This window comes from Roseisalinus antarcticus, from assembly GCF_900172355.1.
In the GTDB taxonomy this organism is placed as follows: Bacteria; Pseudomonadota; Alphaproteobacteria; order Rhodobacterales; family Rhodobacteraceae; genus Oceanicola; species Oceanicola antarcticus_A.
Genome location: NZ_FWFZ01000002.1, coordinates 165,009 through 220,721, shown reverse-complemented (window position 1 = coordinate 220,721; position 55,713 = coordinate 165,009). Strand labels below are relative to the sequence as shown.

Sequence of the window (55,713 nt, the reverse complement as noted above, 5' to 3'; positions counted from 1 at the left end):
CGGCGCGCAGGCCGAAGAGCTCGGACACCAGCCCCATGAAGACCGGCGCGAAGAAGAAGCCGGAAAAGCCCATGACCGCCGCACGGCTGATGGCCTCGGTCCGCAGATGCGGCGCCACGAGCTTGCCCACGAGGGCCAGCCCCATCGGCGCCACCACCGACACGCCCAGCCCGAAGATGCCGAAGCCGATGTAGGCCAGGGCGGGCACCGGCGCGACCGCGGCCAGAATAACGCCGCAGGCCGATAGCAGCGAAGCGCCGACGATCACCGGGACCTCGCGCAGGCGTTCGGCGACGACCTGGCCCGAGAACCGCCCGACGGCCATTGTGATCCCCAGCATCGTCGGGCCCAGCGCCCCCTGGACCGCACCACCGCCCAACGTGCGCTCGACATGGAGCGCGGACCAGGCCTCGACCGTGGCCTCGGACATGAAGGCCACGAGCACGACCAGTCCCGACAGCAGGATCGGCCAGAGCGGATAGGCCCCGGCATAGCCGACCTCGGGCTCGACCGCGGCGGGCGCCATGCGCAGGACCGGCAGCAGCAGGATCGTGACCACCGAAAAGCCCGTAAAGACCCAGCCCGGCGGGATCCCCGCCTCTCGGGTGACGCCCGAGATCAGGGCCGCCACCGCGTAGGCCACGGAAAAGATAGCGTGATTCGCGTTCATCAGGCTGCGGCCGGTCTGCGCCTCCAGATCGCTGACGCGAGCGTTCATGGTGACATCCAGCAACCCCGAGGCGCCGCCGACGAAGATGAGCGACACGAAGAACAGGACCTGGACACTCATGTGCCCCGGAAAGAGCCAGGCCAGCGCGAGGGCCAGGGCAGCGACCTGCATGCCACGGGCGCCAAGGGTCCGGTCCAGACGGGGCGCGAGCCACATGGATGACACGAGCCCCGCCGCCGTCCCCAGTAGCAGCAGCCCGAACAGGGCATCGCTTGCGCCCAGTTGCGCCTTGAGAACGGGGACATGGGCCGCGAATCCGCCCCAGAAGATGCCCACGATGACGAAGCCCGTGGCGGGCCGGCGGGACAGGGTGAGGGCACTGAGAATGGACATGCGAATGCTCTCGCACCGGGGCCCTGCGCTGGCAAGCGCGAGAACGGCGACGTCTGCACCTTATTTGCCTCGCGGACCCTTCCCAAGCGGGGCATTCTCCGCTAAGGACTGCGCCTCATCCAGGCGGTGCGCCGCCCATTGTCGAAAAGTGGGCCCCGGCGAGAGTAACGGGGTGCGCGAACTAGAAGGAATTCTATCATGGCTGGTGAGATCCCCGATCTCGTTGCAGAGGCGCGTGCGCGCACTGGCAAGGGCGGCGCCCGGTCGGCGCGGCGCGAGGGCAAGGTGCCCGGTATCGTCTATGGCGGCGAAAAAGAGCCGCTGCCGATTTCGCTCGACTTCAACATGCTGCTGAAGCGGCTGCGTCAGGGGCGGTTCATGTCCACCCTGTTCAACCTCAAGGTCGAGGGCCAGGAAGACTTGCGGATCATCTGCCGCAACGTGCAGCGCGACGTGGTCAAGGACCTGCCGACCCACGTGGATTTCCTGCGCCTGCGCCGGACCACCAAGGTCAAGCTGTTCATCCCGGTCGAGATCATCAACCACGCGGCGGCCCCCGGCCTCAAGAAGGGCGGCGTGCTGAACGCGGTGCGCCCCGAGATCGAGCTGCTGGTGACCGCCGGCGACATCCCCGAGCAGGTCGTGCTTGACCTGACCGGCATGGAGATCGGCGACACCGCCACGATCTCGATGATCGACCTGCCCGCCGGCGCCAAGCCGACGATCGACCGCGACTTCGTGATCGCCAACATCACCGCACCGTCCGGCCTGCGCGCCGCCGACGACGAGGACGAGGGCGAGGCCGAAGCGGACGAGACCGAAGAGACGACCGAAGAATAAGTCTGTGCGTCGTCAGGCCGGGGAAGGGGTCCTTCGGGGCCCCTTTTCTGCGTTTCGAGTTGCCCCGCATGAATCGGTATGGGGACCGGTCGCACTCGGGCGGAGTCCATCGCGGACTGTGTGCCGGCTTCATGTTGCCGGAAGCCGGCTGTGCACAGAGGGGGTGCCCTTCGCATCGACGCGGTGCGCCTCCGCTTGCACCATCGTTGCGGATGATCGGGAAACCGGCCAGTAAGTCGTCATGGCAATACGGATCGCCACGCCTTCGGATATCGCGGGTTGGGTCGCACTTCGGGCCCGGCTCTGGCCGGACACCTCGCTCGCGCAGCACGAGGACGAGGCGGCGGCGGTGCTCGCCGGATCTCCTCGCGACAGCATCGCCTTTCTGGAGGTTGCCGAAGAGGTCGGCCTGCGCGGGTTCGCCGAGGCCGCCTTGCGACGCGATCACGTGAACGGATGCGAGACCTCGCCCGTTGCCTTCCTCGAGGGGATCTACGTGCGCCCCACCGATCACGGCTCCGGCGTCGGCCGGTCCTTGCTGCGGTCGGTCCAGTCCTGGGCGCTTGACCGGGGCGTCACCGAACTGGCGTCCGACGCGCATGTCGACAACGTGACGAGCCGCGCGTTTCATCGCGCCCTGGGCTTCGAGGAAATGGATCGCGTGGTCTATTTTCGAAAGCTGTTGTAGGTGGCTGTTCTCGCATCGACGCCTTTCGCGTCGGCCCCGGTATCCTGCGGCATGGGTTTGCGCCGCGTGTGACGGCCCCGCGCCGACCGACGCTTCCGGGACAATCGCGGCCATTGGCGGGCCCAGGCCCGTAGCCGCCCCGTTTTTCGTTTTCGCAGCGCGAACTCATCAGGTATCTATCGCCCATGAAACTCTTTGTCGGACTAGGAAATCCCGGGCCCAAATATGCCCGCACACGCCACAACATCGGCTTCATGGCAGTGGACCGGATCGCCGCCGACCACGGCTTTCCAGCCTTTCGCTCGAAATTCCAGGGCGAGGTCGCCGAGGGGCGGATCGGATCGGATCGGATCGTCCTGCTCAAGCCGATGACGTTCATGAACCTGTCGGGCCAGTCGGTCGGAGAGGCGATGCGGTTCTACAAGCTCGAGCCGACCGACATCACCGTGTTTCATGACGAGATCGACCTGGCGCCGGGCAAGCTGCGGGCCAAGGCCGGCGGCGGGCATGCGGGGCACAACGGCCTGCGCTCGATCCACCAGCACATCGGGCCGCATTACGACCGGATCCGCCTCGGCGTCGGCCACCCGGGCCGCAAGGAGGCGGTGCCGGGCTATGTGCTCCACGATTTCGCCAAGGCAGACGAAGACTGGCTGGACGACCTGCTCCGCGGCATCGGCGACGGTGCGCCCGCGCTGGCTGCGGGCGACGCGCCCCGGTTCCTGAACGCGGTCTCGCTGCGGCTCAACCCGTCGCGACCCTCGACGGGACGCAGCCCCCCGCCCGCCGGCGACGGCGACGACCCGCCGCCTGAGGACGCGGACGCGGAAGAGGACGACAGGCGCAGTCCGATGCAGAAGCTGATGGACCGGTTCAAGTAGACGCCCGCCGGACAGCGGGCCCCTTTGACCCGAGGCGCAAAAATTCTAGACTGGTCGCAAGGAGTGACCGATGACACCAGATCCCTCGCAGAATGTTCAGGGCGGCACCCTCATGCCCTGTTCGCTCGACCCCGTCACCGGATTTTTTCGCAACGGTGCCTGTGACACCTGCGCCGAAGACCATGGCAGCCACACGGTCTGCGCCGTGATGACCGCCGAGTTCCTCGCGTTTTCCAAGTATGTCGGCAACGACTTGACGACCCCGCGGCCGGAATTCGGCTTTGCCGGGCTGAAACCGGGCGACAGCTGGTGCCTGTGCGCCTCACGTTTCCTGCAGGCCCACGAAGAGGGCTGCGCCCCTTCCGTCAACCTTGCCGCGACCCATGAACGGGCGCTGGAGATCGTGCCGATGTCGGTGCTCGAGGAACACAGGCTGCGCGAACTGCGCTAGGTGCGGGTGGGGGGCCGACGGCCCGGCCCCGCCCCGGGCTCCGTCAGTGGCCGCCCATCTCCCATCCCAGTGCGCGTGCGACGGTAAAGATGTCCTTGTCGCCCCGCCCGCACATGTTCATGCAAATCAGGTGATCCGCAGGCAGGTTCGGCGCGATCTTGGCGACATGGGCCAGCGCGTGGGACGGCTCCAGCGCGGGAATGATGCCCTCGGTCTCGCAGCACAGCTGGAACGCCTCCAGCGCCTCGGCATCGGTGATCGAGACATATTCGGCGCGGCCAATGTCATGCAGCCAGGAATGCTCGGGCCCGATGCCGGGATAGTCGAGCCCCGCCGAGATCGAGAACCCCTCGAGGATCTGCCCGTCGTCGTCCTGCAAGAGGTAGGTCCGGTTGCCATGCAGCACGCCCGGCCGCCCCCCTGTGAGCGAGGCGCAATGCTCCATCTTGTCGTTCACGCCCTTGCCGCCGGCCTCGACCCCGATGATGCCCACGGATTTGTCGTCGAGAAACGGATAGAACAGCCCCATCGCGTTGGACCCACCGCCGATGGCGGCGATGATCGTGTCGGGCAGACGGCCCTCGGCCAGCATCATCTGTTCCTTGGCTTCCTTGCCGATGATCGCCTGGAAATCGCGCACCATGGCCGGATAGGGATGCGGTCCGGCGACCGTCCCGATGCAGTAGAAGGTCTCGTGCACATTGGTGACCCAGTCGCGCAGGGCGTCGTTCATCGCGTCCTTCAGCGTGCCCCGCCCCGAGGTCACGGGGATCACCTCGGCCCCCAGAAGCTTCATCCGAAAGACGTTGGGGGCCTGACGCTCCACGTCATGGGCACCCATGTAGACCACGCATTTGAGGCCGAATTTCGCGCAGACCGTCGCCGTGGCGACCCCGTGCTGGCCGGCGCCCGTCTCGGCGATGATCCGGGTCTTGCCCATGCGGCGGGCCAGGATGATCTGGCCCAGCACGTTGTTGATCTTGTGCGCGCCGGTGTGGTTCAGCTCGTCGCGTTTGAGATAGATCTTGGCGCCGCCCAGCCGCTCGGTCAGCCGCTCGGCGTAATAGAGCGGCGAGGGGCGGCCGACGTAATGGGTCCAGAGATCCTGCATCTCGGCCCAGAAGCTGTCGTCGGTCTTCGCGCGCTCGTATTCCTCCTCCAGCGAGAGGATGAGCGGCATCAGCGTCTCCGACACGAAACGCCCGCCGAAATCTCCGAAACGGCCGTTCTCGTCCGGTCCGGTCATGAAGCTGTTGATCAGGTCTTCGGCCATGATCGCCTCCCGCGCGTGGCATGATTTTCGAAGGGAATAGACGGAACCGGCGGCGATGGAAATGGGCCGCGACAGCCTCAGCGCAGGGAGGGCGCGGCGGCACGCGGCCGGCCGGCGGTCTGCGCCGCCTGGATAAACTCGGCAATGAGGACCGGATCCTTGACCCCCGGGGCACTTTCCACGCCAGAGGACAGGTCGATCTGTCGCACGCCGGTCAGGGCGATGGCATCGGCGACGTTCGACGGGGTCAGCCCGCCGGCCAGCATCCACGGCACCGGCCAGCGCCGGTTGGACACCAGTCGCCAGTCGAACGGCACCCCGTTGCCGCCCGGCAGGGGCCCGCCCGCCACGGGCTTGGCATCGACCAGAAGCTGGTCGGCGACCTTGCTGTAGATGTCGAGCGCGGGCAGATCCTCGGCGCTCTGGATGCCGACCGCCTTCATCACCGGCAGGCCGTAGCGGGCGCGGACCTCGCGCACCCGCTCGGGGCTTTCGCTGCCATGGAGCTGGATCATGTCAAGCGAGACCGTCCCGGTGATCTCGTCCAGAAGCGCGTCGTCCGGGTTCACTACCAGCGCGACCTTCGCCACGCCCGGCGGGGCGGCGAGGGCAGCGTCCCGCGCGGCCTCGATGGTGACGTTCCGGGGGGATTTGGCGAAGAAGACAAAGCCCACGTAGGCCGCGCCGGCGGCCGCCGCAGCATCGACCATGGCGGCATCGCGCAGGCCGCAGATCTTCACTCGGATGTCAGCGGGCATGGCCTCAGCCGGTCTGCTCCAGAAGCTTCAGGACATCGTCCTTGCCTTCGTGCTTTTCAGCCTTGAGGCGCTGCACCTCGGCCTCCAGCGACTTGGCGGCGCGACGGTTGCGGGCGGCTTCAGAGCGCTGCTTGAGCTCGCGGATCCATTCCCAGATCAGCCCGATCACCAGGCCGACGGCCACGCCGATCAGGATCGCGAAAAACAGCGGCACCGACACCGGCGCCCCCAGCCAGCCGAAACCCGGCACGGCCCCGGCAAGCGCTTCGGGCAGAAGCCGCAGCTCCACCATTCCGCGATTGGCGAAACTAACAGTGATCAGGCAGATCGCGACGATGGCCCAGAAGGCATAACGAATATAGCGCATGAGGTGATGTTACTTCCCGTTCAACCGGTCCCGCAAGAGCTTGCCGGTCTTGAAAAACGGGACATGTTTTTCCTCGACCTCGACGCTTTCGCCGGTGCGCGGATTGCGACCGATACGCGCGTCCCGCTTCTTGACGGAAAAGGCGCCGAACCCGCGCAGTTCGACGCGGTTGCCGCGCGCGAGGGCCGTCGTGATTTCTTCGAAGATGGTGTTCACGATCCGCTCGACGTCCCGTTGATAAAGGTGGGGATTCTCATCGGAGATCTTCTGGATCAGTTCGGATCGGATCATCCCTTTCCCCCTTGGCAACGTGACTTTTCGGCAGCCGAGACCATCGGCACGTGTTGTCGGACTATAGGCACTTGGGGCCCCGGTAGAAATACGCCTTGTCGGTTCTCTCCCGGTTTTTCGGTGTTTCGGCGTGTCGATTTCGGGCCATCGGGGTCGTCTTTGCAACCTGGGGCGCAATATTGGGCGCGATTGCGACAGGGCGAAATCCGACGGACAGCGCCGATTCGTCGCACCTTCAAGAATGCGACGCAGACGAAAAACCCCCGCAGCACCAGGCTGCGGGGGCATCGTTCTTCCACTGCGAACAGTCAGGCGTCAGTCGTCGTTGCCCTTGAGCGCCGCGCCGAGAATGTCGCCCAGCGAGGCACCACTGTCGGACGAGCCATATTGTTCAACGGCTTCCTTCTCTTCGGCGATCTCACGCGCCTTGATCGAGAGGCCCAGACGACGGGTCCGGCTGTCGATATTAGTGACACGCACGTCGATCTTGTCGCCGACCTGGAAACGCTCGGGGCGCTGTTCGGCCCGGTCGCGCGACAGGTCGGAGCGGCGGATGAAGGACTTCATGCCCTCGTATTCCACCTCGACGCCGCCGTCCTCGATCTTGGTCACCTCGACGGTGATGATCGAACCGCGCTTCACGCCACCAACGGCATCGGCAAATGGGTCGTTGTCGAGCGCCTTGATCGAGAGCGAGATACGCTCCTTCTCGGTGTCGACTTCCAGCACCTTGGCCTGGACCGTGTCGCCCTTGCGGTAATCGCCGATGACGTCCTCGCCCCGGCCTTCCCAGGTGAGGTCGCTGAGGTGAACCATGCCGTCGATGTCGCCCTGCAGGCCGACGAACAGACCGAATTCGGTGATGTTCTTGACCTCGCCCTCGACCTCGGTCCCCTCCGGATGGGTCTCGGCAAAGACTTCCCAGGGGTTGCGCATGGTCTGCTTGAGACCCAGCGAAACGCGGCGCTTGGCCTCGTCGATCTCCAGCACCATGACCTCGACCTCCTGAGAGGTGGAGACGATCTTGCCGGGATGGACGTTCTTCTTGGTCCAGGACATTTCCGAGACGTGGACCAGACCTTCGACACCTGGCTCCAGCTCAACAAATGCGCCGTAGTCGGTGATGTTGGTCACGCGGCCCTGGTGGACCGAATCAAGCGCGTACTTGACCGCGACGGCATCCCACGGATCTTCCTGCAGCTGCTTCATGCCGAGGCTGATACGGTGGGTTTCCTTGTTGATCTTGATGACCTGGACCTTGACGGTCTCGCCGATCGCCAGAATCTCGGACGGGTGGTTGACGCGGCGCCAGGCCATGTCGGTCACGTGCAGCAGGCCGTCGACACCGCCCAGGTCCACGAAGGCCCCGTATTCGGTGATGTTCTTGACCACGCCGTCGACCGCCTGACCCTCGTGCAGGTTGGCGATGACTTCGGCGCGCTGCTCGGCACGGCTCTCTTCGAGGATCGCACGGCGCGACACCACGATGTTGCCCCGGCGGCGGTCCATCTTGAGGATCTGGAACGGCTGCTTGAGACCCATCAGCGGGCCCGCGTCGCGCACGGGGCGCACATCGACCTGGCTGCCGGGCAGGAACGCCACGGCACCGCCGAGATCGACGGTAAAGCCGCCCTTCACACGGCCGAAGATCGCGCCTTCGACACGCTCTTCGTCGGCATAGGCCTTCTCCAGACGATCCCACGCCTCTTCACGGCGGGCCATCTCGCGAGAGATGACGGCCTCGCCACGGGCGTTCTCGACATTGCGCAGGTAAACCTCGACCTCGTCGCCGACATGGATGTCGGGCGCTTCACCGGGGTTTGCGAATTCCTTGAGATCGACGCGGCCTTCCATCTTGTAGCCGACGTCGATGATGGCTTGTCCCGCTTCGATCGCGATGACCTTGCCCTTGACGACAGAGCCCTCGGAGGGCGTGTCGATCTCGAAGCTTTCGTTGAGGAGGGCTTCGAATTCCTCCATCGATGTGTTCTGAGCCATGTGGCTTTGCGTTTCCTTACTAGCGTCTATTCTGGCCGCGCGGTTGTCTCCGCCGGTCTTGGGGTTCCAATTGGCCGAAGGGCCGGAAAAATAAAGAGGGCCGGTAATGTGACCGACCCTGCTCAAGTCCCCTGCTCGCGACTGTCCCGCCGCTTCGACGGGCTGGCCATAGGCCAAATGGCGCCCGATGGCAAGCCCGGGGCGCCGCAATCGCCGCTATGGGCGGCGTTTCGGCGGCGCACCGTCGAGAAAGGCGAGCGCCTTTCCCGCGGCGGGATCGCGCGTCAGGCTCGCCTGGGCGGCCTGCCGCTTGTCGGATTTCCAATCCGTCGTGATACGCCGGCAATGGAGGAACCGCCGCCCCGGTGTCGGAGTGCGCTTGTGCAGGGGGGTGAGCTTTTCGGGGCCATGCACGTCCCAGCTGAAGCCGCCGACCAGCCCGCCGGGCACCTGGCACCATTTGGGCGGGCAGCGCCGGGGCGGGTCGGTGCGCAGCACGTGGTCCGCATGGCGCGGCGGGCCGTCAGTCGGCACCGGGTCGGCCCAGTACCCCGCGATGCGCAGATGCCCGATCCGGCTGCGCCGCGCCGCGTCGAAGATCGTGCCCTCGTCGCAGAGCACCAGCTCGTCCACGTCGCAGCACAGCACCGCCGCGGCGCGGCCGAAGAACCGCAGCCGCAGCACGTTGAACAGCGCCGTCTGCAGGAACTTCTCAAGGCGCCGGAACGGCGGCCTGCCCACGGGGCCATAGGCGAAGGGCGCAGGCAGGATCACCACCTGCTCCAGCCCGACGGGCGCCAGCGCGGCGGCGATCTCGTCGGGTCCGTAGGCGGTGGAGCCGTTGTCCATCACCACCAGGCCCTGCATCCCGTGGTGGTGCCGGTGAAAGGCCGCGTGATCCGCCAGCCACTCCAGCCGGTTGTCGCGCGAGATGTAGAAGCCGCAGTCGAGCCCGTCGAAAATGCCGGCCCCGTCGGGCGCAAGCGGCGCCTCGGCCCGCCAGCCCGCCATCTCGACCGCGACGGTGTCGGGCCGGACCGGTGCGGCCAGTTCGATCACCTCGTGCCGCCGGTAGCGGCGGATCCGCGCGACCTGCACCGGCCGGCCATCCAGTCGCCAGGCGGCACCACGCACCAGCGGCCAGAGATCGTTGAACTTGGGGCAGATCAGGTGAACGCGGCCCTTGCGCCAGACCGCGTCGTACCAGAAGGTCTCGCGGTCCAGCGCCTCGAGATAGCCGTCGGTCCGGTACTCTGGCGCCAGCGCCGAGCCGCGCACCAGCCCGCCGCCGAATCGCTGCGACGAGAACGAAGCGATCTGCACGGCCATCGGGGCATCCCTCCTTTGGGCAGGCGTCAGCCCGCCTGTCAGCCCCGCCGGGACCGGACGACCGCCACCGCGCGGGCAACCGCCTCTTCGATGGACATCGCGGTGGTATCGATGGTCACCGCGTCCTCGGCCGGTTTCAGCGGGGCCACGGCGCGACCGCTGTCGCGGGCGTCGCGGGCGCGGACATCCTCAAGCACGCCGTCGGGCGTGACCTCGGCCCCCTTGCCGCGCAACTCGCGGTAGCGCCGCTCGGCCCGGCATTCCGCGCTCGCGGTGACGAAAAGCTTCGCCTCGGCATCCGGGCAGATCACCGTGCCGATATCGCGCCCGTCCAGCACCGCGCCCCCCGGGCGACGGGCGAAGGCCCGCTGAAAATCCACCAGCGCCGCGCGGACGTCCGGCAGGACGGCAATCTCGGAGGCGGCCTGCGCCACCGGGTCGCTGCGCAGCCGGTCCTCGTCGAAGGCGGCAGGGTCGAGCGTCCGGGCGGCGGCGACCGGATCCTCGCCCGACAGCATCCGCGCCCCGACCGCGCGATAAAGCAGCCCGGTGTCGAGATGCGCGAAGCCGAGCGTTTCGGCGACGGCCCGGCTGACAGTGCCCTTGCCCGCAGCGGCGGGGCCGTCGATGGCCACGGTGAAGGCGTCCGTCATGGTATCCCCCGGCCGGGCGCGGCGGTGCGAGGGGCCAGCCGCTCAGTCATTGGCACGCCGGCAGAGCCGGACGTTCCACATACTGCTCCCATCGGGAAAGACCATGTTCTGGTGGACCGACAAAAGGTCGTCGTCCGCGCTGACCCGGCGCATCGCCAATGCGATCCGGGCGCCGCCGGCCCAGGCCTCGCCAGAAAGAGAGTCCGGTCATCCTCGTGCAGCATCGAAAAGGTGTCGACACCGGGAAACGCCGCGTCCACCCGGTCGCCATCGGCGGGGGCTGTGAAATCGGTCGACATCTGTTGGCCGGCCCGGATCCAGTCCTCCCGGATCCGGACCCCGTCCTCGACGGCCTCGATCCGCAAGGTCCCGCTGTGGGGGACAGCCTGCCCCTGTGTCAGTTCGGGCAGCGATGTCCAGCTGCCAAGATACTGCGTCATGGCTCCTCCCGGTCGATACTGGCGCCGAGGCCTGCCATCAACGGCTCGAAGATCGGGAAGGACGTGGCGATAGGGGCCGCATCGTCGACGCGGACGGGCTTGGAGGTCGCCAGCCCCATCACGAGAAACGCCATGGCGATGCGATGGTCGAGCCGGCTTGCCACGGTCACGCCGCCAGGCACGTTGCGATGGCCGCGCCCCTCGACCGCCCACCAATCCTCGCCCTCATCCACATGCACGCCGGCCGCTCTCAGGCCCTGCGCCATGGCGTCGATTCGGTCGCTTTCCTTGACGCGCAGCTCGCGCACGCCGCGCATCTCGGTCGTGCCGGCGGCGAAGGCGGCGACCACCGACAGGACCGGGTATTCGTCGATCATCGAGGCCGCCCGCTCCGGCGGCACCTCGATCCCCTTCAGGTCCGGGGAAAACCGGGCCCGCAGGTCAGCGACGGGCTCGCCGCCCTCTTCCCGCAGGTTCTCGTAGGTCAGGTCCGCGCCCATCTCCTGCAAGGTGGTGAAGAGGCCCGCGCGGGTCGGGTTCAGGCCGATATTCGGTACCAGCACGTCCGAGCCCTCGGTGATCAGCGCGGCACAGACCGGGAAGGCCGCGCTGGAGGGGTCGCGCGGCACGACGATGGTCTGGGGAACGAACTCCGGTTGGCCCCGAAGCGTGATAACGCGCCCCTCCGGCGTTTCTTCGGTGGCGATCCCGGCGCCGAAACCGGCCAGCATGCGCTCGGTATGATCCCGGGTCGCCTCGCGCTCGATCACCACGGTCTCGCCCGGCGCGTTGAGACCGGCCAGCAAGACAGCGGATTTCACCTGTGCGGAGGGCACGGGCACCGTGTAGCGCACCGGCACGGGCTCTCGGGCCCCGACGAGGGTCATCGGCAGACGCCCGCCCTCACGGCCCACCGCGCGGGTTCCGAAGAGGGCCAGGGGCTCGGTGATCCGCCCCATCGGCCGCCCCCGCAGCGAGGCGTCGCCGGTGAACGTCGCGGTGATCGCGGTCGTCGCCATGGCGCCCATGATCAGCCGCACGCCGGTGCCGGAATTGCCGCAGTCGATCACCGTCTCGGGCTCGGCGAAACCGCCGACGCCCACGCCGTGCACGGACCAGACGCCGTCCTTTTCGGAGACCTCGGCGCCAAAGGCCCGCATCGCCGCGGCGGTGTCGAGCACGTCCTCGCCATCGAGCAGGCCAGTGATCCGGGTCTCGCCCACGGTCAGCGCACCCAGGATCAGAGAGCGGTGCGAGATCGATTTGTCACCGGGCACATGGGCCTCTCCCCGGAGCGGTGCGCCCCTGCGGGAGATCATCGGTATCGGGGTGCCATGTCCGGACATCGGAGCCTCTCGTCACTGGTCGCCGGCGTTCTAGCCCGACCGCGGGGCGGGGTCCATGCCCCGCCCGCGCCGGCGGCGGTCAGGCCGCGCGGCGGCGTTCGATGGCGTCCCAGATCAGGCCGGCGCCGTTGGTGCCGTCGAACCGCTCGAGTTCCTGCAGCCCGGTCGGCGAGGTGACGTTGATCTCGGTCAGCCAATCGCCGATCACGTCGATCCCGACGAAAATCTGACCCTTCTCGCGCAGAAGCGGCCCGATCCTGTCGCAGATCTCGCGATCGCGGGGCGTAAGCTCCACCTTCTCGGCGCGGCCGCCCACGTGCATGTTGGAGCGGGTCTCGCCCTCTGCCGGGACGCGGTTGATGGCGCCGATCGGCTCTCCGTCCACGAGGATCACGCGCTTGTCGCCCTTGGTCACGGCGGGAAGGAACTTCTGCACGATCAGCGGCTCGCGGCTGATCGAGGTGAAGAGCTCGTGCAGCGAGGCCAGGTTGCCGTCGTCCGAGCGCAACTTGAAGATACCGGCCCCGCCGTTGCCGTAGAGCGGCTTGAGGATGACGTCGCCGTGGTGGGCCCGGAACGCCCGAATCGTCTCGAGGTCGCGGGCAATGGCGGTGGGCGGCGTGAGGTCCGGAAAATCGAGGACCAGCAGCTTTTCGGGATAGTTCCGGACCCAGAAGGGATCGTTCACCACGAGAGTCTTGCCGGACAGGCGCTGCAAGAGGTGGGTCGTGGTGATGTAGCCCATGTCGAACGGCGGATCCTGCCGCAGCCAGACCACGTCGAAGTCTGCCAGATCGACCTTCTCCATCGGACCGACTTCGAAATGGTCGCCCTTCACGCGGCGAACGGTCAGCGACGTGCCCCGCGCGGTCACCCGCCCCTCCATATAGGCCAGTTGGTCGGGGGTGTAGTAGAACAGCTGGTGGCCCCGGGCCTGCGCCTCTTCAGCGATGCGGAAGGTGCTGTCGGCGTCGATGTCGACGGGCCCGATCGGGTCCATCTGGATGGCAACCTTGAGCGACATGAACGACCCTTTCCTGCATTTGTCGCCATTCATGGCGCAGGGTCGGTCCCGAGGCAATGGCAGGCACGGTGCGCAGACGCACCGACCGCCGTCTGATCACACAGGTCCGCGGCGATGGACGGCGCGTCAAAGCGAGGCAGGGTCCTCCAGGACTAAATCAGGCGCGAAAACAACATGTCTCGGGCGGCACACAGCTTGGGCGGCACACAGTAGGTCCACACCCATCAATCGGACCAGGCCGTGATGGGCGCAGGCTCTTCAATACCCCGCGAAGGCATTCTCCAGAACCTCGATCCGTCCGGCACTGTCCACAACAGCAACATCGAAGCGGATGTCCGTGAGCTGGCCCGTGGGCAGGGTGCCCAGGAATTCCTGCGCGGTCTGCATGATCCGCTCCATCTGGCGGCGCGAGATCCGGGCCAGGGCGGCCGCATGGCTTCGGCTTTTCTTGACCTCGACGAAGACGACGGAGTCGCCCTCGCGGGCGATCAGGTCGATCTCTCCGGCGGTGCCGCGCCATCGCTGCCCGATCACCGGGCGCCCCCGCCGGGCGTAATCCGCCGCGACGCATTGCTCGGCGCTTGCGCCGCCGTGATGGTTCATCTGGCCGGACTGACGGCGCTGGGTCACCGGCTGCGGGTCGCGTTCTGGCTGCATGAAATCCTCCGCTCTTCCCCCTCAGTTTGCCTCAGGACACATAAGATTCGATTAATACTCCCGACCGATCGCCAGCGCCCTCTGGTAGACGTCCCGTCGCGGCAGGCCCAGCGCCCCCGCCACCGCCGTGGCCGCGTCCTTCACCCGCATATGGGCCATCGCCTGGCGCAGCGCCGCGTCGATCTCGTCATCGGTGACCGCGCCGCCCTCTGTCGCGGTGCCCACGAGCACGACGTATTCCCCCTTCAGTGTCAGGGTGCCGGCGTCGACCGTGTCCAGCGTTCCCTGCACGACCTCCTCGAATTTCTTGGTCAGCTCCCGGCAGAGCGACACCGGGCGGCCGCCGCCCAGTACCTCGCGCAGATCCTCGAGCAGGGATGCAATTCGTTTCGGGCTCTCGTAGAAGACCAGCGTCGCGCGAGTTGCGGCGAGATCCACCAGTTCCGCGCGGCGGGCCGCCTTCGCCGCCGGCAGGAAGCCGCAGAACAGGAACCGGTCCGTAGGCATCCCGCCGACCGACAGGGCCGACAGCAGGGCCGAGGCGCCGGGCACGGCCGTCACCTCGCCGCCGGCCTCGCGGACCGCGCGGGCAAGGCGGAACCCGGGATCCGCCAGCAACGGTGTCCCGGCCTCCGAGACATAGGCGACTGACCCGCCCGCCGCGATCCGGTCGACGATCCGGGCCCGGTCCCGTTCGGTGCTGTGGTCGTGGTAGGCGACAAGGCTCCGCCCGCCGGGAGTGAGTCCGTGCATTTCCATCAGCCGCCGCGCCGTCCGGGTATCCTCGGCGGCGATCATGTCGGCTGAGGCTAGCACGTCGAGCGCACGCAGCGTGATGTCCCGCGCGTTGCCGATGGGCGTCGCCACGAGGTAGAGGCCGGCACCGAGAGGGCGTGCCTCAAATTTCATCTCTAGACCCTCCGGCAGTGGCTTCTATGATGGCCCGAACCGCGTCCGAGGCCAATCCCACGAGGGAAGCAGCCGGGGCGCCCCGTAGCAAGAGGGAGTCTTCCGCCCATGTCCGACCGCTCGATTCGTCGTCCCGCCGCCCGTATTGCAGCCCTCTTCGCGGCCCTCTGGCTTGCGGCCTGCGGGCAAGTCTCAGTCCCGGCCATCGGTCTCGGCGCTGGCGGCGGTCCGCGAATCGATCCCGGAGCGCCGGTCCAGGTGGCGCTTCTGGTGCCCGGCGGGTCCGCGATCGGCGGAGACGCGATCATCGCGCGGGATCTGGAAAACGCGGCCCGGATGGCGATTGCGGACCTTCAGGGCGTCGAGATCGACCTGCGGGTCTACAACACCGAGGCGTCTCCGGCCGTGGCGGCCAGCGCCGCCCAGCAGGCCGTGGCCGACGGCGCCAAGATCATTCTCGGCCCGCTGCGGGCCGATGCCGCTGCGGCGGCCAGCAGCGCCGTGCGCGACCAGAACGTCAACGTGCTGGCGTTCACCAACACCACCTCGGTCGCCGGGGGCAACCTGTTCATCCTCGGGCCGACCTTCGCCAACACCGCCCGCCGGCTGGTGAGCTACGGCGCGGGCGCCGGGCTCGACCGCTATCTGGTCGTCTACGGCGACGACGCCCAGGGCGCGACCGGCCGCGATGCCATCGCCTCGGCCGTCCGCCAATACGGCGGCACGCTGATGGGCATGGAATCCTACCCGATGACCTCGCAGGCCGCGATCATTGAGGCCGCCCCCCGGATCGCGGCCGCGGCCGACCAGACCGGCGCGAACGCGGTGTTCCTGACCGGCGGCGTGAACGCCGACCTGCCGATCATCGCCACCGCCCTGCCCGAGGCGGGGCTGAGCACCTCGCAGGCCACCTTCGTCGGCCTGACCCGCTGGGACGCGCTGCCCCAGGCGCTGACCCTGCCCGGGCTTCAGGGCGGCTATTTCGCCCGGCCCGACACCGGCGCGATCACCCGGTTCGAAACCCGCTACGCGGAGACCTACGGCGAGGCGCCGCATGTTCTGGCCGGTCTCGCCTATGACGGGATCGCCGCGATCGGCGCCCTTGTCTCGCTCAACGATCCCAACGCGCTGACCGGCAGTTCGCTGACCCAGGCCTCGGGCTTCACCGGGACCTCCGGCATCTTCCGGCTGCGGCCGGACGGCACCAATGAACGAGGGCTTGCCGTGGCCCGTATCTCGAACAATCAGGTGGTCGTCGTTGACCCAGCCCCAGTCACGTTCGGCGCTGCCGGCTTCTAGGCCGGCCCGCGCGGAGGACGTCAAGACACCCCTCCCGGACAGTCTGATCTGTCCGGCGGAGGACATCTTCGACGCCGCCGCCGTCGCCGCGGAAATCGAACGGATCTACGCCGGCGCCGCGTCCCCGTCGGAGGCGCGGCCCGATGTGGTGGCCTGCCTCAATGCCGCGCGGGGGCGGGGCATGCAGGCCATCGCCGACGCCTTCGCCGCGTCGCCGCGCAACTCGCGCCCGACGAAACGCGCCTATGCCTGGCTGACCGACCAGCTTGTCCACACGACATTCGAGATCGCCACCCGGCGGGCGCATCCCCTGAACAACCCCACCTCCGGAGAGCGCCTGTCGCTGATCGCGGTCGGCGGCTATGGCCGGGGCGAGATGTCGGCCTTTTCGGACGTGGACCTTCTGTTCCTGACCCCGTGGAAGATCACGCCCTGGGCCGAAAGCGTGATAGAGACGATGCTCTACCTGCTTTGGGACCTGAAGCTGAAGGTCGGCCACGCCAGCCGCACGGTGAAGGATTGCCTGCGGCTCGCCAGGACCGATTTCACCATCCGGACCTCGCTGGTCGAGTATCGCTATCTGGCCGGCGACCGCCCGCTGGCGACGGAGCTGGGAGAGCGGCTCTGGTCCGATCTCTTTCGCTCCACCGCCTCGGCCTTCGTCGAGGCCAAGCTGGCCGAACGCTCCGAGCGGCACCGCAAGCAGGGCGGCCAGCGCTACATGGTCGAGCCCAATGTGAAGGAGGGCAAGGGCGGCCTGCGGGACCTGCAATCGCTGTTCTGGATCGGCAAGTACATCTACGGGGTCAAGGACGCGGCCGAGCTGGTCAACCACGGGCTGTTCACGCGGGACGAATACGACACCTTCATGCGGGCCGAGGATTTCCTCTGGGCGGTCCGCTGCCACCTGCATATCCTCGGCAACCGGGCCGTGGACCAGCTGACCTTCGACATGCAGGTCGAGGTGGCCGAGCGCATGGGCTATGCCGACCGGGCGGGCCGGCGCGGGGTCGAGCTGTTCATGCAGGATTACTTTCGCCAGGCCACCCGGGTGGGCGAGCTGACACGGATCTTCCTGACCGTGCTGGAGGCGAACCACACCAAGTCAGAGCCGATGCTGACCCGCATGATCACCCGGCGCAAGACGGCCAAGGCGCCCTATGCCATCAAGCAGAACCGGCTGACCATCGGCGACGAGGCGGCGTTCCTGGGCGATCCGCTCAACATCCTGCGGATCTTCGAGGAAGGGATGCGCACCGGCACCCTGCTGCATCCCGACGCCATGCGGATGCTGTCGGCCAACCTCAGGCGGATCGACGACAAGACCCGGGCCAACCCCGAGGCCGCGCGGATCTTTCTGGGCACGCTGTTGAAGCACGGGAACCCGGAACGCGCCCTGCGCCGGATGAACGAGCTTGGCGTGCTGGCGGCCTACATCCCCGAGTTCGAGCCGATCGTGGCGATGATGCAGTTCAACATGTATCACAGCTACACCGTGGACGAGCACACGATCCAGGTGATCTCGACCCTCGCCCAGATCGAGCGTGAGGAGCTGACCGAAGAGCTGCCCATCGCCTCGTCCATCCTGAAGCACGGGGTGAACCGCAAAGTGCTGTATGCGGCGCTGCTGCTGCACGACATCGGCAAGGGACGGCCCGAGGACCATTCCATCGTCGGAGCCCGGATCGCGCGGACGGTGGCACCCCGGCTCGGACTGAAGAAGAAGGAATGCGAGACGGTCGAATGGCTTGTCCGGTATCACCTGCTGATGTCCGACATGGCGCAGAAACGCGACATCGCCGACCCGCGCACGGTGCGGGATTTCGCCAAGCTGGTGAAGACGCAGGAGCGGCTCGACCTGCTCTGCGTGCTGACCGTCTGCGACATTCGCGGCGTGGGGCCGAACGTCTGGAACAACTGGAAGGCGGCACTGCTGCGGGCGCTCTATCGTCAGACCCGGCGGGCGCTGGCCGACGGGCTCGAGGCGCTCAACCGCGAGGAGCGCGGCACCGAGGCCCGCAAGAAACTGCGCGCGGCGCTCTCGGACTGGACCGAAAAACAGCTTCGCGCCGAGACCGGGCGGCATTACCCGACCTATTGGCAGGGGCTGCACGTCACCGCGCATGTGGATTTCGCCGAACTGCTGCGCGACATCGACGCCGACGAGATCAAGCTGAAGTTGACCCCCGACGAGGACCGCGACGCCACCCGCGTCTGTTTCGTGATGCAGGATCACCCGGGTATCTTCAGCCGCATGTGCGGGGCCCTGGCGCTTGTGGGGGCCGATATCAAGGACGCGCGAACCTTCACCACAAAGGACGGCTGGGCCACCGCCGCCTTCTGGATCCAGGACAACGAGGGCGCGCCCTATGCGGCGGCCAAGCTCAACCGTCTGCGGTCGATGATCGTCAAGACGCTCAAGGGCGAGGTGCTGGCCCGCGAGGCGTTCAAGGACAAGGACAAGCTGAAAAAGCGCGAGCGGGCCTTCAAGGTGCCCACCTCGATCACCTTCGACAACGAGGGCTCCGAGATCTACACGATCATCGAGGTCGACACCCGCGACCGGCCCGGCCTGCTTCATGACCTGACTCGGATGATGGCCGCGTCGAACGTCTATATCGCCTCGGCGGTCGTCGCGACCTATGGCGAGCAGGTCGTGGACAGTTTTTACGTCAAGGACATGTTCGGCCTGAAGTTCCAGCAGGAAAGCCGGCAGAAGGCGCTGGAGCGGCGCCTGCGCGACGCCATCGCCCGCGGTGCGGAGCGGGCCCGGGAATGAAACCCGCCCGTCTGATTTCGGGATTCCTGACGGTCGGCGTCTGGACCCTGCTCAGCCGCGTGCTCGGCTTTGTCCGCGACATCATGATAGCCGGGGTGCTGGGCACCGGCGCCGTGGCCGAGGCGTTCTTCGTCGCCTTCGCCCTGCCTAACATGTTCCGCCGATTCTTTGCCGAGGGCGCGTTCAACATGGCCTTCGTGCCGATGTTCGCCAAGAGGCTCGAGGCGGGCGAGGATGCCGAAGGTTTTGCCCGCGAGGCCTTTGCCGGGCTGGCGAGCGTGCTGTTCGTGCTGACCCTCCTGGCGCAGCTGGTGATGCCCTGGCTGGTCCTTGCGATGGCGGGGGGCTTCGCGGGCGACGAACGGCTGACGCTGGCGGTCGGCTTCGGCCGCATCGTCTTTGTCTATATCCTGTTGATTTCGCTGGCGGCCCTGCTGTCGGGCGTGCTGAACGCGCTCGGCCGTTTCGCGGCCGCCGCCGCAGCGCCGGTTATGCTGAACATCGTGCTCGTCACCATGCTGTGGCTCGGGTCGCAGGGCTACCTGGCCGAGGCCGTGACGCTGGAGGCCGACGCGGTCGCGGGCCTGCCGGGGGTGCACGAGGGCACGATCCTGTCCTGGGGCGTGGTGCTGGGCGGGATCGCGCAACTGGCCCTGGTCTGGGTCGCGGCGGCGCGGGCCGGCATCCGGATGCGGCTGCGCTGGCCGCGGATGTCGCCCGAGATGAAGCGCCTGGCGATCATCGCCGCCCCCGCCGCCCTGGCAGGCGGGGTGGTGCAGGTCAACCTGCTGATCGGGCGGCAGGTCGCCAGCTTCTTCGACGGGGCGGTGGCGTGGCTGTCCTATGCCGACCGGCTGTATCAATTGCCGCTGGGCGTGGTCGGCATAGCGGTGGGCATCGTGCTGTTGCCCGAGCTCTCGCGGCGGCTGGCGGCCGAGGATATGGAGGGCGGAAAATCGGCCTTCAACCGCGCCATGGAATTCGCGCTGGCGCTGACGGTGCCGGCGGCGGTGGCGCTGATGGTGATCCCCGGCCCGCTGGTTTCGGTGCTGTTCGAGCGCGGGGCCTTCGATGCCGCCGACACCGAGTCGACCGCGCTGGCCGTGGCGATCTATGGCCTCGGGCTGCCCGCCTTCGTGATGCAGAAGGCGTTCCAGCCGCTGTTCTTCGCCCGCGCCGACACGAAGCGGCCGTTCTACTATGCGGTGGTGTCGATGCTGGTGAACGCGGTGGTGGCCATCGGGCTGGCGCCCTTCGTGGGCTTTCTCGCGGCGGCCATCGGCACCACGCTGGCGGGCTGGGCGATGGTCGTGCTGCTGGCCAACGGCAGCCGCGGGCTGGGCGAGGCGACGCAGATCGACGACCGCCTGCGCCGGCGCACCGGGCGGATCATCCTCGCCGCGCTGATCATGGGCGCGATCCTGCGCGGCAGCTACATGCTTTTCGAGCCCGCCTTCTCGGCCCCCGGGCTGCGCTACGCCGCGCTTGCCGCGCTCGTCTCCCTCGGGATCGTGAGCTATTTCGCGGTGGCCCATGTGCTGGGCGCAGTGCGGCTGAGCGACCTCAAGGGGGCGACGCGGCGCGGCTAGCGGGTCCGGAGCCGCCGCAGAAGCGCCGCCCAGCCGCCGGGCGCCAGGATCGGGGTCAGCACGAAGCCGGTGGCAAAGCCGCTCAGCTCGGCGATCCAGACCGGCGTTGGCCCGAAGAAGACCGAAAACACGATGTGCAGGGCGACCAGCACGCCGATCAGGCGAAAGGCCATCAGCTGCTGCTCGCCCCGCGCACCGAGCTGCGTCCACAGGATGTAGGTATAGGCCCCGATCAGCCCGTAGGCGGCGGGATAGGCCCCGATCAGCGCGACGTTCTCGGCCACCACCAGACCGAAGACCAGGGCCCCGGCGATCGAGGTCGCGAAGAAGAGGATGCCCAGGGCGAGGTTGCTCAGGACCTCTCCGGCGAACTTGCCCATCGCAAGGGTGATGACGATCGCGAACGCGCTGTTGGTGACGCTGGCATGAATGAACGGGTAGGTGACGAACCGCTTGAGCAGGTCGAAGCTGTAGATCCCCTGCCCGATCACCAGGTCGAGCACGCGCGGGGCGAAGGCGTAATCCTCGACCGCCCAGTTGCGCCAGCCGATGCCGGTGCGCCCGCCGATCAGCCCCGAGGAGGCGAGACCGAAGATCGCCTCGACCCCCAGCATGACTATGACCAGCGCCAGGATGACCGGCGGGATCGGGTTCAGCGGCGATTCCTCTTGCATGGGCGTGCTCTCCTTGACCCTGTCCGACCCCGTGGGTAAGCGAGGCGGATCCGGAAAACCAGCCTTGGACGCATCATGACCGAGACCGCCTTCGCCCCCCGTGTCTTCTCTGGCATCAAGCCGTCGGGCGGTCTGACGCTTGGCAATTACCTTGGCGCGATCAAGCGCTTTGTCGAGAGCCAGAATGCCGGAACCGAGAGCATGTTCTGCGTGGTCGACATGCACGCCATCACCGTCTGGCAGGATCCGGTGGAGTTGCGCCGCGCGACCCGCGAGGTCGCCGCGGGCTATATCGCCAGCGGGATCGATCCGGAACGGGCGATCCTGTTCAACCAGAGCCAGGTGTCGCAGCACGCGGAGCTGGGATGGATCTTCAATTGCGTGGCCCGGCTGGGGTGGATGAACCGGATGACGCAGTTCAAGGAAAAGGCCGGCAAGAACGCCGAGAAGCAATCGCTCGGGCTCTATGCCTATCCGTCGCTGATGGCGGCGGACATCCTTCTTTATCATGCCACCCACGTGCCGGTGGGCGAAGACCAGAAACAGCATGTGGAGCTGACCCGGGATATCGCGGCAAAGTTCAACCACGACTACGGGGTCGATTTCTTTCCGCTCACCAGCCCGGTGATCGACGGGCCGGCGACACGGGTGATGAACCTGCGCGACGGGACGAAGAAGATGTCGAAATCGGGCGAAAGCGACATGGAACGGATCAACATGACCGACGATGCCGACACGATCGCCAAGAAGTTCAAGAAGGCCCGGACCGATCCCGCGCCGCTGCCCGAGACGCTGGAGGCGCTGAAGGACCGGCCGGAAGCGCGCAACCTGGTGGATATCTATGCGGCCCTCTCGGACACCACCGCCGAGACGGTGATCGCCGAGCATGGCGGCGCGGGGTGGGGTCAGTTCAAGCCCGCCCTCGCGGATCTGGCCGTGGAGCGGCTGGCGCCGATCGCGACCGAGATGCGTCGGCTGATGGACGAGCCGGCCGAGATCGACCGGATCCTCGGCCGTGGCGCCGAGCGGGCCCGCGAGATCGCGGCGCCGATCCTGTCGCGCACCTACGAGATCGTGGGCCTCATTCGCAGCTGACCCGCCCCTTTCCAAATGGTGCGGCCCCAGGGGGCCGCGCCGGTCTTGTCGTCGTCCGCCTGCGGCGCACGCCGCCCGTGGGCGCCGCTTTGGAGGGCGTCACCAGCCCAGCAGCCAGATCGCGAGTGGCACCGGCGAGACCGCAAGCACGACGGTCGCGACGAAGGCCAGCGGCGAGAACAGGCGGCTCATGCCGGCCACCATCGCCAGCCCGCCGCCGCCGCCCACCAGGGCGTTGCCGGGGAAATTAAGCGCCACGGCCAGCGCGACATAGCGGTAGCGGATCAGGAACGGGGCGGCGCGGGTCGGGGCGTTCTCGGTGAAGAAGGCGGCCCGTTCCTTCGGATCCATCCCGCTGCCCCGGGCGACCAGCCCGGCCGCGCGGCGCAGCCCCAGCGACAGGAACAGCCGGGCGAGAAGGCCCGGCTGCACCAGTCGCCCGACCGCGTAGGCGATCAGCAGGGCCCCGACCATGCAGAAATAGACCAGAGGCGCGGCACTCGCCCCGAAGGCCATCAGCAGGCCGAAGCCGATCTCGGCCCCCGGCACGAAAGGGATCGCGGCGAGGATGACATAGGCCACGACCACGGTCACGATCATGCGGCCTCCCATGGAGAATTCGGCCTCCAGCCAAGGCGGCAGGCTGTGCGACAGGTAGAACCCGAGCCCCAGAGCGATCAGGTAGGCCGCGCCCAACGGGATCAGCCGCCGCCGCCGCGCGCCGGGGCCATTACGATCGCCAATGTCCGGAGTCTTGCCGATCCTCCCGTCCCCCGTGCGATCCATCTGCGCATCCGCGCACCAAACACGTGTACACCAGTGAACTTACACGACGCGACCCACTTGCTATGTCTATTGCACCAATGGAGAAACATGATGCCCTATTCCGCCCCGGCCGCAACCCGCATCGGTCATGTCCACCTGAAGGTCTCCGACCTTGATCGGGCCATCGCCTTCTACTCGGGCGCTCTCGGCTTTTCCCTCACCCAGCGCTACGGGCAGCAGGCCGCGTTCCTCGGGGCCGGGGGATATCACCACCACATTGGCCTGAACACCTGGGACAGCGCGGGCGGCACCCCGCCGCCGGCCCGGCACACCGGGCTTTACCACAGCGCCTTCCTCTACCCGGACCGGGCGGCACTTGCGGCTGTGGTCAAGCGGGTGGTGGACGCCGGCATCGCCATCGACGGGGCGGCGGACCACGGGGTCAGCGAGGCGGTCTATCTGCGCGACCCCGATCAGAACGGCGTCGAGCTCTATCGCGACCGCCCCGAGGCGGACTGGCCGCGCGACGCGGACGGTCAGATTGCGATGTTCAACCGACCGCTCGACGTGCCGGCGCTGCTCACCCTCGCCTGAGACCGGCGCAATCGGCTCGCGCGGGCTGGACCTCTTGCGGGGGCTCGCCTAGCGTCGCCGCGCGACAGCCAGGGAGGATGCGATGGCGACCGGGACGAATATCCGCACGTGGTTCAACGGCACCTGGCATGAGGGTGACGTGCCGGTCATGCAGGCCTCCGACCACGGCGCCTGGCTGGGCTCGTCGGTCTTCGACGGGGCGCGCTACATCAACGGGCTCACCCCCGACCTCGAAGCGCATTGCGCCCGGGTCAACCGGTCCGCCCAGGCGCTGATGCTTACACCGCACCTCTCCACCAAAGAGATCATGACCATCGTGCGCGAGGGGCTCGCGCTCTATCCCGATGACGCCGCCGTCTACATCCGGCCGATGTACTGGGGCATCGCCTGCGGGATGAGCGCAATCGTGCCGGGCGAGGGGACGCCGGGGTTCTCCGTCTGCCTTGAGGAATTGCCGATGGCCCCGCCCGAAGCCTCGGTCGCGGTGACCACGACCCGCTTTCGCCGCCCGGTCATGGAGGACGCGGTGGTCAACGCCAAGGCGGGCTGCCTCTACCCCAACAACGCGCGGATGCTGGCCGAGGCGCGGTCGCGCGGGTTCCAGAACGCGCTGGTGACCGACGCCATGGGCAACCTGGCCGAGAGCGCGACGGCGAACGTCTTTCTGGTGCGCGACGGCGAGGTCCTGACGCCGATCCCGAACGGCACCTTCCTCGCGGGGATCACCCGGGCGCGGCATATCGCGAACCTGCGGGCGGATGGGGTCAAGGTGCACGAGCAGGTGCTGACCCTCGACGATGCCCGCGCGGCGGACGAGATCTTTCTCAGCGGCAACATGAACAAGGTCACCCCGGTGACGGCCTTCGACGACCGGCAATACCAGATCGGCCCGGTGACGCGCCGCGCCCGGGATCTCTATTGGGATTGGGCCGCCACCTTCGGCTGACGGATTGCCACGACCCGCGCGGCGGGTCATGCTGCGGGTCAGGGAGTGCCGCTCATGCGCAAGTTTCTTGTTGTGCTCGATGACAGCCGCGAATGTCTCAACGCGATGCGCTTTGCCGCGATGCGGGCGTCCAAGTCGGGCGGCGGGGTTGCCGTTCTGTCGGTCATCCCGCCCGACGAGTTCAACCACTGGGTCGGCGTCGGAGAGATCATGCGCGCCGAGGCCCGCGAGCGGATCGAGGTCCATTTCGAGGTCTTCGCCAAGTGGATGCGCGACAAGCAGGCCATCGACCCCGAGCTGGTGATCCGCGAGGGCGAGCCGGTGCCCGAGATCCTCGCCCTGATCAAGGACGACCCCGAAATCGGCGTGCTCGTGCTTGGGGCGGCGGTCGACAAGAAAGGCCCCGGCCCGCTCGTGTCCCAATTGTCGCGGAGCGCGGGTTCGCTGCCGGTGCCGATCACCATCGTGCCCGGAGATATCTCCAAGGAACGGCTGGAAGCGATCACCTGATCGCCCGAGGCTCCGGCCCTACCCCCCGATTTCTGAAATGCCGCGCCGCTTTCCGTGAGGATTGCAACTGAACCGCATCGTTCACTTTTTTGCGCGAGGGAAAATCGCGTGATGGAAGATTTCACATAATCCACAGGAACGGACCGCGACGGTGCAGGCCGGCAAAGGCCAGTGTGCAGCATGGCACGAAACTCGGTCCACTGTCCGGCGCGGCCGATTGCAAGCCCCGCAACCCCTCACACCGGCGCGTTTTTTCGTGATCGGCCAAAGGCTTTCCGGGCCCCGATCGGACCCCAATCTCTCTCTCACCAACCGCGGCACACGACGCCGCCAGATCACAACAGACCAACGATCCTGGAAAGGATATCACCATGACCCGCATTATCGCACTCGCCCTCGCCGCCACTGTCAGCACCGCTTCGCTCGCCTCGGCCGACAGCTACTTCGGCATCATCGACGCGCAGGGCGGCAGCTCGATCCTCGACCTCGGGACCGTCGTCTCCGAGACCGGCGGCGTTGTCGAAATCTACAAGGGCGACACGGTGATCGGCTCCCAAGCCGTCCGTGCCGGGGCCAATTCCAACGTCCGCATCAACGTGAACGCCACGCCGGTGTCCGATGTGACGGCCGTCCTGCGCTCCGGTGACCAGGTCCTCGACGAAGCCCGGATCGACATCAGCCGCATGTAATCGGGCGCCTGTCGCGGCGGCCGGGCCAAACGCAGGCCCGGCCGCCCGACCCGCCCCCCCGATCATTCGCGGAGTTCTCCGCAACGACCATCCTTTGAAAGGCTATCCCATGACACGCACCATCGCACTCGCACTCGCCGCCGCAGCAACCCTCGGCACCGCCACCGTCGCCTCCGCCGACAGCTACTTCGGCATCATCGACCGTCAGGGCGACAGCGCCATCCTCGACCTCGGCACCGTGGTTTCCGAAGCTGACGGCGTCGTCGAGATCTACAACGGCGACACCCTGCTGGGCAGCTCGGCCGTGCGCGCCGGCGCCAACGGCAATGTCCGCGTCAACGTCAACACGCCGCCGCTGACCGACGTGACAGCGCAGCTGCGCTCGGGCGATGCGGTTCTGGCCGAGCGTCAGATCGACATCAGCCGGAATTGAGCCTTCGGGCGCCTCTCCTCCCGGTCGCGGGCGGCGCTCCGGCGCCGCCCGTTGCCATTTTAGAACTATTCCAAACCCCTTGACCCGACGGGGTCCAGAGCGCATATACTAGGTAACAGACAAGGGGTCATCCATGTTCATCCAGACCGAATCCACGCCCAATCCCGCGACGCTGAAATTCCTGCCGGGCCAGACCGTTCTGGAAACCGGCACGGCGGATTTCCCGAGCGCGGAGGCGGCGACCACCTCCCCGCTGGGGCGCCGCATCTTCGCGGTCGGCGGTGTGCGCGGCGTCTTCTTCGGCGCCGATTTCGTGACCGTCACCAAGGACGACGAGCTTGAATGGGATCACATGAAACCCGCGATCCTCGGAGCGATCATGGAGCATTTCCAGTCCGGTGCGCCGGTCATGGAGGGCGACAGCACCGCCGGTGCCGGCGGCCATGCCGAGCATCACGGCGAGGACGGCGAGATCGTCACCCAGATCAAGGAGCTGCTGGACACCCGCGTGCGCCCCGCCGTGGCCCAGGACGGCGGCGATATCACGTTCCACGGCTTCGAGCGCGGCATCGTCTACCTGCACATGCAGGGCGCCTGCGCCGGCTGCCCGTCCTCGACCCTGACCCTCAAGATGGGGATCGAGAACCTGCTGCGTCATTACATCCCCGAGGTCGTGGAGGTGCGGCCCGTCGCCGCCTGAGACGATGAGCGCGGACAGGGTCGAAGTCGAAAACGTCAACCACCCGGGCCAGTCCTCGCGGGTGGACGCCGCCAAATACGGAGCGATCAGGACGCTGATGCTGTCGGCCCTGCCCGCGGCGGAACCGGGGATGACCACCGATCATATCAAGGACGCGATCCGCCCGGATCTTCCGCAGGACCTGTTTCCGCAGGGCAAGACCTTGGGCTGGTGGGTGAAATGCGTGCAGCTGGACCTCGAGGCCAAGGGCGCCATGGTCCGCCTGCCGACCAAGCCGCTCAGCTTCCTGCGCACCTGATTGACGGACGTGGTGTTTGACCCCGGCGTTCTCGCCTTCGATACCAGCGGGCCGCATGTTTCGGCCGCTGTCATGGTGCACGGCCAGCTGACCGCGCGAACGGAAGCGATGAGCCGGGGCCAGGCGGAGCGGCTGATGCCTCTGCTGGAAGAATTGCTGCAGGAAGCCGGCCTCGCCTATGGGAAGTGCGATGCGCTGGCCGTAGGGATCGGGCCCGGCAATTTCACCGGAATACGGATCGCCGTTTCGGCCGCCCGTGGCCTTTCGCTCGGGCTAGGGGTGCCGTGTTTCGGCATCTCCAGCTTCGACATGCTGCGCGGTGACGTGGGCCACGGCGCCGAGATCGTCAGCCTGCCCGCGCCGCGCGACCAATGCTACGTGCAAGCCTATCGCGACGGCGCCCCGCAGGGTGCACCGCGGCTGATCGACCCGGCCAGCCCGCCTGGCGACCTTGGCCTGCACACCGCCGTGGTCGTGCGCGGACACCGCGCCGCCGAGATCGCCCGCGCCCTGGGCGCCACGGCCGAAGAAGTCGCCCTGACCGATCACGCCGCCCGGATGGTCCCCCTCGCCGCCCGCAGACTGGCGCGGCAGACGCCGCCCGGACGGCCCGCGCCCCTTTACGTGCGGCCCGCGGACGCCGCCCCGCCCTCCGATCCCCCGCCCGTGATCCTGCCATGACGCCCGAGGCGCTGGCCGCGCTCTATGCCGCGGCCTTCGACGATACGCAGCCCTGGACGCCCCGGGATTTCTCGGACCTCCTCGCAAGCCCCGGCGTGTTCCTGCTGGGCGATGCGCGGGCGATCCTGCTGGGCCGCGCCATCGCCGGCGAAGCGGAGCTGCTGACCCTCGCGACCCATCCCGCACAGCGCCGGAAGGGGCTTGCTCGGGCGCTGATCGACGCCTTTCACGCCGAAGCCCGCAGCCGGGACGCGTCCGACGCTTTCCTCGAAGTCGCCGCCGACAACGCCCCGGCGCGTGCGCTTTATGTCGCGTCCCGCTATCGCGAGGCCGGGCGGCGGAAGGGCTATTACCGCCGTGCGACCGGCCCGGCCGTGGACGCATTGCTGCTTCGCCAGGTGCTGGCTGACCCCAATTGACGCTCCGTCACAAGATGAAACCTGAGGCATCGGCCTTTTCCGAGGGCATGCAACCCCCAGAAAGCTATTGACCCTCACCTGCCCCCGTTGCCTTATCCCAACATGATCCGGCAGCACTTGCGGCCGGAATCGGGGCGCCAGACCCCGCGACCAAACCACAACCGGGAGACCTTCATGACCATTATGCAAAAGCTTTTCGGCGCCACCGCCGCGCTTGCCCTGACGGCGGGCGCAGCACTCGCCGATCCTGCCCTGATCTTTGACCTGGGCGGCAAGTTCGACAAATCCTTCAACGAGTCCGCTTTCACCGGCGCCCAGCGCTGGGCCGAGGAAACCGGCGGCTCCTACAACGAGGTCGAGCTTCAGTCCGACGCGCAGCGCGAGCAGGCCCTGCGCCGCTTCGCCGAAAACGGCAACAATCCGATCGTGATGGCCGGCTTCTCCTTCGCGACGCCGCTGACCGAGGTGGCCGCGGATTACCCCGACACCAAGTTCGTCATCATCGACGGCGTCGTCGAGGCGCCCAACGTCCGCAGCGTGATCTTCTCCGAGCATGAAGGCTCCTACCTTGTCGGCATGCTCGCCGCGCTGGCCTCCGAGACCGGCACCGTCGGCTTCATCGGCGGCATGGACATCCCGCTGATCCGCAAGTTCGGCTGCGGCTACGCCCAGGGCGCGGTTGCCGTGAACCCCGACGCCACGGTCATCGCGAACATGACCGGCACCACCCCCGCCGCCTGGAACGACCCCGTGCGCGGCTCCGAGCTGACGCTGGCCCAGATCGGCCAGGGTGCCGACGTGGTTTATGCTGCCGCCGGCGGAACCGGCGTGGGCGTGCTGCAGACCGCGGCCGACGAGGACATCCTGTCGATCGGTGTCGACGCGAACCAGAACTACCTGCACCCGGGCGAGGTCCTGACCTCGATGCTCAAGCGGGTCGACAACGCCGTCTATGACGCCTTCACCGACGGGGCGGATGTCGAGACCGGCCTCAACGTGATGGGCGTCGCCTCGGGCGGCGTGGGCTACGCGCTCGACGAGTACAACGCCGACCTCATCACCCCCGAGATGCAGGCCGCCGTGGACGAGGCCGCCGCGGCCATCGCCGCGGGCGATCTGATGGTGCATGACTACACCTCGGACGAGAGCTGCCCCGCGATCAACTTCTGATCGCATTGGGCCACAGGCCGCAGGATCGGGCCGCGCCAACCCCTTGGCGCGGCCCTTCTACCAGAGAGGGACAGCCATGAGCCAAACCCCCGCCATCGAACTCAAGGGTATCTCCAAGGCCTTCGGTCCCGTCCAGGCCAACAAGGATATCTCGATCCGCGTGATGCCCGGCACGATCCACGGGATCATCGGCGAGAACGGCGCGGGCAAGTCGACGCTCATGTCCATCCTCTACGGCTTCTACAAGGCCGACAAAGGCGAGATCTGGATCAACGGCAAGAAAACCGAGATTCCCGACAGCCAGGCCGCGATTTCGGCCGGCATCGGCATGGTCTTCCAGCATTTCAAGCTGGTGCAGAATTTCACCGTCCTCGAGAACGTGGTTCTGGGGGCCGAGGATTCCGGCCTGCTGAGGCCGTCCCTGACCCGCGCCAGGTCCGAGCTGAAGAAGCTGGCCGAGGAATACGAGCTCAGCGTCGACCCGGACGCCGTGATCGACGACATCGGCGTCGGCATGCAGCAGCGGGTCGAGATCCTCAAGGCGCTCTATCGCGGCGCCGACATCCTGATCCTCGACGAGCCCACCGGCGTGCTGACCCCGGCCGAGGCCGATCACCTGTTCCGCATCCTCGAAGGGCTCAAGCGCGAGGGCAAGACGATCATCCTGATCACCCACAAGCTGCGCGAGATCATGGACATCACCGACACCGTGTCGGTCATGCGGCGCGGCGAGATGACGGCCACGGTCAAGACCGCCGACACCTCTCCGCCCGAGCTGGCCGAGCTCATGGTCGGCCGCAAGGTCCTGCTGCGCGTGGAGAAAACCCCCGCCAGGCCGAAAGAGAAGATCATCGAGGTCCGCGACCTCAACATCACCGACGACAAGGGCGTGCACCGGCTCAAGGGCGTCAGCTTCGACATCCACGCCGGCGAGATCCTCGGCATCGCGGGCGTCGCCGGCAACGGCCAGTCCGAACTGCTGGAGGTCCTCGGCGGCTACGAGAAGGCCACCGGCAGCATCAAGATCCGCGGCGAGGCGATCGACCTCACGGGCGGCAAGTCCGACGGCGCCTCGCGCCGCGCCCGCGGCATCTCCCACGTCCCCGAGGACCGCCAGCGCGAGGGCCTCATCATGGACTATTCCGCATGGGAGAACATCGCCTTCGGCTACCACCACGACGAGGCCTATCGCTCTGGCCCGTTCATGAACAACGCCGCGATCCGCGCCGATTGCGAGGGCAAGATGCAGCGCTTCGACGTGCGCCCCCCCGACCCCAACCTGACGGCCAAGAGCTTCTCGGGCGGCAACCAGCAGAAGATCGTCCTCGCCCGCGAGATCGAACACAACCCCGACCTGCTGCTCGTGGGTCAGCCCACCCGAGGCGTCGACATCGGCGCGATCGAGTTCATCCACCAGGAAATCGTCGCCCTGCGCGACAAGGGCAAGGCGATCCTGCTGGTTTCGGTCGAGCTCGACGAGATCCTGGGACTGGCCGACCGTATCGCGGTGATGTTCGACGGCAGGATCATGGGCGAGCGGCTTCCCGATCAGACCGACGAGAAGGAACTCGGCCTGTTGATGGCCGGCATGACGACCGCCCCGGGCGGCACCCCGCAGGAGGCCTGACGCGATGCGCCGTCTTCCCCCTTCATCTTGGCCAGAAAACTCAATTCCGCCCGTGCAACCCGCACAGACCCCCGACCATAGGAAAGCCTGATGGACCGCATGCCCCGCTGGGCGGATGTCATCCTCATCCCGCTCATCTCGCTCATTCTGGCCGCGCTCCTGTCGGCCCTGGTGATCCTCTTCATCGGCGAATCCCCGATCGAGGCGATCAAGCTGATGATCTCCGGGGCCCTCGGCTCGACCTACGGATGGGGCTACACGCTCTATTACGCGACCAACTTCATGTTCACCGGCCTCGCGGTGTCGGTCGCCTTCCACGCCCGGATGTTCAACATCGGCGGCGAAGGTCAGGCCCTTCTGGGCGGCCTCGGCGTCGCCGTGGTGCTGGTCTACATTCCCTGGCCGCACTGGACGATCGCCCTGCTGGCGGCCACGGCCTCGGCGGCGGCCTTCGGTGCGGCCTGGGCGGCGCTCCCGGCCTATCTCCAGGCCCGGCGCGGCAGCCATATCGTGATCACCACGATCATGTTCAACTTCATCGCCGCCGCCCTGCTGAACTGGGCCCTTGTCGGCCCGATGAAGGCCCCGGGTCAGGAACCGGCGACCGTCTCCTTCCCCGAGGCCACCAACCTGCCCACCCTGCACGACATCTTCGGCATCATCGGCATCGACTGGTCCCGCGCCGCCCCCGCCAACGTCAGCCTTTTCGTGGCCATCGCCGCCTGCGTCGCGGTCTGGGCGCTGATCTGGCGCACGCGGCTCGGCTACGAGATCCGGGCCTTCGGCTATTCCGAGCCCGCTGCAAGGTATGCCGGCATCTCGCCGTTCAAGATCATCATGGTCGCCATGCTGATCTCGGGCGGTCTGGCCGGCTGCATGGCCATCAACAACGTCCAGGGCGAGGCCGAGCGGCTTGTGCTCAACGCCGCCGAGGGCGCGGGCTTCATCGGCATCGCCGTGGCGCTGATGGGCCGCAGCCACCCGCTCGGCGTGTTCCTCGCCGCACTCCTCTTCGGGTTCCTCTATCAGGGCGGGGCGGAACTGGCGCTGTGGATGAACATCCAGCGCGAATTGATCGTGGTGATACAGGCGCTGGTGATCCTGTTCACCGGTGCGCTCGACAACATGATCCGGATGCCGCTGGAAAAGATCTTCCTCGCCGCCCGCCGCAAATCGCCGCCGCCCCCCGGCCCGGACCGCAAATCCACCAGCGCGGAGGCCGCCGAGTAATGGATTTCCTCACCACCCTCCAGGTGCTCGACAGCTCCCTGCGCCAGGCCACGCCGCTGCTGATCGCCTGCCTCGCCGGGCTGTTCTCGGAACGCGCCGGCATCTTCGACATCGGGCTCGAGGGCAAGATGCTCGCGGCCGCGTTCCTCTCGGCCGCGATCGCCGCCGTCACCGGCTCGGTCTGGCTCGGGCTTCTGGCCGGCATCGGCGCCAGCCTGCTCTTTTCGGCGATCCACGGTCTTGCCTCGATCACCTTCCGGGGCAACCAGCTTATCTCGGGCGTGGCGCTGAACTTTCTCGCCGCGGGCATCACCGTGGTGATCGCCCAGGCGTGGTTCGCAGAGGGCGGGCGCACGCCGCAACTCATGGCCGGCGGCCGGTTCGAGCCCATCGTGCTGCCCGGCGCGCTGACCACCTCCGCCGAGATCGCGGAGGCCGGCCCGCTGATGCAGCTGTACTCCGAACTGATCTCGGGCCACGGCCTGCCGGTCTATGCGGCGCTGCTCTTCGTGCCGCTGACATGGTGGGTCCTCTTCCGCACCCGCTTCGGCCTGCGTCTGCGCGCCGTGGGTGAAGCACCGGAGGCCGTCGATACTGCCGGCATCAGCGTCATCGGCCTGCGCTTTGCCGCCGTCGGCATCTGCGGCGTGCTCTGCGGCATCGCCGGGGCCTATCTCGCCACCGGGTTGCAGGCCGGGTTCACCAAGGACATGACCGCCGGCCGCGGCTATATCGCGCTCGCCGCGCTGATCTTCGCGAAATGGCGGCCGTGGTATGCGCTGATGGCCTGCCTGCTGTTCGGCTTTCTTCAGGCCGTTGCGATCCGGTTCCAGAACATCGACCTCGGCGTGATCGAGGTGCCGGTGCAGGTCATGGACGCCCTGCCCTACATCCTGACCGTCATCATCCTCGCGGGCTTCGTCGGCCGCGCCATCCCGCCCCGCGCCGGAGGACAGCCCTATGTCAAGGAACGCTGAAACCGCGGGCGCCCTGGGCGAGACCATCCGCGCCCGCGCCGGAACCGAACCGCCCAAGGTGGCGCTGATCCTCGGCTCCGGTCTCGGCCACCTCGCGGAAGCCGTCGAGGGCGTGGCGATCCCCTATGCCGACCTGCCCGGCTTTCCCGGCGGTCATGTCTCGGGCCACAACCCGAACCTGGTGATCGGCGAGCTCGAAGGCGTGCGGGTCGCCATCCTGGGCGGCCGTGCGCATTACTACGAACAGGGCCGCGCCGACGCGATGCGCCTTCCGCTCGAAGTGCTCACCGCGCTCGGCTGCGACACCCTGATCGCCACCAATGCCGCCGGTTCGATGGACCCTGACATGCCCACGGGCGCGATCATGTGCCTGACCGACCACATCAACTTCTCCGGTCTGAACCCCTTGATCGGAGAGGCCACGGATGCCCGCTTCGTGCCGATGAAGGACGCCTACGACCCAGCCCTGCGCGCGCATCTGATGGCCGCCGCCGACAGCACCGGAACCCCGATGCACCAGGGCGTCTATGCCTGGTATTCCGGCCCCAGCTTCGAGACCCCGGCGGAGATCCGCGCGATCCGGATGCTGGGCGCCGACGCAGTGGGCATGTCCACCGTGCCCGAGGTGATCCTCGGCCGCTTCCTCGGCCTGCGCTGTGCGGCAATCTCGACCATCACCAACATGGCCGCAGGCATGTCGGACGAGGCGATCAGCCACGAACACACCAAACAGATGGCCCCCCTCGGCGCGGCGAAACTGGAAACCGTGCTGCGCGCCGCTCTGCCCGCGCTCTGAGCCGGGCGGTCACAATGCGGGGGGCGCCAGCCCAAGCCCCGTTGCGCTGCGGCGCGGCGCGGGGCAACCTGAGCCAATGCAGATCTACCTCCCCATCGCCGAGGTCTCGGTCAACGCCTTCCTGTTGCTGGGCATCGGTGGGATCGTGGGCATCCTGTCGGGTCTGTTCGGCGTCGGCGGCGGATTCCTGATCACGCCGCTGCTGTTTTTCGTGGGCATCCCCCCGGCCGTGGCCGTCGCCACCTCGGCCAACCAGATCGTCGCCTCTTCGGTCTCGGCCGTGATCGCCCATTTCCAGCGGCGCAACGTGGACCTGCGAATGGGCACGGTCCTGCTGGTCGGCGGCCTCATCGGGTCCACCCTGGGCGTCTGGCTGTTCTCGATCCTGCGGTCCATGGGACAGGTCGACCTGTTCGTAAGCCTTTGCTACGTGGTCTTTCTGGGCTCGGTGGGCGGGCTGATGTTCGTGGAAAGCCTCAACGCCCTGCGCCGCTCACGCCGGCCCGGGGCGCCGCTTCAACGGCGCAAGCACGGGCTTGCCCACACCCTGCCGTTCAAGATGAAATTCCGGATCTCCGGCCTCTACATCTCGGTCATTCCGCCGCTGCTGGTCGGGCTGGTCGTCGGCATCCTGTCGGCCGTGATGGGGGTGGGCGGCGGCTTCATCATGGTGCCCGCGATGATCTATCTGCTGCACATGCCGACCAAGGTGGTGATCGGCACGTCGCTCTTTCAGATCATCTTCGTCACCGCCTACACCACCCTGCTGCACGCGACGACGAACAAGACGGTGGACATGCCGCTTGCGGTGATCCTGCTTCTGGGCGGGGTCATCGGCGCACAGTTCGGCACGCGGATCGGCGCCCGGATGAAGGCCGAACAGCTTCGCATCCTGCTGGCGCTGCTCGTGCTCGCGGTCTGCGGCAAGCTGGCACTCGATTTGCTGATTCAGCCCGCCGAGGTCTACTCCATCGCCCGCGAGGGCACCGCATGATCCGGCTCGCGCTGCTGTGGCTTGCGCTTGTCGCGACCCCGGCCCGCGCCGAGGAGGTCGTTCTCGGCCTGAGCCAGGACGAGGTGTCGATCACGGCGACGTTTGACGGGTCGGAAATCCTGATCTTCGGGGCGGTGAAACGCGATGCCCCGATCCCGGCGGGGGGTCCCCTCTCCGTCATCGTCACGGTCCAGGGCCCGCGCGAGCCGGTGGTCGTGCGCCGCAAGGACCGCGTTGCCGGCATCTGGGTCAATACCGACGCCATGCCGATGGATCTGGCGCCGTCATTCTATGCCGTGGCCACCACCGGCCCGTTCTTCGACGTCATCAGCCACACAGAGGACCTGCGCCACCAGGTCTCGATCGAGCATGCGATCCGCGCCGTCGGCGACCGCGAGGGCATCACCGACCCGGAGCGCTTTCGCACTGCACTGATCCGCATTCGGACCGGTCAGAACCTTTACCAGCAGCTCGAGGGGGCCGTGGAATTCAGCGAGTCGACGCTGTTCAACACCTCGATCTCCCTGCCCGCCAACCTGACCGAGGGCGCCTATGCCACGCGGATCTTCCTGACCCGGGACGGCGCCGTCGTCGACACCTACGAGGGCGTCATCCAGGTGCAGAAGGTGGGGCTGGAACGGTTCCTGTTCAACCTCGCGCAGCAACAGCCGCTGGCCTACGGACTGCTGTCCCTGTTCATCGCGATCACCGCGGGCTGGGGCGCCTCCGCGGCCTTCCGGGCGCTGAAATCCTGACGCCCGCGAGGGGCTAACCGCGTCCGATCAGCGGCATCTTGGTCGCCATCAAGGTCTGGAACAGGACATTGGCCGACAGCGGCAGTTCGGCCATGGCCATAACCGCGTCGGCCACGTGCTGCACGTCCATGGTCGGCGGCGCCGGCTGGCCCGCGGCCTCCGCCCGCTCCTTGAGCATCGCCACCATTTCCGTCTCGGCATTGCCGATGTCGATCTGCCCGGCGGCGATGTCGAATGCCCGGCCGTCCAGCGCGAGGGTCTTGGTCAGCCCGGTGACACCGTGCTTGGTCGCGGTGTAGGTCACCGACCCCTCGCGCGGGCGGTCCGCCGAGACCGAGCCGTTGTTGACGATCCGCCCGCCCATGGGCGCCTGCCGCCGCATGATCCCGAAGGCCGCCCGTGCGCACAGGAACATGCCGGTCAGGTTGACGCCCACCGCCTGCATCCAGTCCTCCACCGGGATCTCGTCGATGGGCGCGGGCGGGGTGAAGATGCCCGCGTTGTTGAACAGGAAATCGAGCCGCCCGGTGTGGCTCGCGAAGTCCGAAAAGGCCGCCTCGACCTGCGCCGTGTCGGTCACATCGGCAGGCAGGACCACCGCGTCCCGCCCTTTGGCCAGCGCCTGCAGCGCCTCCTCGCGGCGGGCCAGCAGGCCCACGGTCCAGCCCGCGTCCAGCAGGGACAGGGCCACCGCCCGGCCGATCCCGCTGGAGGCGCCGGTCACGATCGCGGTCTTCATGGCTCTTGCTCCTCCAGCTTGAACGGTGCAGGGGCGCGGCCCAGGTCATCGGTGCGCAGCGGCCCGCTTGGCCGCGCCAGCCGGTTGCGCACGACCCAGCGCAGCTCTCGCTCTGCCCGGGTCACGGCAACATAGGCCAGCCGCTTCCACAGGGGCTGGCCGGCCTCGACCCGGCCCATCTGCGCGGCGGCGTAGATATCGGGCGCAAAGACCTGCACCGCGTCCCATTGCGAGCCCTGCGCCTTGTGGATCGTGACCGCCGCCCCATGCAGGAAGGTCGCGCCCATGGTGGCGGCGAAGGGGATGAAGGGCTCTTCCTCGCCCTCCTTCTCGATCTTGACGATGGACGCGGCCGACACCTGCGGCTCTTCGGCGCCGAACACGTGGAGCCGCGAAAAGCCCGGCCGCTTGCCGGGTCCAAGATAGACGACCTGCGCACCCTTGATCAGCCCTCGCGCCTCCAGATCCAGCCGCTTCTTGCGGTGCTTCATCGGCAGCTCGATCCCGTCGCAGATCAGCGGCTCGCCCTCCAGAAGCTCATCCACCGGCGCCTCGAAGGCGGAGCGAAACGCGTGGATCAGGCGGATTCGGGTCTTGTTGCGCCAGACCAGCACCGGCGAGCGGGCCATCAGATCGCTCTCGACCCGCCCGGCCCAGACCACCCGGGGATCCTTCTTGGAAGCCTCCTCCACAAGTCGCTCGAAGGCATGGAAATCGACCGCGGGGTCGGCCAGCGCATGAGCGAGGTCGAGGATCGGATTGTCCTCCGCCTGCCTGTGAACGCGCGACAGCTCGAGCTTGCGCGGGGCCTCGATCTTGTCGAAGACCATCCCGCCGGTGGATTGAACCGGCGGCAATTGCGCAGGATCGCCGAACAACAACAGCGTCGGAAAGATCTCCTTAAGGTCGTCGAACTGCTTCTGGTCGAGCATCGAGCTTTCATCGACAAAGCCGATGTCCAGCGGCTCTTCGCGGCGTTTCCAGCCGGTGATGAAATCCGAGCCGCGCAGCCCGGCCGAGGCCAGGGCGGCGGGCACCGACCCGTGGACCTGGAACGAGGCAAACGCGCGGTCGAGCGCCGAGTCCGACAGCCCCTCGACCTCGGGCCGGTCGCCGTCGCCGGCCAGCCACTCGGCGACCTTCTCGAATTCCGGATCGTAGACCGGCGTGTAGATGATCCGGTGGATCGTGGTGGCCGGCACCCCGCGCGAGCGCAGGACGCTGGCGGCCTTGTTCGTGGGCGCGAGGATCGCAAGCGTGCGCCGGTCCTTGGTGCGCCGCCCCTCCCAGTCGCCGGAGACCACCTGGACGCCCATCTCGCGGACCGCGCGGTAGAGCTCGGCCAGCAGCATCGTCTTGCCCGACCCGGCCTTGCCAATCACCGCCAGCACGTTCTCGACCCCCTCGCGCGGCGGCGACACGGTCTCGTCGGCCAGCGAGATGCCGGAGGCGGTCAGCGCCTCGGAGATCGTGTCCCAGGCGCTGGCCTGATCGTCGGAAAATGTGAGCGCAGGCAGGGTCATGGCGCGACCCTATCCGGGCCGCGCGACGGGGGCCAGCGTCGATCAGGCGGCGCGGGCCGCCTGCCGGATCGGGAAGCCCAGCGAGCGCTCGAACCACATCTCGGAGAGCTCGGGCGCGATGCCGGCGCGAGAGAACACCTTCTCCGGCTCGGCCTGCTCGTAGGCCCAGAGCCCCACCGAAATCGCCCCGCGCCCCTTGCCGAGGGTGCCCAGTACGTCGGGGGAGGCCCCGATCATCCGGTAGATCCGCACCATCCGGGCATCGAAGACACCGACCATGTGCGCCAGGGAAAAACCGCGCATGACCTCGCCGCAGGCGACCATCAGGGCACCGGCGACGCGGCTCTCGGCGTTGCGCGAAAGGCAGAAGCGGGTGCATTCCCAGATGAAGGGCGAGCGGATCTCGACCCCGTCCGTCAGGTGGACGAAGTGATCGTTGACCATGGTCCGCCCGGTCGTGGGCAGGAACCGCATGGAGCCGCCGTGCAGACCCTCGGGCGTTTCCCAGATCACGTAGAGTGGGTTCATGTCGTCGTAGTCGTCGCGCTCGTGGCCATCCTCGTTCACGCTCACCTCCCAGCCGAGGCGGGTCGAGAACTGGTCGGCGCGGTCGCGGAACATGCTTTCCTTGAGACGCGGGAATTGGTCGAGTTGGTCAGCGTAGATGTAGCGCAGCATGTGTCAGGTCTCCGTCCGGGGCTTGTTGCTCTGGACGGAAATCTACGGTCGGGGTGGTTAAGTGCGCGGAAAGCCAACGTGCGACGGTTAAGGCCGCGCTGCGCCCGCGTCCGGCGCAACGGGGCGGCGCAACGGATGGACAGTCAGCGCACGGCGGCCATGGCGACGGGCTCGACGTCGCGTTCGCTGATCTGCGGCCAGCCCCCCTTGGCGGACCGGGCGGCCCCGCCGAGGACGATCAGGCCCTCGCCGACGGCGCGGGCGACCGCGTGGATCGTGTTGAGCGCACCGAGCTTGAAACGCGCACTTTCGATATAGGCCCGCAAGGTATGCTCGGAGATCGAGAGCATGTCGGCCACCTGTCCGCGGCCGTATCCCATGGCAAGGAACGTCAGCGCGTCGATCTCGCGCGGCGAGAGGGATTTCGACGGTTCGGGCGCTCGGGCCCCCGCAAGCTCCAGCGCTTTCTGGTTGAAGAAATGAGCGGCCAGGATCAGGTCCCTCTGGTGAGCGAGGGTGAATTTCGCCCACTCCTCATCGTCGCTCGAATGCGAGATGCTGAATAGCGCGAACTGCCCGTTGGGCCCGCGGATCGGAATGGAAAATCCTTGCGTTCCAACGCCATGGGCGATGGATTCGCTGCGGAAGGCTCGGGCAGCCTTGGACGACCAGTCAAGCCTTTTCCAGTCGACCGGGTGGAACCGCTGGTAACAGCCGATGATGACCGGATCGACGCGCAGGTAATCCTCGACCACGTATTTGATGCACCACTCCCGGGAGTAGGTGCCGCAGCCGTACTGCTGCCCATCGGCGCTGACCCAATGATAGACACAATGCAGGACTCCGAAATGATCCCTGAGCTGCTGGGCGATATCCTGCAGGTCTTCAAGCCGAGCGACGGCTTGCAAGTTCTCCAAAGTTGATTCCAAAGTCACCGCTGTCACCGTACACCCTACCGGGCGCCCCGAATTCGGTCCTGGACACGATCTCTGCCGCCGCCACGATCGACGCCAGCTCTATCTGATCAGCCAGCCGCGGCATGTCGTTTGCCTCGGCAAAGGCCCCCAGGTCGGCGAGAACGTCCAGTATCCACTTGTTTCCCATGTCGACAATCTCCGGCAGAAGTTAACGATTCCTTACCAACCTAGAGTAGCAGAACCGTATTAATGAAAATATTCGCGGTTTCTTTCCCCCCAGAAATAGTGGGGGCCTGCCGAAGCAAGCCCCTGTATTCGCGATATCCGTCTGTCGGGCCCCGTCAGTAGGGCGAGTCGGCCAGCGCATCCTCCCAGGTCCGGATGCCGGTTCGGGGCGTCTGGACCAGCACGGCCATGTTCCCCGGCTTGTGTTCGTTGCGGCGCATCTTGGTATGGGCCTTGGGGATATCCTCCCAGGGGAAGACCTCGGACATGCAAGGGTCCAGCCGGCGTTCCACCATCAGCTTGTTGGCGGCCGCCGCCTGCCTGAGGTGGGCAAAATGCGAGCCCTGCACGCGCTTCTGATGCATCCAGAGGTAGCGCGCGTCGATGGTCAGGTTATAGCCGGTAGTGCCGGCACAGATCACGACCATCCCGCCGCGCTTGCAGACGAAGGTCGACACCGGGAAGGTCGCCTCGCCGGGGTGTTCGAACACCATGTCGACATTCACGCCCTTTCCGGTGATCTCCCAGATCGCCTTGCCGAACTTGCGCACCTCCGTGAACCAGCGCTTGTAGTCGTCGGTGTTCACCGTGGGCATCTGGCCCCAGCAGTCGAAATCCTTGCGGTTGATGACACCCTTAGCCCCGAGCGACATGACGAACTCGCGCTTGTCCTCTTCCGAGATCACCCCGATGGCGTTGGCGCCCGCGGTGTTGATCAGCTGGATCGCATAGGACCCCAGCCCGCCGGACGCGCCCCAGACCAGCACGTTCTGGCCGGGCTTGAGCTCGTGCGGGTGGTGCCCGAACAGCATCCGGTAGGCGGTGGCGAGGGTCAGCGTGTAGCAGGCGCTCTCTTCCCAGGTCAGGTGCTTGGGGCGGGGCATGAGTTGCTGCGACTGCACACAGGTGAACTGCGCGAAAGAGCCGTCCGGCGTCTCGTAGCCCCAGATCCGCTGGGACGGGGAATCCATCGGGTCGCCGCCGTTGCAATGCTCGTCGTCGCCGTCGTCCTGGTTGCAGTGGATGACAACCTCGTCGCCGACCTTCCAGCGGGTGACCTTGTCGCCCACCGCCCAGACGATGCCCGAGGCGTCGGAGCCAGCGATGTGGAACTCCGCCTTGTGCACGTCGAAGGGCGAGATCGGAACCCCGAGACCGGCCCACACGCCGTTGTAATTCACGCCCGCCGCCATGACCATGACGATCACTTCGCTGCTGTCGGGCTTGGGCACGTCCACCACCTCGACCTGGAACGCCTCTTCGGGTTCGCCGTGGCGTTCGCGGCGGATCGCCCAGGCATACATCTTCGCGGGCACGTGGCCGAGGGGCGGCATCTCGCCCACCTCGTAGAGGTCTTTCTTGGGCAGCGACTGTGCGGCAATGGCGTTCTGATCAAGGGCCATGTCAACCTCCATCTCTGGGCATCCTCATCCTGCTGCGCCGCAGAATCACGACGCCTCGTTGACCGATCTAGAATCGGTGAAGAAACAAAGCAACCCTTGGTGGCCTCTTTTTGTAATTTTATTGCTTTGTAGATTTTTTGATCCCGGGCTGGATCTGCCCGGGCGCATCGAAGTGATGACCGATCGAGGCCGCGTAGAAGCTCAGCGCCCCGCGGTCGTTTTCGTCCGGCGCCCCGTCGGACGTGACGATCCGACGCTCCACAAGTCGGTCGAGGCCCTTCCTGGTCACCTCCGCGGCAGAGCCCTCGGTCCGCGGGGCCCCGTCGGCATCCAGCGCGGTCAGGGCCTCGGCGACAACGCGTTCGATCTCCGGCCCCCGGGCGCCCCCGAGGATCGCCCAGGAGACGAGCGGCACGGCCAGGACCGGCATCGTCGACGAGATGCGCGAGAGCAGCCCCGCCGCGAGCTCGGCCACATCCCGGCCACCATCGGGCAGATCGCCGGGCCGGAGGGGTGCACCGAAGCTGACGCCCGCTTCGCCGAATTTCCGGAACCGCCAGGTGATGCGCAGCCAGAAATGGCGGATGACGGCCCACATCGCGCGCCAGGCAGAAACCCCGAACCGACGCGCCCCGGCCTTGTGGGCCGCGATCAGGACACGGTCCTCCAGCACCCGGTCGTAGTTCAGCGCGACGGGGACGAACACGACCTTCTTCGCCGCCTCCCCCTCGACGAGGTAGCTGAGGATGCCCAGCTTCGGGTCTGCCAGGCGGCCGGTCAGGCTCAACCCGCCCTCGGGGAAGATCGCCTGCGTGACACCGCCGTCCGTGGCCATCTGGACATAGCGGGCAAGCACCCGCCGGTAGAGCTGCCCGCGCGACCGGCGGCGGATGAAATAGGCGCCCATCATCCGGATCACCGCCGAAAGCGGCCAGACCCGCGCCCATTCGCCCACCGCATAGGACAGCGTCGTGGACTGGCTCACCAGGTAGGTCACGAGGACGTAGTCCATGTTGCTGCGATGGTTCATGACGAAGACGACCGTGGCGTCCGATTCCACCTCTTGCAGCGCTTCCTGCGCATAATGTGTGACCCGCACGGAATAGAGCGACCGGGCGAGCCATCGCGTCAGCCGGATGCCGAAGCCGAAGTACGCCGTCGCGGAAAAACGCGGCACGATTTCGCGGGCGTAGCGGCGGGCGGTCTCGAAGGCGACATTCTCGGGCACCTTCTCGCGGCGGGCATGGTCGACAATCGCGCGGGTGATCTCGGGATCATAGATCAGGCGCTGAATCATGTCGTGGCGCCGCGCCAGCTTGAACGGCTCTATCGGGCGCTGAAGGCGTTGGTTCAGCTGCGCCACGATGCGCTCCGCCCGGCGGCGAAAGAACCAGCGGACGGACGGGAACAGGAAATGCGACGCAAAGGTCACCGCCGCAAACAGCAGGATCAGCAGAAAGAGCCACAGCGGCAGGGAGACGTCACGAGTCATGTGGCACGGTCGCAGGGTTCGGCGCCCGCGTAAATCCCGTCATGCCGCAGCGCGGCGCGTTGACAGCGGCATAAAGTGTCGTATATGCCGCATCTGATGTAATATTCTTGCGCAACGTGAAGTGAGCCCGCGATGACCCAGCCCAAATCCGACAGAAGCGATCGCCCCTGGCTCTTTCGCACCTATGCCGGGCATTCCACGGCCGCCGCGTCCAACGCACTCTATCGCGGCAATCTGGCCAAGGGGCAGACCGGGCTGTCGGTAGCCTTCGATCTGCCGACCCAGACCGGCTATGACAGCGACCACGTCCTGGCACGGGGCGAGGTCGGCAAGGTCGGCGTGCCGGTCTGCCATCTCGGCGACATGCGGATGCTGTTCGACGCGATCCCGCTGGAGGAGATGAACACCTCGATGACGATCAACGCCACCGCCCCCTGGCTGCTCGCGCTCTACGTCGCGGTGGCCGAGGAGCAGGGGGCGGATGTCTCGAAGCTGCAGGGCACGGTGCAGAACGACATCATCAAGGAGTATCTCTCGCGCGGGACCTATATCTGCCCGCCGGAGCCGTCGCTTCGGATGATCACCGACGTGGCGGCCTATACCCGGGCGCATATGCCCAAGTGGAACCCGATGAACGTCTGCTCCTACCACCTGCAGGAGGCCGGGGCGACGCCGGAGGAGGAGCTTGCCTTCGCGCTGGCCACGGCGACGGCGGTGCTGGACGACCTCAAGGGCAAGGTGCCGGCGGCGGAGTTCCCGGCGATGGTCGGTCGGATCTCGTTCTTCGTGAACGCGGGGATCCGGTTCGTGACCGAGATGTGCAAGATGCGCGCCTTCGTCGAGCTTTGGGACGAGATCTGCATGACGCGCTACGGCGTCGAGGATCCCAAGTACCGGCGTTTCCGCTACGGCGTTCAGGTCAACTCGCTGGGGCTGACCGAGCAGCAGCCGGAGAACAACGTCCACCGCATCCTGATCGAGGCGCTGGCCGTGACCCTGTCGAAGAACGCCCGCGCCCGCGCCGTGCAGCTGCCCGCCTGGAACGAGGCGTTGGGCCTGCCCCGGCCCTGGGACCAGCAATGGTCGCTCCGGATGCAGCAGATCCTGGCCTTCGAGACCGACCTGCTGGAATACGGCGATCTGTTCGACGGCAACCCCGTGGTGACGGCAAAGGTCGAGGCGCTGAAGGAGGGTGCGCGCGCCGAACTGGGCCAGATCGACGGCATGGGCGGGGCGGTGGGCGCCATCGGCTACATGAAATCCCGGCTGGTCGAGAGCAACGCGGCCCGGATCGCCGCGATCGAGTCCGGCGAAACCGTGGTGGTCGGCGTCAACCGCTACCAGTCGGGCGAGCCTTCGCCCCTGACCACGGGCGACGATGCGATCATGGCGGCCGATCCGGGGGCCGAGGCCGACCAGCTGCGCCGCCTCGAGGCGTGGCGCGCGGGCCGCGATGGCACGGCGGTCGCGGCGGCACTGGCCGAGCTGCGTCATGCCGCGCGAAACGGCGCCAACATCATGGAGCCGTCGATCCGCTGCGCCCGCGCCGGCGTCACGACCGGCGAATGGGCCGATGTGGTCCGCGCGGTCTTCGGCCAGTATCGTGCGCCCACGGGCGTGTCCGAGAACCCCTCCAACCGCACCGAGGGCCTCGACGAGATCCGCGCCCGGGTCGACGCGGTGTCGGATGGGCTTGGACGGCGGCTGAAGTTCCTGATGGGCAAACCGGGGCTCGACGGCCATTCCAACGGCGCGGAACAGATCGCCGCCCGGGCGCGGGATTGCGGCATGGACATCACCTATGACGGCATCCGCATGACCCCGGCGGAAATCGTCGCCGCCGCCGCCGACCAGAAGGCCCATGTCATCGGGCTGTCGATCCTGTCGGGCAGTCACCTGCCCCTGATCGAAGACGTGATGCAGAGAATACGGGCCGAAGGGCTCGGCCATATCCCGGTGATCGTGGGCGGCATCATTCCCGAGGACGACAAGGCAAAACTTCAGGCAATGGGCGTGGCACGGGTCTATACGCCCAGGGATTTCGAGCTGAACCGGATCATGGACGATATTGTCACCCTGGTGGATCCGGCGGCCGTCGCGGCCGAATAGACGCCAAACGCCACGTCAAGCAATGTATCGAGACGCACCGACTTTGCGTAATCCTCTTGCCTTGTCTGAGAATAAGGATCATCTAGCGGGAATCGTGTGGTTTAACGAGTCAAACCAAACAACGAAAACAGGATTCCAAGATGTCTGTCGATCTTTCAGCAATGACCCGCAAAGAACTCGATCAACTTTCCAAGGATATTGAAAAGCAGATCGATCGCCTCAGCAGGGACGAGCAGAAAGCCGCCCTCGAGGCTGCCGAGCGGGCCGCGCGCGAGCATGGCTATTCCCTGGCGGAATTGACCTCCATGGGTGCGGTGCGCAAAACCAAGTCTTCGAGCGTCAATCCGCCGAAGTACCGCAACCCCGAGAACCCCAAGCAGACCTGGACCGGCAAGGGCCGTCGCCCGGACTGGATCAAGGCCGCCCAGGTCAAGGGCGAGGACCTGTCGAAGTTCGAGATCGGCTGATGACGATCCATATAGGGGCCGCGCCGGGCCAGATCGCCGAGACGGTCCTGATGCCCGGCGACCCCTACCGTGCGCGCTGGGCGGCCCAGACTTTTCTCGACGATGCGATTCTCGTGAACGAAGTGCGGGGAATGCTGGGCTATACCGGGACGTGGAAAGGCAATCGCGTCACGATTCAGGGTTCGGGCATGGGCATGCCCTCCCTGTCCATCTACGCGAACGAGTTGATCCGGGATTTCGGGGCACAGACGCTGATCCGGATAGGCTCCTGCGGCGGAATGCAGGCGGAGGTGAACCTCCGGGACGTCGTGCTTGCTCTGACGGCCTCGTCCCTCTCGACTCCCTCTTCAGGGATATTCCGCGATCTGAATTTCGCGCCCGCGGCGAATTACAATCTTCTGCGGGCGGCCGCAATTGCCGCTACGGACAGGGGTGTCAAAACCCACGTGGGCGGGATCTATTCCACGGATGTCTTTTATGACGAGCGGCCCGACCTGACCGAACAGATGACCCGCCACGGTATTCTGGCCGTCGAAATGGAAACGGCCGAGCTCTATACGCTCGCGGCAAGACACCGGCGCCGCGCCCTGGCCGTCCTGACCGTCAGCGATCATTTGCAGACCGGCGAAGAGCTGCCCTCCGAGGAACGGGAACGATCCTTCGGCGACATGGTCGAAATCGCGCTGGAGGCGGCCTTCGCCTGAGCTAGCGCCCGTGGCTTCGATCGTAGGGATTGACCGCGGGCGCCGTCCAGCCTTCGGGCGGCTCGGCCGTCCAGACCTCCATCTCGAGCGGATGACAGGCTGCGGCATCGCTGGAATGCTCCGCCCCGCAATCGCCGCCCGGGCAGGCGCTGAGGACCGCGAGCAGATCGACCTCGGCAAAGAAAGTCAGGTGGTCGCCGGGGCGCACCGGGCTCGCCTTCATGAAATACTGCCCCGTGTCGCGGGTGAACCCGGTGCACATGAAGACGTTGAGCACGTCGTGCACCAAGGGCTCCGCAGTCCGCGGCGGGACCTCCATCCAGTCGGCCAGCGCCCGGGTCAGATTGGAATGGCAGCAGTGGTGATAGTCGCCGCCGCCCAGGAGCCGCCCGGTGTAGGGGTCGCAGCGGGTCCCGATGACATCGTGCACGGCCCCGCCGAACGCGTCGATTCCGTACCAGCCAAGCGTGTCCTGCACGATCGTCGCCAGGGGCCGGAGATAGGGGAAGCTCGACCACAGCCGATCTCCGGCGGTGACATGGCTGCCGTGCAGGGCCCGGGTCTTGCCGGAGTAGAACCGCTCTTGCAGGTCGGCCGCGTTGAAGAGGTTCAGGTCCCCGACCTGGGGGCCCTCGACCGACTTGATCCTGAGGAACGAGCCGGCCGGGATCTCGGCGGTCCCGGCCTCTCGCGGCGGGACGCGGACGGTCCCCTTGTGCCACGTGGAGGCCAACGATGTCCGGTAGAGGTCCATCGGCGGAGGAGGCAGGGTCTCGGTCGGATAGCAGATCACGGGCGGGATCGCGCGGCGGGCCTCTGCGTCTGGCGGGACATCTGTCATGGCGGTTCCTCTCGTCGTCGCCGCCAGGATGCCAGCCCGCTGCCGGAAGTCCATCGCTGGGCGACCTCCGGCAGCGGATTTGTCAGCCCGCTCCGGGCGGTGCCACCGGTGCCGCCGGAAGTGGCGCCTTGCGCCGCCACAGGCCCTCGCCCGGGGCGCCGTACCAATCCTCGTTCCGGGTCAGCCACATCGTCGCCGCAAGCGCCCCGAAGGCCAGCGTCGCCCCGGCCAGCAGCGCGTAATCCGCCGACCGCAGGATCAGGAACAGCACGGCATATAGCGCGGCAAGCAGCCCGCCCAGCGCCCATGTCCGCCGGCCCAGTTTCAACGCGGCCCAGCCGTAGCCCGTCAACAGGGTCGTCACCGCCCCCGCCGACAGGAAATAGGCCGGCGCAAAGCCGATCTGTTCGGCATAGGCGACCATGAGCAGGACAAAGACCGACTGGACCAGCCCGATCAGCAGGTATTGCACCGGGTGAACCGGACGCCTGTGCCGATCCTCGATCAACAACACCGTCAGGAAGGTCAGCGCGATATAGAGGATCCCGTAGCGCGCCGCGCGGTAGGCCTTCTGGTAGAAGTCGTTGGGCTGGTAGTAGCGCAGCCCGAAGGCCGCGGCCCGGGCGGCGCGCATCTGATCCTCGCGCGACACCAGCGGCAGCGGCCGCGCCAGGTGCGGGATCGTCCAGTGCGCCTCAAAGCCGGACTCCGAGACCTCCATGCTGTCGGGCAGGTAGACGCCGTCAAAACTGGGGTGGGGCCAGTCGCCGCTTATCGTGACGTCGGTCGTGCGCCCGCCGGGCGCCACATAGAGCGCCCCCGCCCCGTTGAACCCGAGGTCCAGCCGATAGGCGCCGAGGTCCCTCGGATCGCCCGTCCCGGCGCGAATTCCGCCACCGGCAAGGGGCTCCAGCGCGAGCCGTCGACCGCCGGAGGTCAGAGACGCATCACCGCGGAGCGCACGGCTGTCGCCGACCTCGATCTGCAGCTCGGCCTCGCCCCAGAGGATCGTCTCAGCAGGCCCGACGGCGGCCTCGAGGTCCGACAGGTCGAATGCGAAATCGACACCGGCCCGGGCCTCGTAGACCGGCACGCGGAAGATCCCGCGTTCGCGCTCTCGGCTGCGGGTGGAGAGCTGCGCCGAAAAGGTCTCGGGCCAGACATGCAGGGCGTCGGTGCGGACGATCCCGGTGACATCGACAAGCTCGAACCGGGGCTCGCCGGTCTCGGGGTCGATCGTCTCGCGCCGTTCCTCGCGGGTCACCGGCCCCTCGACCGGAATCACGAGTTGCGGGCCGGTCAGGCGCTGGATGCCGCCCCATTCGCGGCCGACCTCGGCGATGGTGTCGCGGGAATACTCCGCCCGCTCCTCGATCACGACGGCGACGAAGAATAGCGGGATGAACATGAAAAGCGTGAGCGTCCCGACGACGAGAAATCGAAAGCCGGTGGATCGGAGCATGGCACCTCTCCTTTCTGAACGTTTGCTGTTGCGGGTGCCCGGAGGTTGCGGCGGCGGCCGCGCACTTGTGCCGGAGCGGTCGCCGAGAGTTCGTGCAGCCGGCGCCTCGGCGGTGCGGGACCGTCCGGGCCGGCTGTCGCTACGTCACGGCAACGATTGCGGAACCATCGCCCGTCTCAACCGTCGTCTTGGCAAGGGTCCGGCCCCAGTGCGCAAGGCACACGGCCGATGACACCAATCAGAACAGGAGCAAGCTCATGAAAATTCTTATGGTCCTCACATCGCACGACCAACTTGGCGACACCGGCAACAAGACCGGCTTCTGGCTGGAGGAGTTCGCAGCGCCCTACTATGTCTTCAAGGACGCTGGCGCCGAGGTCACGATGGCGTCGCCGAAGGGCGGGCAGCCGCCGCTCGACCCCGGCAGCGACACCGACGACGCCCAGACCGCGGCCACGAAACGCTTCAAGAGCGACGATGCGGCCCAGCAGGCCCTTGCCAAGACCGAAGTGCTCTCGGACGTCTCGGCCGATGGCTTCGACGCGGTGTTCTATCCCGGCGGGCACGGCCCGCTCTGGGACCTGTCCGAAGACAGCGACAGCCGGGCACTGATCGAGACTTTCGCGGCGAGCGGCCGGCCCGTCGCCGCGGTCTGCCATGCGCCGGCGGTGTTCAAGAACGTTCAGCGGGCGGACGGCAAGCCTTTGGTCCTGGGCAAGACGGTCACCGGCTTCACCAACACCGAGGAAGAGGCCGCAGGCCTGACCAAGGTCGTGCCGTTCCTGGTGGAGGACATGCTCGTCTCCAATGGCGGCAATTACCGGAAGGGCGAGGATTGGGCCTCATTCGCGGTCACGGACGGCAAGCTGGTCACCGGGCAGAACCCGGCATCGTCCGAAGCCGCGGCCCATCGCCTGATGGACCTGGTGTAATCCCCGTCACCGGGGGGCGGCGTGACGTCGCCACCCGGGCAGGCCCCGATGCCGGTCAGCACGGGGCGGCATCTTCCGCCGTGGTCTGCCAGGCCAGGTCGGCCAGGGCGACTGCCCGCGGATCGGTGACCGTGTCCGGGATCGCGGCATTCGTAAGATAGGCGAAACCAAGCCCGCTGTCGGGATCCCCCCAGGCGAGCGATCCGCCCATGCCGGGATGACCGAAACAGCGCGCGCCGCGCGAGAGGGCGATGGACGGCGGCGAATTGAGCGCAAAGCCAAGCGCCATGTTCCTGGCGCCCCCGGTTATCAGGTCGTCGCGCGTGCCTCCGAGCTGTGCGATCGCGGCGTCCCGCCCCAGGCTGTCGATGATCTGATAAGCGCCGACACGCTCTGCGCTCGCGAAAAGCGAGTAGGCGCGGGCGAGGCTGCCCGCATCCGAGACGAGACTGATTGCGGGTGTTTCGGCCGCGAGAAAGGCCGGGGATTGCGTGGTGCGCAACACCTCCGCGAAACTGTCACCCACCGGCACGCAGAGCGACCGGCGCAGCGCGTTGTCAGGATCCGCGAAGGCCGCATCGACGGCAAGGGCCTTGTCGCGCGCGACCTCCGGAATACCCGGTCTGGCCAGCGCGGCCAGCGTCTCGGGGGCGCGGGTTCCGAAACTCATCCTGAGGTCGCTCGGCGTGGCGATATGGCTTTGCAACATGTCGTCGAGGCTGGCGCCCGTCGCCCTGTGGACGCATTCGCCCACGAGCCAACCATAGGTGAGCGCGTGGTATCCGACCTTGCCCACCATCTCCGCCACGGGGGCCATCTCCGCCAGCGCCTCGGCGATTCCGGGCGCCGCGTCCCAGCTTTCCGGGTCGGCGAAATCCGGCATCCCCGGCCGGTCGGGCAGCCAGGGCAGGCCCGCGCGGTGGGTCATGACATCCGCCAGCGTGACCGGAGCCCCGCCTTGCCCGAAGCCCGGCCAGTAGTCGCGGATCGGCGCGAAAGGGTCGAGCGCCCCGTCCCGCGCCAGCCGCGCCACCACCATCGCCGCCACCCCCTTGGAGACCGACCAGGTCACGACCGGCGTGCCCGGTGTCCAGGCCCGGCCGGGCGCCGCCTCGCCGACCCAGGCCCGGCCGATCAGCAAACCGTCCCGCGCGACGGCGACCTCGGCGCCGAATCCCGTCTCCCGCGTCTCCACGCGGGCCAAGGTCTCGCTGAGCCGTGCGCTCAGCGGTGCTTCATGTGCCACCCTTTGCCTCCCCCGATGGTGTCGACTGGCCGGTGACGGTCAGCCCCATGCGTTCCGCCGCGCCGCCCTCGGCCGCGAACTCTTCCATCGCCTGCCGGCGCTGCCTGCTCTGATGACGCTCCTGGCCGATCTGGTTCACGGCCACCGCCGCGATCAGGGCGCCGCCCACCACAAGCCGGCCGATGTTCGGATCCAGCCCCATGGCGGTGATCCCGCTCGTGACCAGACCCAGCAGGATCACGGAGAGGACGACGCCGGTCATCCGGCCCTCTCCGCCGGTGATCGCCACACCGCCCAGAACCACCGCGGTGATGACCTCAAGTTCGAAGCCGATGCCGAAATTCGGGCTTGCGCCACCAAGGCGGCTCGCCGCAAGCACCCCGGCCAGACCCGCCATCAGCCCGCTCGTGGCAAAAAGCCCGAGGGTGATCCGGCGGCCGTTGAGGCCGGCGAATTCCGCCGCCTGCCGGTCGTCGCCGAAGGCCCGGATATGCAGCCCCGACCGGGTCTGCGCGAGCAGGAACGTCGCGGCCAGCGCCACCAGCACAAAGATCAGGATCGGAAGCGGCAGGCCGAAGATCGTCGAACGCCCGAGGATTGTGAAACCGTCGCCGACGCCAGTGACGCTCCGATCGCCTGTGAGGATCAGCACCAGCCCCCGGACGAAGGTCAGCGCCCCCAGCGTTACGATGATCGGCGAGACGTTGATCCGCCAGACGATCAGCCCGTTTATCAGGCCGACGAGCCCGCCCGACGCGATCCCGGCCGCGATCGCCAGAACCGGTGGAATGGACTGGGCGAGAAGGGCCGAGACGACGGCCGACAGCGCAAAGATAGAGCCGATGGACAGGTCGATCTGGCCGGCCACCATCAGCAGGGCCGCCCCGATGGCCGCGATCCCGACGAACGAGATGTTCAGCCCGACGACGCGCAGGCTGGGCAGCGTCAGGAAATTGTCGTTCACGATCTGAACCGTCGCGCAGAAGACCACGATCAGCACCAGAAGCGTGACGTTGCGGATCGCCGCCTCGGATCTCTCCTTATGGGCGCGGGCGCGGGGGCGGGTCTTGGTGGCATCAGTCATGGCCGGACATCCTTGCCGCCAGTTCGGACCGCGACATCCCGGACCGCGGCACATCGGCCACGACGAAGCCGAGGCGAAGCGCGATGATCCGGTCGGCGATCTCGTAGACATCGTCGAGGTTGTGCATGATCACCAGGGCCGCGAGACCGGTATCGGCGACCTTGCGGATCGCATCCAGGGTCGCCGCGGTCTGCTTGATCCCGAGGGCCGCGGTGGGCTCGTCGAAGATGACCATGCGGTCGGCCGCATTTACCGCCCGCGCGATCGCGATGGCCTGGCGCTGTCCGCCCGAGAGCTTTTCGACTGGCAGGTCGATGTTCGGGATCGTCGCCGAGACGGCCTTGAGGCTCTGTTCCGCGATCTCGCGGGCTCTGGCGCGGTCAAACACCTCAATGGGACCGAACCGGAAGCGCCCGGGTTCTCGGCCCAGGACGATATTCTCGGCCGCCGAGAGCTTGTCGCAAAGCGCAAGGTGCTGGTGAACCGTCTGAATGCCGAGGCGCTGCGCCTCGCGCATGTCGTAGCGGCGATAGTCCCGGCCGTCGATCTCGATGCGTCCGTCGTCGGGCGCGAGGGTGCCGCTGAGGATCTTGACCAGCGTGCTCTTGCCCGCCCCGTTGTCACCGACCAGGCAGACGATCTCTCCGCGGTTGATCGACAGAGAAACCTGGTGAAGGGCGCGGACCGCCCCGAAAAAGCGCGTCAGATTCCGGCACACGACGGCGGACCCCGCAGCGGGCGCGTCAGATTTCTGCAGTGATGTCATTGGCCTCGTCTCGGTTGACGGGCCCGCCGGGATGACGGGCCCGGTCGGGCGTCATTCCGCGGGGGTGGCATCCCCCTGGGACAGCACGGCGTCAGAGTACCGGCTGACCTCGGCAAAGATCGGCTCGGCGGCGTCGCTGAACGGATCGGCCGTGATTTCGCGGTACTCGGCCAAGGTGTCCGAGGTCACGAGACGGCCCTGCTGGACCCGCGTCGGCGGCACGGTCTCGCCCCGCAGCAGCGCCTCGGTGTCCTGCATGGTCAGGATCGCGCTGAAGCCGAACATGTAGCCCCAGGTCGCCTGATAGGGCGTGCCGTCCTCGATCGCCGTCAGAGCGTCGGGCAGCCCGTCGGTGCCGCCGATGAAGAGGTCCGCGGGATCGGTCCGCCCCGCCTCGGTCGCCGCCTGAAGGGCGCCCAGCCCGACATCGTCGTTGAAGGCCAGCAGGACGCTCACCTCTGGGTTGGCCGCGAGGATGTTGGACGCGCCCTCGGCCCCCTCGAGACGGTCGTATGCGTCGACCTCGGCCACGACCTCGGCGTCGGAATTTTCCGTGATGCCATCGCGCATGCCCTGACTGCGCTCGGCCAGCCCGCTGTCGCCGGATTGGGCCAGGATGCCGACCTGCCCCGCGCCGTCATGGGTCTCGTTCAGCCAGGCGGCAGCGGCGGCGCCGACTTCGTAGCCGGAATCGTAGAAATCGAGCATGACGTTCTGGTCGACGCCCGTGATCGCGAAGCCGGAATGGTTCACCACGACCGCGCCCTGCGCCTTCGCGTTCTGGATCGCGAGATCCCAGCCGACATCGCTGGCCGCAGTGATCACCACCGCATCGGCGCCCTGGGCCGCCAGCGCCTCCACATCGGTGGTCTGCTTGAGCGGGTCCCCCTCGGCGCTGACGATCACGAAATCCGCCTCGCCGGAGCTTGCGGTCGTCGCCTCGAGCATCTCGGCAAAATTGTCGATCACCTCGAGCCCGCTGACCGGAATGGAATACCCGATGGTGCTGTCGGACAGGTCCTGTGCCGCAGCTGCGCCCCCGATCAGCAGGGCCGCGCCGATGGCCGCGGCGGATACGGATGGTCTGATCACTTTGGTCATTCTCAATTCCTCCCCGTTGAGGCGGAGAAGATGAGTGATCGGCACGCAACTCACCACAGCCCATAGCGTTCAAAATGAACAATGTTAACTTGCAATTTGAACTTTTAATAAAAATCAATAAATTATCACTGGTACTGGCCGCGCCAGAAGGCACCTTTCTGTCCGGCCGGCACGGCTTTGGGCCATTTACGGGCCATTCTTGCGGTGCCGCGGGCCCGGACTCCGGACCTCGGCCGCGACGGCGTCGAGTGGGACCTAGCCGCTCATCGCCAGATGTCCGGCCAGCCCGAGCGCAAAGCCGAGGATACCGCCAAGCGGCGGCAGCCAGGTCTTCTCCAGCCGCACCTGGGGCGCGATGTCCTCGAAGATCAGATAGAGGATGCCGCCGCCTGCAAAGATCATGACCCCGCCCAGCCAGTATGGCGCCTCCATCAGCAGATCATGCCCGAGCCAGGCCGCAAGCGGGCCGAGCGGCACCAGCATCAGAAAGAACGGCAACGTGCGGGCGGTTGGGTTGGTCGCCATCATCTCTCGGCAGGCGTTGAACGCCTCGGGGATGTTCTGAAGAATGATGATGCACATCAACAGGATACCCGTCCCCGGATCCCCCGCGAGAAGCGCCCCCAGGGCCGCCGCCTCGGGCAGGAAATCCGACAGCATCGCGATGAACTGCGCCCCCGGCCCCTTGCGCCCCGCGATCAGCCGGTCGAGCGCCGCGAAAGACACACCGCCCAGCAGGAACAGGAAAACCGCCGGAACGGCAGGCAACCGATCGGCCCCCTCGGGCACCAGCACAAGGGCTACGGCCGCGAACAGGGCCCCGCCCCCGAACGCGATGACCCCGTGGCGGCCCTCGTCGTGCAGCCAGTCGGGCTTCAGGCTTTCGATCCGCGCCAGCGCAGCCCCGAGCGGCATGGAAAGTCCTGCAAGGGTCGCCAGAAGAAGCGCGTAGGAGAGCGAAAGATCCATGGCGGGCGCCGGTCCCGATCAGACCGTGCGCTCGACCATCATCTGCTTGATATGGCTGATCGCCGCCGCCGGGTTCAGCCCCTTGGGGCAGGTCTTGGCGCAGTTCATGATGGTGTGGCAACGATAGAGCTTGAACGGATCCTCAAGCTGGTCGAGACGCTCGCCCGTCGCCTCGTCCCGGCTGTCGATGATCCAGCGGTAGGCGTGCAGCAACGCCGCCGGCCCGAGGTAGCGGTCGCCGTTCCACCAGTAGGACGGGCAGGCCGTCGAGCAAGCGGCGCACATCACGCATTCATAGAGCCCGTCGAGCTTCTTGCGGTCCTCGATCGATTGCTTCCACTCCTTGGCGGGGCGGTTCGTCGTCGTCTCGAGCCAGGGCATGATGCTGGCGTGCTGGGCGTAGAAATGTGTCAGGTCGGGAATGAGGTCCTTGACCACCGGCATGTGCGGGAGGGGATAGATCTTCACCTCTCCCTTGATCTCGTCCATGCCGTAGATGCAGGCCAGCGTGTTGATCCCGTCGATGTTCATGGCGCAGGACCCGCAGATCCCCTCGCGGCAGGATCGGCGAAAGGTCAGGGTCGGGTCGATCTCGGACTTGATCTTGATCAGGGCGTCCAGGACCATCGGTCCGCAGGTGTCCATATCGACGAAATAGGTGTCGATCTTCGGCGTTTCGCCCGATTCCTCGTTCCAGCGGTAGATCTTGAAGGTGCGCAGGTTGGTCGCACCCTCGGGCTTGGGCCAGGTCTTGCCCGTGGTGATGCGGGAGTTCTTGGGAAGCGTGAATTCAACCATGGTTTACGTCCTTTCCGGTCAGGCCGCGCCCGCGGCGCATTGCGACGTGGCGGGGCGAGAGAGAATGTCGGCGATGAGAAGCGTGATGTCGGGGGCGGGACCCTCGATCGAGGTGGCGTCGGCGGCGATGCGGGTCAGCTCGCCCGGCGTGGCATATTCGATCACGCAATCGGTGATGCGTTGGGCCTGGGCGGCATCGCCGACCTGCGCCTCGATCGCGGGCTGGATCACGGTCCGCGCGGGGTTGCCGACGGTGCGTTCGGCCACGG

58 protein-coding genes (2 of these 58 running past the window's edge) are annotated in these 55,713 nt (G+C 67.2%); 28 read left to right on the top strand and 30 right to left on the bottom strand.

Annotation, left to right across the window (positions count from 1 at the left end; translation table 11 throughout):
• Positions 1–1,063: the 5' portion of an MFS transporter gene (locus tag ROA7023_RS03710; protein ID WP_085877655.1), read on the bottom strand. It extends 95 nt beyond the left edge of the window; only the first 1,063 of its 1,158 coding nucleotides appear in the window; its start codon is at positions 1,061–1,063; the stop codon falls past the left edge of the window.
• Between the two features lie 198 nt (positions 1,064–1,261).
• Here ROA7023_RS03710 and ROA7023_RS03705 point away from each other — a divergent pair, with 198 nt between their 5' ends.
• The 4 genes from ROA7023_RS03705 (at position 1,262) to ROA7023_RS03690 (ending at position 3,923) form a co-directional block, all read left to right on the top strand.
• Positions 1,262–1,903, top strand: a complete 642-nt coding sequence (locus ROA7023_RS03705; protein ID WP_085877654.1) for a 50S ribosomal protein L25/general stress protein Ctc — start codon at positions 1,262–1,264, stop codon at positions 1,901–1,903.
• A 241-nt stretch (positions 1,904–2,144) separates the two neighbouring features.
• Positions 2,145–2,591 carry an aminoglycoside 6'-N-acetyltransferase gene (gene aac(6'), locus ROA7023_RS03700; protein ID WP_085877653.1) on the top strand — a complete coding sequence of 149 codons (447 nt, stop codon included), beginning with the start codon at positions 2,145–2,147 and terminating at the stop codon, positions 2,589–2,591.
• A gap of 185 nt (positions 2,592–2,776) precedes the next feature.
• Positions 2,777–3,472, top strand: coding sequence for an aminoacyl-tRNA hydrolase (pth, locus tag ROA7023_RS03695; protein WP_085877652.1), 696 nt, complete (start codon positions 2,777–2,779; stop codon positions 3,470–3,472).
• Positions 3,473–3,542: 70 nt separating this feature from the next.
• A complete protein-coding gene (locus ROA7023_RS03690; RefSeq protein WP_085877651.1) occupies positions 3,543–3,923 on the top strand; it encodes a DUF2237 family protein in 381 nt (126 codons plus the stop codon).
• 43 nt (positions 3,924–3,966) lie between these two features.
• Here ROA7023_RS03690 and trpB read toward each other — a convergent pair whose 3' ends face one another.
• From trpB to rsmI, 11 genes are all read right to left on the bottom strand, one after another.
• Complete coding sequence (trpB, locus tag ROA7023_RS03685) at positions 3,967–5,196, bottom strand: tryptophan synthase subunit beta (protein WP_085877650.1); 1,230 nt, start codon at positions 5,194–5,196, stop codon at positions 3,967–3,969.
• A 77-nt stretch (positions 5,197–5,273) separates the two neighbouring features.
• Positions 5,274–5,954: a phosphoribosylanthranilate isomerase gene (locus ROA7023_RS03680; protein WP_085877649.1), complete on the bottom strand. Its 681-nt coding sequence runs from the start codon at positions 5,952–5,954 to the stop codon at positions 5,274–5,276.
• 4 nt (positions 5,955–5,958) lie between these two features.
• Positions 5,959–6,321 carry a lipopolysaccharide assembly protein LapA domain-containing protein gene (locus ROA7023_RS03675; protein WP_085877648.1) on the bottom strand — a complete coding sequence of 121 codons (363 nt, stop codon included), beginning with the start codon at positions 6,319–6,321 and terminating at the stop codon, positions 5,959–5,961.
• Positions 6,322–6,330: 9 nt separating this feature from the next.
• The gene (gene ihfB / locus ROA7023_RS03670) at positions 6,331–6,612 is read right to left on the bottom strand and encodes an integration host factor subunit beta (RefSeq protein WP_085877647.1); all 282 of its coding nucleotides are present in this window, start codon (positions 6,610–6,612) and stop codon (positions 6,331–6,333) included.
• A 315-nt stretch (positions 6,613–6,927) separates the two neighbouring features.
• Positions 6,928–8,640: a 30S ribosomal protein S1 gene (gene rpsA, locus ROA7023_RS03665; protein ID WP_268807970.1), complete on the bottom strand. Its 1,713-nt coding sequence runs from the start codon at positions 8,638–8,640 to the stop codon at positions 6,928–6,930.
• Between the two features lie 186 nt (positions 8,641–8,826).
• A complete protein-coding gene (locus tag ROA7023_RS03660; protein ID WP_085877645.1) occupies positions 8,827–9,939 on the bottom strand; it encodes a hypothetical protein in 1,113 nt (370 codons plus the stop codon).
• 38 nt (positions 9,940–9,977) lie between these two features.
• The gene (locus tag ROA7023_RS03655; RefSeq protein ID WP_085877644.1) at positions 9,978–10,592 is read right to left on the bottom strand and encodes a (d)CMP kinase; all 615 of its coding nucleotides are present in this window, start codon (positions 10,590–10,592) and stop codon (positions 9,978–9,980) included.
• A gap of 436 nt (positions 10,593–11,028) precedes the next feature.
• A complete protein-coding gene (gene aroA / locus ROA7023_RS03645) occupies positions 11,029–12,378 on the bottom strand; it encodes a 3-phosphoshikimate 1-carboxyvinyltransferase (RefSeq protein WP_085877642.1) in 1,350 nt (449 codons plus the stop codon).
• 79 nt (positions 12,379–12,457) lie between these two features.
• Complete coding sequence (gshB, locus tag ROA7023_RS03640; RefSeq protein ID WP_085877641.1) at positions 12,458–13,402, bottom strand: glutathione synthase; 945 nt, start codon at positions 13,400–13,402, stop codon at positions 12,458–12,460.
• 258 nt (positions 13,403–13,660) lie between these two features.
• Complete coding sequence (locus ROA7023_RS03635; RefSeq protein WP_085877640.1) at positions 13,661–14,059, bottom strand: YraN family protein; 399 nt, start codon at positions 14,057–14,059, stop codon at positions 13,661–13,663.
• Between the two features lie 51 nt (positions 14,060–14,110).
• Entirely contained in the window at positions 14,111–14,968 is an 858-nt protein-coding gene (rsmI, locus tag ROA7023_RS03630; RefSeq protein ID WP_085877639.1) for a 16S rRNA (cytidine(1402)-2'-O)-methyltransferase, read from the bottom strand.
• A gap of 108 nt (positions 14,969–15,076) precedes the next feature.
• On the opposite strand from rsmI, the gene ROA7023_RS03625 reads away from it, so the two are divergent.
• The 3 genes from ROA7023_RS03625 to murJ are packed head-to-tail and all read left to right on the top strand — an operon-like array spanning position 15,077 to position 20,635.
• On the top strand, positions 15,077–16,267 hold the full coding sequence (locus tag ROA7023_RS03625) for a penicillin-binding protein activator (RefSeq protein WP_085877638.1): 1,191 nt from the start codon (positions 15,077–15,079) through the stop codon (positions 16,265–16,267).
• Positions 16,227–19,046 (top strand): [protein-PII] uridylyltransferase, encoded by a 2,820-nt coding sequence (locus ROA7023_RS03620; protein ID WP_370739190.1) that lies wholly within the window; start codon positions 16,227–16,229, stop codon positions 19,044–19,046. Before ROA7023_RS03625 ends, ROA7023_RS03620 begins: the two co-directional genes overlap by 41 nt.
• Positions 19,043–20,635 carry a murein biosynthesis integral membrane protein MurJ gene (murJ, locus tag ROA7023_RS03615; RefSeq protein WP_085877636.1) on the top strand — a complete coding sequence of 531 codons (1,593 nt, stop codon included), beginning with the start codon at positions 19,043–19,045 and terminating at the stop codon, positions 20,633–20,635. Before ROA7023_RS03620 ends, murJ begins: the two co-directional genes overlap by 4 nt.
• Here the strand turns inward: murJ and ROA7023_RS03610 are convergent.
• On the bottom strand, positions 20,632–21,309 hold the full coding sequence (locus ROA7023_RS03610; protein WP_085877635.1) for a rhomboid family intramembrane serine protease: 678 nt from the start codon (positions 21,307–21,309) through the stop codon (positions 20,632–20,634). The two genes, murJ and ROA7023_RS03610, sit on opposite strands and share 4 nt — an antisense overlap.
• A gap of 75 nt (positions 21,310–21,384) precedes the next feature.
• On the opposite strand from ROA7023_RS03610, the gene trpS reads away from it, so the two are divergent.
• Positions 21,385–22,404 (top strand): tryptophan--tRNA ligase, encoded by a 1,020-nt coding sequence (gene trpS / locus ROA7023_RS03605; RefSeq protein WP_085877634.1) that lies wholly within the window; start codon positions 21,385–21,387, stop codon positions 22,402–22,404.
• 99 nt (positions 22,405–22,503) lie between these two features.
• Here the strand turns inward: trpS and ROA7023_RS03600 are convergent, their stop codons facing one another.
• Positions 22,504–23,190, bottom strand: coding sequence for a hypothetical protein (locus ROA7023_RS03600; protein WP_085877633.1), 687 nt, complete (start codon positions 23,188–23,190; stop codon positions 22,504–22,506).
• Positions 23,191–23,280: 90 nt separating this feature from the next.
• Between ROA7023_RS03600 and ROA7023_RS03595 the strand changes: the two genes are divergently transcribed.
• From ROA7023_RS03595 to ROA7023_RS03520, 16 genes are all read left to right on the top strand, one after another.
• Positions 23,281–23,763 (top strand): VOC family protein, encoded by a 483-nt coding sequence (locus ROA7023_RS03595; RefSeq protein WP_085877697.1) that lies wholly within the window; start codon positions 23,281–23,283, stop codon positions 23,761–23,763.
• Positions 23,764–23,845: 82 nt separating this feature from the next.
• The gene (locus tag ROA7023_RS03590) at positions 23,846–24,709 is read left to right on the top strand and encodes a branched-chain amino acid aminotransferase (protein ID WP_085877632.1); all 864 of its coding nucleotides are present in this window, start codon (positions 23,846–23,848) and stop codon (positions 24,707–24,709) included.
• 54 nt (positions 24,710–24,763) lie between these two features.
• Positions 24,764–25,219 carry a universal stress protein gene (locus ROA7023_RS03585; RefSeq protein WP_085877631.1) on the top strand — a complete coding sequence of 152 codons (456 nt, stop codon included), beginning with the start codon at positions 24,764–24,766 and terminating at the stop codon, positions 25,217–25,219.
• A 371-nt stretch (positions 25,220–25,590) separates the two neighbouring features.
• Entirely contained in the window at positions 25,591–25,908 is a 318-nt protein-coding gene (locus ROA7023_RS03580) for a hypothetical protein (protein WP_085877630.1), read from the top strand.
• A gap of 109 nt (positions 25,909–26,017) precedes the next feature.
• Positions 26,018–26,341 carry a hypothetical protein gene (locus ROA7023_RS03575; RefSeq protein ID WP_085877629.1) on the top strand — a complete coding sequence of 108 codons (324 nt, stop codon included), beginning with the start codon at positions 26,018–26,020 and terminating at the stop codon, positions 26,339–26,341.
• Between the two features lie 133 nt (positions 26,342–26,474).
• Positions 26,475–27,041 carry a NifU family protein gene (locus ROA7023_RS03570; protein ID WP_085877628.1) on the top strand — a complete coding sequence of 189 codons (567 nt, stop codon included), beginning with the start codon at positions 26,475–26,477 and terminating at the stop codon, positions 27,039–27,041.
• A 4-nt stretch (positions 27,042–27,045) separates the two neighbouring features.
• Positions 27,046–27,339 (top strand): DUF6958 family protein, encoded by a 294-nt coding sequence (locus ROA7023_RS03565; protein WP_085877627.1) that lies wholly within the window; start codon positions 27,046–27,048, stop codon positions 27,337–27,339.
• A gap of 9 nt (positions 27,340–27,348) precedes the next feature.
• Entirely contained in the window at positions 27,349–28,020 is a 672-nt protein-coding gene (gene tsaB, locus ROA7023_RS03560) for a tRNA (adenosine(37)-N6)-threonylcarbamoyltransferase complex dimerization subunit type 1 TsaB (protein WP_143535433.1), read from the top strand.
• Positions 28,017–28,439: a GNAT family N-acetyltransferase gene (locus ROA7023_RS03555; RefSeq protein WP_085877626.1), complete on the top strand. Its 423-nt coding sequence runs from the start codon at positions 28,017–28,019 to the stop codon at positions 28,437–28,439. The genes tsaB and ROA7023_RS03555 overlap by 4 nt, the downstream gene beginning before the upstream one ends.
• Positions 28,440–28,613: 174 nt before the next feature.
• On the top strand, positions 28,614–29,609 hold the full coding sequence (locus ROA7023_RS03550; protein ID WP_085877695.1) for a BMP family lipoprotein: 996 nt from the start codon (positions 28,614–28,616) through the stop codon (positions 29,607–29,609).
• 76 nt (positions 29,610–29,685) lie between these two features.
• Complete coding sequence (locus ROA7023_RS03545) at positions 29,686–31,236, top strand: ABC transporter ATP-binding protein (protein WP_085877625.1); 1,551 nt, start codon at positions 29,686–29,688, stop codon at positions 31,234–31,236.
• A gap of 90 nt (positions 31,237–31,326) precedes the next feature.
• Positions 31,327–32,466: an ABC transporter permease gene (locus ROA7023_RS03540; protein ID WP_085877624.1), complete on the top strand. Its 1,140-nt coding sequence runs from the start codon at positions 31,327–31,329 to the stop codon at positions 32,464–32,466.
• Complete coding sequence (locus ROA7023_RS03535) at positions 32,466–33,443, top strand: ABC transporter permease (RefSeq protein WP_085877623.1); 978 nt, start codon at positions 32,466–32,468, stop codon at positions 33,441–33,443. The genes ROA7023_RS03540 and ROA7023_RS03535 overlap by 1 nt, the downstream gene beginning before the upstream one ends.
• Entirely contained in the window at positions 33,427–34,239 is an 813-nt protein-coding gene (locus ROA7023_RS03530; RefSeq protein ID WP_085877622.1) for a purine-nucleoside phosphorylase, read from the top strand. Before ROA7023_RS03535 ends, ROA7023_RS03530 begins: the two co-directional genes overlap by 17 nt.
• Positions 34,240–34,315: 76 nt before the next feature.
• Positions 34,316–35,233 (top strand): sulfite exporter TauE/SafE family protein, encoded by a 918-nt coding sequence (locus tag ROA7023_RS03525; RefSeq protein WP_085877621.1) that lies wholly within the window; start codon positions 34,316–34,318, stop codon positions 35,231–35,233.
• Complete coding sequence (locus tag ROA7023_RS03520) at positions 35,230–35,988, top strand: TIGR02186 family protein (protein WP_085877620.1); 759 nt, start codon at positions 35,230–35,232, stop codon at positions 35,986–35,988. Before ROA7023_RS03525 ends, ROA7023_RS03520 begins: the two co-directional genes overlap by 4 nt.
• A 13-nt stretch (positions 35,989–36,001) precedes the next feature.
• On the opposite strand, the gene ROA7023_RS03515 is transcribed toward ROA7023_RS03520, so the two are convergent.
• From ROA7023_RS03515 to ROA7023_RS03485, 7 genes are all read right to left on the bottom strand, one after another.
• Positions 36,002–36,727 (bottom strand): SDR family oxidoreductase, encoded by a 726-nt coding sequence (locus tag ROA7023_RS03515; protein WP_085877619.1) that lies wholly within the window; start codon positions 36,725–36,727, stop codon positions 36,002–36,004.
• Positions 36,724–38,250 (bottom strand): ATP-dependent DNA helicase, encoded by a 1,527-nt coding sequence (locus tag ROA7023_RS03510; protein ID WP_085877618.1) that lies wholly within the window; start codon positions 38,248–38,250, stop codon positions 36,724–36,726. Before ROA7023_RS03510 ends, ROA7023_RS03515 begins: the two co-directional genes overlap by 4 nt.
• A 42-nt stretch (positions 38,251–38,292) precedes the next feature.
• On the bottom strand, positions 38,293–38,928 hold the full coding sequence (locus ROA7023_RS03505) for an acyl-homoserine-lactone synthase (RefSeq protein ID WP_085877617.1): 636 nt from the start codon (positions 38,926–38,928) through the stop codon (positions 38,293–38,295).
• Positions 38,929–39,071: 143 nt separating this feature from the next.
• Entirely contained in the window at positions 39,072–39,836 is a 765-nt protein-coding gene (locus ROA7023_RS03500; protein ID WP_085877616.1) for a helix-turn-helix transcriptional regulator, read from the bottom strand.
• On the bottom strand, positions 39,814–40,032 hold the full coding sequence (locus ROA7023_RS03495) for a hypothetical protein (RefSeq protein WP_085877615.1): 219 nt from the start codon (positions 40,030–40,032) through the stop codon (positions 39,814–39,816). Before ROA7023_RS03495 ends, ROA7023_RS03500 begins: the two co-directional genes overlap by 23 nt.
• Positions 40,033–40,186: 154 nt before the next feature.
• A complete protein-coding gene (gene ccrA, locus ROA7023_RS03490) occupies positions 40,187–41,473 on the bottom strand; it encodes a crotonyl-CoA carboxylase/reductase (RefSeq protein WP_085877694.1) in 1,287 nt (428 codons plus the stop codon).
• 118 nt (positions 41,474–41,591) lie between these two features.
• Positions 41,592–42,965, bottom strand: a complete 1,374-nt coding sequence (locus tag ROA7023_RS03485) for a 1-acyl-sn-glycerol-3-phosphate acyltransferase (RefSeq protein ID WP_085877614.1) — start codon at positions 42,963–42,965, stop codon at positions 41,592–41,594.
• Between the two features lie 132 nt (positions 42,966–43,097).
• On the opposite strand from ROA7023_RS03485, the gene ROA7023_RS03480 reads away from it, so the two are divergent.
• From ROA7023_RS03480 to deoD, 3 genes are all read left to right on the top strand, one after another.
• On the top strand, positions 43,098–45,074 hold the full coding sequence (locus ROA7023_RS03480; RefSeq protein ID WP_085877613.1) for an ethylmalonyl-CoA mutase: 1,977 nt from the start codon (positions 43,098–43,100) through the stop codon (positions 45,072–45,074).
• 140 nt (positions 45,075–45,214) lie between these two features.
• Positions 45,215–45,541: an H-NS histone family protein gene (locus tag ROA7023_RS03475; protein WP_085877612.1), complete on the top strand. Its 327-nt coding sequence runs from the start codon at positions 45,215–45,217 to the stop codon at positions 45,539–45,541.
• Positions 45,541–46,245 carry a purine-nucleoside phosphorylase gene (deoD, locus tag ROA7023_RS03470; protein ID WP_085877611.1) on the top strand — a complete coding sequence of 235 codons (705 nt, stop codon included), beginning with the start codon at positions 45,541–45,543 and terminating at the stop codon, positions 46,243–46,245. Before ROA7023_RS03475 ends, deoD begins: the two co-directional genes overlap by 1 nt.
• Before the next feature lies 1 nt (position 46,246).
• Here deoD and ROA7023_RS03465 read toward each other — a convergent pair whose 3' ends face one another.
• Positions 46,247–47,086 (bottom strand): urea carboxylase-associated family protein, encoded by an 840-nt coding sequence (locus ROA7023_RS03465; RefSeq protein ID WP_085877610.1) that lies wholly within the window; start codon positions 47,084–47,086, stop codon positions 46,247–46,249.
• Between the two features lie 82 nt (positions 47,087–47,168).
• Positions 47,169–48,548 carry a cell envelope integrity protein CreD gene (creD, locus tag ROA7023_RS03460; RefSeq protein WP_085877609.1) on the bottom strand — a complete coding sequence of 460 codons (1,380 nt, stop codon included), beginning with the start codon at positions 48,546–48,548 and terminating at the stop codon, positions 47,169–47,171.
• Positions 48,549–48,805: 257 nt separating this feature from the next.
• Between creD and ROA7023_RS03455 the strand changes: the two genes are divergently transcribed.
• Positions 48,806–49,480, top strand: coding sequence for a type 1 glutamine amidotransferase domain-containing protein (locus ROA7023_RS03455; RefSeq protein ID WP_085877608.1), 675 nt, complete (start codon positions 48,806–48,808; stop codon positions 49,478–49,480).
• A 55-nt stretch (positions 49,481–49,535) separates the two neighbouring features.
• Here the strand turns inward: ROA7023_RS03455 and ROA7023_RS03450 are convergent, their stop codons facing one another.
• The 7 genes from ROA7023_RS03450 to ROA7023_RS03420 all read right to left on the bottom strand — a co-directional run.
• On the bottom strand, positions 49,536–50,726 hold the full coding sequence (locus ROA7023_RS03450; RefSeq protein WP_085877607.1) for a serine hydrolase domain-containing protein: 1,191 nt from the start codon (positions 50,724–50,726) through the stop codon (positions 49,536–49,538).
• Entirely contained in the window at positions 50,716–51,810 is a 1,095-nt protein-coding gene (locus ROA7023_RS03445) for an ABC transporter permease (RefSeq protein ID WP_159458435.1), read from the bottom strand. Before ROA7023_RS03445 ends, ROA7023_RS03450 begins: the two co-directional genes overlap by 11 nt.
• The gene (locus tag ROA7023_RS03440) at positions 51,803–52,528 is read right to left on the bottom strand and encodes an ATP-binding cassette domain-containing protein (protein ID WP_159458434.1); all 726 of its coding nucleotides are present in this window, start codon (positions 52,526–52,528) and stop codon (positions 51,803–51,805) included. The genes ROA7023_RS03445 and ROA7023_RS03440 overlap by 8 nt, the downstream gene beginning before the upstream one ends.
• Before the next feature lie 99 nt (positions 52,529–52,627).
• The gene (locus ROA7023_RS03435; protein WP_085877604.1) at positions 52,628–53,677 is read right to left on the bottom strand and encodes a sugar ABC transporter substrate-binding protein; all 1,050 of its coding nucleotides are present in this window, start codon (positions 53,675–53,677) and stop codon (positions 52,628–52,630) included.
• Between the two features lie 255 nt (positions 53,678–53,932).
• Positions 53,933–54,646 carry a ZIP family metal transporter gene (locus ROA7023_RS03430; RefSeq protein ID WP_085877603.1) on the bottom strand — a complete coding sequence of 238 codons (714 nt, stop codon included), beginning with the start codon at positions 54,644–54,646 and terminating at the stop codon, positions 53,933–53,935.
• Positions 54,647–54,664: 18 nt separating this feature from the next.
• A complete protein-coding gene (locus ROA7023_RS03425; RefSeq protein ID WP_085877602.1) occupies positions 54,665–55,444 on the bottom strand; it encodes a succinate dehydrogenase iron-sulfur subunit in 780 nt (259 codons plus the stop codon).
• 18 nt (positions 55,445–55,462) lie between these two features.
• A protein-coding gene (locus tag ROA7023_RS03420; protein WP_085877601.1) for a hypothetical protein crosses the window boundary here: on the bottom strand, positions 55,463–55,713 show its 3' portion. The gene runs 73 nt beyond the window's last position; the window shows 251 of its 324 coding nt (coding positions 74–324); its start codon lies off the right edge, out of view; its stop codon occupies positions 55,463–55,465.

Bases quoted from the DNA above. Each gene is read 5' to 3' on its own strand.
- ROA7023_RS03545 (WP_085877625.1), top strand. From the start codon at position 29,686: ATGAGCCAAACCCCCGCCATCGAACTCAAGGGTATCTCCAAGGCCTTC.
- ihfB (WP_085877647.1), bottom strand. From the start codon at position 6,612: ATGATCCGATCCGAACTGATCCAGAAGATCTCCGATGAGAATCCCCAC.
- rsmI (WP_085877639.1), bottom strand. From the start codon at position 14,968: ATGAAATTTGAGGCACGCCCTCTCGGTGCCGGCCTCTACCTCGTGGCG.
- ROA7023_RS03575 (WP_085877629.1), top strand. From the start codon at position 26,018: ATGACACGCACCATCGCACTCGCACTCGCCGCCGCAGCAACCCTCGGC.
- ROA7023_RS03455 (WP_085877608.1), top strand. From the start codon at position 48,806: ATGAAAATTCTTATGGTCCTCACATCGCACGACCAACTTGGCGACACC.
- ROA7023_RS03690 (WP_085877651.1), top strand. From the start codon at position 3,543: ATGACACCAGATCCCTCGCAGAATGTTCAGGGCGGCACCCTCATGCCC.
- ROA7023_RS03425 (WP_085877602.1), bottom strand. From the start codon at position 55,444: ATGGTTGAATTCACGCTTCCCAAGAACTCCCGCATCACCACGGGCAAG.
- ROA7023_RS03600 (WP_085877633.1), bottom strand. From the start codon at position 23,190: ATGGATCGCACGGGGGACGGGAGGATCGGCAAGACTCCGGACATTGGC.
- ROA7023_RS03570 (WP_085877628.1), top strand. From the start codon at position 26,475: ATGTTCATCCAGACCGAATCCACGCCCAATCCCGCGACGCTGAAATTC.
- ROA7023_RS03505 (WP_085877617.1), bottom strand. From the start codon at position 38,928: ATGCTGCGCTACATCTACGCTGACCAACTCGACCAATTCCCGCGTCTC.
- ROA7023_RS03610 (WP_085877635.1), bottom strand. From the start codon at position 21,309: ATGCAAGAGGAATCGCCGCTGAACCCGATCCCGCCGGTCATCCTGGCG.
- ROA7023_RS03585 (WP_085877631.1), top strand. From the start codon at position 24,764: ATGCGCAAGTTTCTTGTTGTGCTCGATGACAGCCGCGAATGTCTCAAC.
- ROA7023_RS03565 (WP_085877627.1), top strand. From the start codon at position 27,046: ATGAGCGCGGACAGGGTCGAAGTCGAAAACGTCAACCACCCGGGCCAG.
- ROA7023_RS03430 (WP_085877603.1), bottom strand. From the start codon at position 54,646: ATGGATCTTTCGCTCTCCTACGCGCTTCTTCTGGCGACCCTTGCAGGA.
- ROA7023_RS03705 (WP_085877654.1), top strand. From the start codon at position 1,262: ATGGCTGGTGAGATCCCCGATCTCGTTGCAGAGGCGCGTGCGCGCACT.
- ROA7023_RS03495 (WP_085877615.1), bottom strand. From the start codon at position 40,032: ATGGGAAACAAGTGGATACTGGACGTTCTCGCCGACCTGGGGGCCTTT.
- ROA7023_RS03515 (WP_085877619.1), bottom strand. From the start codon at position 36,727: ATGAAGACCGCGATCGTGACCGGCGCCTCCAGCGGGATCGGCCGGGCG.
- ROA7023_RS03510 (WP_085877618.1), bottom strand. From the start codon at position 38,250: ATGACCCTGCCTGCGCTCACATTTTCCGACGATCAGGCCAGCGCCTGG.
- aroA (WP_085877642.1), bottom strand. From the start codon at position 12,378: ATGTCCGGACATGGCACCCCGATACCGATGATCTCCCGCAGGGGCGCA.
- trpS (WP_085877634.1), top strand. From the start codon at position 21,385: ATGACCGAGACCGCCTTCGCCCCCCGTGTCTTCTCTGGCATCAAGCCG.
- ROA7023_RS03635 (WP_085877640.1), bottom strand. From the start codon at position 14,059: ATGCAGCCAGAACGCGACCCGCAGCCGGTGACCCAGCGCCGTCAGTCC.
- ROA7023_RS03530 (WP_085877622.1), top strand. From the start codon at position 33,427: ATGTCAAGGAACGCTGAAACCGCGGGCGCCCTGGGCGAGACCATCCGC.
- ROA7023_RS03480 (WP_085877613.1), top strand. From the start codon at position 43,098: ATGACCCAGCCCAAATCCGACAGAAGCGATCGCCCCTGGCTCTTTCGC.
- ROA7023_RS03525 (WP_085877621.1), top strand. From the start codon at position 34,316: ATGCAGATCTACCTCCCCATCGCCGAGGTCTCGGTCAACGCCTTCCTG.
- ROA7023_RS03465 (WP_085877610.1), bottom strand. From the start codon at position 47,086: ATGACAGATGTCCCGCCAGACGCAGAGGCCCGCCGCGCGATCCCGCCC.
- ROA7023_RS03590 (WP_085877632.1), top strand. From the start codon at position 23,846: ATGGCGACCGGGACGAATATCCGCACGTGGTTCAACGGCACCTGGCAT.
- ROA7023_RS03485 (WP_085877614.1), bottom strand. From the start codon at position 42,965: ATGACTCGTGACGTCTCCCTGCCGCTGTGGCTCTTTCTGCTGATCCTG.
- ccrA (WP_085877694.1), bottom strand. From the start codon at position 41,473: ATGGCCCTTGATCAGAACGCCATTGCCGCACAGTCGCTGCCCAAGAAA.
- ROA7023_RS03555 (WP_085877626.1), top strand. From the start codon at position 28,017: ATGACGCCCGAGGCGCTGGCCGCGCTCTATGCCGCGGCCTTCGACGAT.
- creD (WP_085877609.1), bottom strand. From the start codon at position 48,548: ATGCTCCGATCCACCGGCTTTCGATTTCTCGTCGTCGGGACGCTCACG.
- ROA7023_RS03655 (WP_085877644.1), bottom strand. From the start codon at position 10,592: ATGACGGACGCCTTCACCGTGGCCATCGACGGCCCCGCCGCTGCGGGC.
- ROA7023_RS03625 (WP_085877638.1), top strand. From the start codon at position 15,077: ATGTCCGACCGCTCGATTCGTCGTCCCGCCGCCCGTATTGCAGCCCTC.
- gshB (WP_085877641.1), bottom strand. From the start codon at position 13,402: ATGTCGCTCAAGGTTGCCATCCAGATGGACCCGATCGGGCCCGTCGAC.
- ROA7023_RS03540 (WP_085877624.1), top strand. From the start codon at position 31,327: ATGGACCGCATGCCCCGCTGGGCGGATGTCATCCTCATCCCGCTCATC.
- murJ (WP_085877636.1), top strand. From the start codon at position 19,043: ATGAAACCCGCCCGTCTGATTTCGGGATTCCTGACGGTCGGCGTCTGG.
- ROA7023_RS03680 (WP_085877649.1), bottom strand. From the start codon at position 5,954: ATGCCCGCTGACATCCGAGTGAAGATCTGCGGCCTGCGCGATGCCGCC.
- ROA7023_RS03520 (WP_085877620.1), top strand. From the start codon at position 35,230: ATGATCCGGCTCGCGCTGCTGTGGCTTGCGCTTGTCGCGACCCCGGCC.
- ROA7023_RS03595 (WP_085877697.1), top strand. From the start codon at position 23,281: ATGCCCTATTCCGCCCCGGCCGCAACCCGCATCGGTCATGTCCACCTG.
- ROA7023_RS03435 (WP_085877604.1), bottom strand. From the start codon at position 53,677: ATGACCAAAGTGATCAGACCATCCGTATCCGCCGCGGCCATCGGCGCG.
- pth (WP_085877652.1), top strand. From the start codon at position 2,777: ATGAAACTCTTTGTCGGACTAGGAAATCCCGGGCCCAAATATGCCCGC.
- ROA7023_RS03535 (WP_085877623.1), top strand. From the start codon at position 32,466: ATGGATTTCCTCACCACCCTCCAGGTGCTCGACAGCTCCCTGCGCCAG.
- ROA7023_RS03475 (WP_085877612.1), top strand. From the start codon at position 45,215: ATGTCTGTCGATCTTTCAGCAATGACCCGCAAAGAACTCGATCAACTT.
- ROA7023_RS03660 (WP_085877645.1), bottom strand. From the start codon at position 9,939: ATGGCCGTGCAGATCGCTTCGTTCTCGTCGCAGCGATTCGGCGGCGGG.
- trpB (WP_085877650.1), bottom strand. From the start codon at position 5,196: ATGGCCGAAGACCTGATCAACAGCTTCATGACCGGACCGGACGAGAAC.
- ROA7023_RS03580 (WP_085877630.1), top strand. From the start codon at position 25,591: ATGACCCGCATTATCGCACTCGCCCTCGCCGCCACTGTCAGCACCGCT.
- ROA7023_RS03675 (WP_085877648.1), bottom strand. From the start codon at position 6,321: ATGCGCTATATTCGTTATGCCTTCTGGGCCATCGTCGCGATCTGCCTG.
- ROA7023_RS03445 (WP_159458435.1), bottom strand. From the start codon at position 51,810: ATGACTGATGCCACCAAGACCCGCCCCCGCGCCCGCGCCCATAAGGAG.
- deoD (WP_085877611.1), top strand. From the start codon at position 45,541: ATGACGATCCATATAGGGGCCGCGCCGGGCCAGATCGCCGAGACGGTC.
- ROA7023_RS03550 (WP_085877695.1), top strand. From the start codon at position 28,614: ATGACCATTATGCAAAAGCTTTTCGGCGCCACCGCCGCGCTTGCCCTG.